At 55.3% G+C, this 51,706-nt stretch carries 42 protein-coding genes and 2 rRNA genes (1 of these 44 cut by a window edge); 13 read left to right on the top strand and 31 right to left on the bottom strand.

Annotation, left to right across the window (positions count from 1 at the left end; translation table 11 throughout):
• The first annotated feature begins 82 nt into the window (after nucleotides 1-82).
• The gene (locus O77CONTIG1_RS01035) at nucleotides 83-1,888 is read left to right on the top strand and encodes a tetratricopeptide repeat protein (RefSeq protein WP_068507344.1); all 1,806 of its coding nucleotides are present in this window, start codon (nucleotides 83-85) and stop codon (nucleotides 1,886-1,888) included.
• A gap of 104 nt (nucleotides 1,889-1,992) precedes the next feature.
• Here O77CONTIG1_RS01035 and O77CONTIG1_RS01040 read toward each other — a convergent pair whose 3' ends face one another.
• From O77CONTIG1_RS01040 to O77CONTIG1_RS01085, 11 genes are all read right to left on the bottom strand, one after another.
• Nucleotides 1,993-2,856 (bottom strand): FkbM family methyltransferase, encoded by an 864-nt coding sequence (locus O77CONTIG1_RS01040; protein WP_156434803.1) that lies wholly within the window; start codon nucleotides 2,854-2,856, stop codon nucleotides 1,993-1,995.
• Nucleotides 2,857-2,865: 9 nt separating this feature from the next.
• On the bottom strand, nucleotides 2,866-3,231 hold the full coding sequence (locus O77CONTIG1_RS01045; protein WP_068507347.1) for a hypothetical protein: 366 nt from the start codon (nucleotides 3,229-3,231) through the stop codon (nucleotides 2,866-2,868).
• Between the two features lie 49 nt (nucleotides 3,232-3,280).
• Nucleotides 3,281-4,159 carry a glycosyltransferase family 2 protein gene (locus O77CONTIG1_RS01050; protein WP_068507349.1) on the bottom strand — a complete coding sequence of 293 codons (879 nt, stop codon included), beginning with the start codon at nucleotides 4,157-4,159 and terminating at the stop codon, nucleotides 3,281-3,283.
• A gap of 72 nt (nucleotides 4,160-4,231) precedes the next feature.
• Nucleotides 4,232-6,451 carry an FkbM family methyltransferase gene (locus O77CONTIG1_RS01055; RefSeq protein WP_068507351.1) on the bottom strand — a complete coding sequence of 740 codons (2,220 nt, stop codon included), beginning with the start codon at nucleotides 6,449-6,451 and terminating at the stop codon, nucleotides 4,232-4,234.
• Nucleotides 6,452-6,523: 72 nt separating this feature from the next.
• Complete coding sequence (locus tag O77CONTIG1_RS01060) at nucleotides 6,524-7,495, bottom strand: GDP-mannose 4,6-dehydratase (protein WP_068507353.1); 972 nt, start codon at nucleotides 7,493-7,495, stop codon at nucleotides 6,524-6,526.
• Nucleotides 7,496-7,500: 5 nt separating this feature from the next.
• Complete coding sequence (locus O77CONTIG1_RS01065; RefSeq protein WP_156434805.1) at nucleotides 7,501-8,007, bottom strand: hypothetical protein; 507 nt, start codon at nucleotides 8,005-8,007, stop codon at nucleotides 7,501-7,503.
• Entirely contained in the window at nucleotides 8,000-8,791 is a 792-nt protein-coding gene (locus O77CONTIG1_RS24065; RefSeq protein WP_156434807.1) for a sulfotransferase family protein, read from the bottom strand. Before O77CONTIG1_RS24065 ends, O77CONTIG1_RS01065 begins: the two co-directional genes overlap by 8 nt.
• Nucleotides 8,788-10,083 (bottom strand): sulfotransferase domain-containing protein, encoded by a 1,296-nt coding sequence (locus O77CONTIG1_RS01070; protein ID WP_068507358.1) that lies wholly within the window; start codon nucleotides 10,081-10,083, stop codon nucleotides 8,788-8,790. The genes O77CONTIG1_RS24065 and O77CONTIG1_RS01070 overlap by 4 nt, the downstream gene beginning before the upstream one ends.
• 198 nt (nucleotides 10,084-10,281) lie before the next feature.
• Nucleotides 10,282-10,971 carry a glycosyltransferase family 2 protein gene (locus O77CONTIG1_RS01075; protein WP_068507359.1) on the bottom strand — a complete coding sequence of 230 codons (690 nt, stop codon included), beginning with the start codon at nucleotides 10,969-10,971 and terminating at the stop codon, nucleotides 10,282-10,284.
• A 233-nt stretch (nucleotides 10,972-11,204) separates the two neighbouring features.
• Nucleotides 11,205-11,984 carry a DUF4058 family protein gene (locus tag O77CONTIG1_RS01080; protein ID WP_068507361.1) on the bottom strand — a complete coding sequence of 260 codons (780 nt, stop codon included), beginning with the start codon at nucleotides 11,982-11,984 and terminating at the stop codon, nucleotides 11,205-11,207.
• 100 nt (nucleotides 11,985-12,084) lie between these two features.
• Complete coding sequence (locus O77CONTIG1_RS01085) at nucleotides 12,085-13,545, bottom strand: RecQ family ATP-dependent DNA helicase (RefSeq protein ID WP_068507364.1); 1,461 nt, start codon at nucleotides 13,543-13,545, stop codon at nucleotides 12,085-12,087.
• 244 nt (nucleotides 13,546-13,789) lie between these two features.
• Here O77CONTIG1_RS01085 and O77CONTIG1_RS01090 point away from each other — a divergent pair, with 244 nt between their 5' ends.
• Entirely contained in the window at nucleotides 13,790-14,959 is a 1,170-nt protein-coding gene (locus O77CONTIG1_RS01090; protein WP_068507365.1) for an esterase, read from the top strand.
• A gap of 260 nt (nucleotides 14,960-15,219) precedes the next feature.
• On the opposite strand, the gene O77CONTIG1_RS01095 is transcribed toward O77CONTIG1_RS01090, so the two are convergent.
• Together O77CONTIG1_RS01095 and O77CONTIG1_RS01100 are read right to left on the bottom strand one after the other, a co-directional pair.
• Nucleotides 15,220-15,462 (bottom strand): hypothetical protein, encoded by a 243-nt coding sequence (locus O77CONTIG1_RS01095; protein ID WP_068507366.1) that lies wholly within the window; start codon nucleotides 15,460-15,462, stop codon nucleotides 15,220-15,222.
• A gap of 2 nt (nucleotides 15,463-15,464) precedes the next feature.
• On the bottom strand, nucleotides 15,465-17,147 hold the full coding sequence (locus tag O77CONTIG1_RS01100; RefSeq protein ID WP_286132484.1) for a cation:proton antiporter: 1,683 nt from the start codon (nucleotides 17,145-17,147) through the stop codon (nucleotides 15,465-15,467).
• A 289-nt stretch (nucleotides 17,148-17,436) separates the two neighbouring features.
• On the opposite strand from O77CONTIG1_RS01100, the gene gap reads away from it, so the two are divergent.
• Nucleotides 17,437-18,459, top strand: coding sequence for a type I glyceraldehyde-3-phosphate dehydrogenase (gene gap, locus O77CONTIG1_RS01105; RefSeq protein ID WP_068507367.1), 1,023 nt, complete (start codon nucleotides 17,437-17,439; stop codon nucleotides 18,457-18,459).
• Nucleotides 18,460-18,633: 174 nt separating this feature from the next.
• On the opposite strand, the gene O77CONTIG1_RS01110 is transcribed toward gap, so the two are convergent.
• Nucleotides 18,634-19,317, bottom strand: coding sequence for a potassium channel family protein (locus O77CONTIG1_RS01110; RefSeq protein WP_068507369.1), 684 nt, complete (start codon nucleotides 19,315-19,317; stop codon nucleotides 18,634-18,636).
• A gap of 134 nt (nucleotides 19,318-19,451) precedes the next feature.
• Nucleotides 19,452-21,047 (bottom strand): sulfatase, encoded by a 1,596-nt coding sequence (locus O77CONTIG1_RS01115; RefSeq protein WP_068507371.1) that lies wholly within the window; start codon nucleotides 21,045-21,047, stop codon nucleotides 19,452-19,454.
• A gap of 256 nt (nucleotides 21,048-21,303) precedes the next feature.
• Here O77CONTIG1_RS01115 and O77CONTIG1_RS01120 point away from each other — a divergent pair, with 256 nt between their 5' ends.
• Both O77CONTIG1_RS01120 and O77CONTIG1_RS01125 read left to right on the top strand, forming a co-directional pair.
• The gene (locus O77CONTIG1_RS01120) at nucleotides 21,304-21,795 is read left to right on the top strand and encodes a DUF427 domain-containing protein (RefSeq protein ID WP_068507372.1); all 492 of its coding nucleotides are present in this window, start codon (nucleotides 21,304-21,306) and stop codon (nucleotides 21,793-21,795) included.
• Nucleotides 21,796-21,961: 166 nt separating this feature from the next.
• Entirely contained in the window at nucleotides 21,962-23,554 is a 1,593-nt protein-coding gene (locus O77CONTIG1_RS01125) for a hypothetical protein (RefSeq protein ID WP_225894661.1), read from the top strand.
• A 21-nt stretch (nucleotides 23,555-23,575) separates the two neighbouring features.
• On the opposite strand, the gene O77CONTIG1_RS01130 is transcribed toward O77CONTIG1_RS01125, so the two are convergent.
• Both O77CONTIG1_RS01130 and psb28 read right to left on the bottom strand, forming a co-directional pair.
• Nucleotides 23,576-24,097, bottom strand: a complete 522-nt coding sequence (locus tag O77CONTIG1_RS01130; RefSeq protein WP_068507374.1) for a molybdenum cofactor biosynthesis protein B — start codon at nucleotides 24,095-24,097, stop codon at nucleotides 23,576-23,578.
• A 41-nt stretch (nucleotides 24,098-24,138) separates the two neighbouring features.
• Nucleotides 24,139-24,483, bottom strand: coding sequence for a photosystem II reaction center protein Psb28 (gene psb28, locus O77CONTIG1_RS01135; protein WP_068507376.1), 345 nt, complete (start codon nucleotides 24,481-24,483; stop codon nucleotides 24,139-24,141).
• 1,370 nt (nucleotides 24,484-25,853) lie between these two features.
• On the opposite strand from psb28, the gene O77CONTIG1_RS01145 reads away from it, so the two are divergent.
• A complete protein-coding gene (locus tag O77CONTIG1_RS01145; protein WP_068507379.1) occupies nucleotides 25,854-26,699 on the top strand; it encodes a Uma2 family endonuclease in 846 nt (281 codons plus the stop codon).
• Nucleotides 26,700-26,823: 124 nt separating this feature from the next.
• Complete coding sequence (locus tag O77CONTIG1_RS01150; RefSeq protein ID WP_068507380.1) at nucleotides 26,824-28,311, top strand: glycosyl hydrolase family 57; 1,488 nt, start codon at nucleotides 26,824-26,826, stop codon at nucleotides 28,309-28,311.
• Between the two features lie 94 nt (nucleotides 28,312-28,405).
• On the opposite strand, the gene O77CONTIG1_RS01155 is transcribed toward O77CONTIG1_RS01150, so the two are convergent.
• The 9 genes from O77CONTIG1_RS01155 to O77CONTIG1_RS01195 form a co-directional block, all read right to left on the bottom strand.
• The gene (locus O77CONTIG1_RS01155) at nucleotides 28,406-28,933 is read right to left on the bottom strand and encodes a hypothetical protein (RefSeq protein WP_068507381.1); all 528 of its coding nucleotides are present in this window, start codon (nucleotides 28,931-28,933) and stop codon (nucleotides 28,406-28,408) included.
• A gap of 37 nt (nucleotides 28,934-28,970) precedes the next feature.
• Nucleotides 28,971-30,200 (bottom strand): lipid-A-disaccharide synthase, encoded by a 1,230-nt coding sequence (gene lpxB, locus O77CONTIG1_RS01160; protein ID WP_068507384.1) that lies wholly within the window; start codon nucleotides 30,198-30,200, stop codon nucleotides 28,971-28,973.
• Nucleotides 30,200-31,024, bottom strand: a complete 825-nt coding sequence (lpxA, locus tag O77CONTIG1_RS01165; RefSeq protein ID WP_068507386.1) for an acyl-ACP--UDP-N-acetylglucosamine O-acyltransferase — start codon at nucleotides 31,022-31,024, stop codon at nucleotides 30,200-30,202. Before lpxA ends, lpxB begins: the two co-directional genes overlap by 1 nt.
• A 3-nt stretch (nucleotides 31,025-31,027) precedes the next feature.
• The gene (fabZ, locus tag O77CONTIG1_RS01170; protein WP_068507388.1) at nucleotides 31,028-31,546 is read right to left on the bottom strand and encodes a 3-hydroxyacyl-ACP dehydratase FabZ; all 519 of its coding nucleotides are present in this window, start codon (nucleotides 31,544-31,546) and stop codon (nucleotides 31,028-31,030) included.
• 140 nt (nucleotides 31,547-31,686) lie between these two features.
• Entirely contained in the window at nucleotides 31,687-32,607 is a 921-nt protein-coding gene (gene lpxC / locus O77CONTIG1_RS01175; protein WP_084781974.1) for a UDP-3-O-acyl-N-acetylglucosamine deacetylase, read from the bottom strand.
• A gap of 53 nt (nucleotides 32,608-32,660) precedes the next feature.
• Nucleotides 32,661-35,006 carry a BamA/TamA family outer membrane protein gene (locus O77CONTIG1_RS01180; RefSeq protein WP_068507390.1) on the bottom strand — a complete coding sequence of 782 codons (2,346 nt, stop codon included), beginning with the start codon at nucleotides 35,004-35,006 and terminating at the stop codon, nucleotides 32,661-32,663.
• A 224-nt stretch (nucleotides 35,007-35,230) separates the two neighbouring features.
• Nucleotides 35,231-36,019 (bottom strand): phosphoribosylaminoimidazolesuccinocarboxamide synthase, encoded by a 789-nt coding sequence (purC, locus tag O77CONTIG1_RS01185; RefSeq protein ID WP_084781977.1) that lies wholly within the window; start codon nucleotides 36,017-36,019, stop codon nucleotides 35,231-35,233.
• A gap of 65 nt (nucleotides 36,020-36,084) precedes the next feature.
• Entirely contained in the window at nucleotides 36,085-37,725 is a 1,641-nt protein-coding gene (locus O77CONTIG1_RS01190; protein WP_084781980.1) for a DUF2079 domain-containing protein, read from the bottom strand.
• Between the two features lie 77 nt (nucleotides 37,726-37,802).
• Nucleotides 37,803-39,107 carry an AAA family ATPase gene (locus tag O77CONTIG1_RS01195; protein ID WP_068507393.1) on the bottom strand — a complete coding sequence of 435 codons (1,305 nt, stop codon included), beginning with the start codon at nucleotides 39,105-39,107 and terminating at the stop codon, nucleotides 37,803-37,805.
• Between the two features lie 254 nt (nucleotides 39,108-39,361).
• Between O77CONTIG1_RS01195 and O77CONTIG1_RS01200 the strand changes: the two genes are divergently transcribed.
• Both O77CONTIG1_RS01200 and O77CONTIG1_RS01205 read left to right on the top strand, forming a co-directional pair.
• Nucleotides 39,362-39,925, top strand: coding sequence for a Uma2 family endonuclease (locus O77CONTIG1_RS01200; protein ID WP_068507395.1), 564 nt, complete (start codon nucleotides 39,362-39,364; stop codon nucleotides 39,923-39,925).
• Nucleotides 39,926-39,937: 12 nt separating this feature from the next.
• Nucleotides 39,938-40,501: a Uma2 family endonuclease gene (locus O77CONTIG1_RS01205; protein ID WP_068507396.1), complete on the top strand. Its 564-nt coding sequence runs from the start codon at nucleotides 39,938-39,940 to the stop codon at nucleotides 40,499-40,501.
• Between the two features lie 414 nt (nucleotides 40,502-40,915).
• On the opposite strand, the gene O77CONTIG1_RS01210 is transcribed toward O77CONTIG1_RS01205, so the two are convergent.
• Entirely contained in the window at nucleotides 40,916-42,601 is a 1,686-nt protein-coding gene (locus O77CONTIG1_RS01210) for a DUF3352 domain-containing protein (RefSeq protein ID WP_084781984.1), read from the bottom strand.
• A gap of 219 nt (nucleotides 42,602-42,820) precedes the next feature.
• Here O77CONTIG1_RS01210 and O77CONTIG1_RS24075 point away from each other — a divergent pair, with 219 nt between their 5' ends.
• Nucleotides 42,821-43,000 carry a hypothetical protein gene (locus O77CONTIG1_RS24075; RefSeq protein ID WP_156434811.1) on the top strand — a complete coding sequence of 60 codons (180 nt, stop codon included), beginning with the start codon at nucleotides 42,821-42,823 and terminating at the stop codon, nucleotides 42,998-43,000.
• Nucleotides 43,001-43,035: 35 nt separating this feature from the next.
• On the opposite strand, the gene O77CONTIG1_RS26520 is transcribed toward O77CONTIG1_RS24075, so the two are convergent.
• Nucleotides 43,036-44,976 (bottom strand): ABC transporter ATP-binding protein, encoded by a 1,941-nt coding sequence (locus tag O77CONTIG1_RS26520; RefSeq protein WP_068507399.1) that lies wholly within the window; start codon nucleotides 44,974-44,976, stop codon nucleotides 43,036-43,038.
• 547 nt (nucleotides 44,977-45,523) lie between these two features.
• Here O77CONTIG1_RS26520 and glgB point away from each other — a divergent pair.
• From glgB to coaE, 3 genes are read left to right on the top strand one after another with little or no spacing between them, the layout of a single operon-like run.
• Nucleotides 45,524-47,830, top strand: a complete 2,307-nt coding sequence (glgB, locus tag O77CONTIG1_RS01220) for a 1,4-alpha-glucan branching enzyme (RefSeq protein WP_068507401.1) — start codon at nucleotides 45,524-45,526, stop codon at nucleotides 47,828-47,830.
• A 51-nt stretch (nucleotides 47,831-47,881) separates the two neighbouring features.
• Nucleotides 47,882-49,540 carry a uroporphyrinogen-III C-methyltransferase gene (gene cobA / locus O77CONTIG1_RS01225; RefSeq protein WP_068507402.1) on the top strand — a complete coding sequence of 553 codons (1,659 nt, stop codon included), beginning with the start codon at nucleotides 47,882-47,884 and terminating at the stop codon, nucleotides 49,538-49,540.
• On the top strand, nucleotides 49,522-50,226 hold the full coding sequence (gene coaE, locus O77CONTIG1_RS01230) for a dephospho-CoA kinase (RefSeq protein WP_286132485.1): 705 nt from the start codon (nucleotides 49,522-49,524) through the stop codon (nucleotides 50,224-50,226). Before cobA ends, coaE begins: the two co-directional genes overlap by 19 nt.
• Before the next feature lie 2 nt (nucleotides 50,227-50,228).
• On the opposite strand, the gene O77CONTIG1_RS01235 is transcribed toward coaE, so the two are convergent.
• The 3 genes from O77CONTIG1_RS01235 to O77CONTIG1_RS01245 all read right to left on the bottom strand — a co-directional run.
• Nucleotides 50,229-50,609 (bottom strand): single-stranded DNA-binding protein, encoded by a 381-nt coding sequence (locus O77CONTIG1_RS01235; protein WP_068507404.1) that lies wholly within the window; start codon nucleotides 50,607-50,609, stop codon nucleotides 50,229-50,231.
• A gap of 129 nt (nucleotides 50,610-50,738) precedes the next feature.
• Nucleotides 50,739-50,855 (bottom strand): 5S ribosomal RNA (gene rrf / locus O77CONTIG1_RS01240).
• A 97-nt stretch (nucleotides 50,856-50,952) separates the two neighbouring features.
• Nucleotides 50,953-51,706 (bottom strand): 23S ribosomal RNA (locus tag O77CONTIG1_RS01245); it runs 2,126 nt beyond the window's last position.

Below are 51,706 nucleotides of genomic sequence, written 5' to 3' on the forward strand. Positions count from 1 at the left end.
CCCGCCAAAACCTCAACCTAAAATAGAGGCATTGCCAAGAAATAGAGGCATTGCCAAGCCGTCCTGCCGTTGAGTATGTTGCATGTACGCTGATTCTGAGTTTGATTCTGAGTTTGATTCGGATTTTTCGGATTTCTCGTTGTCTGGTGATGATTTGGCTCGATTCACTCCGGCAGAATATGGGCAGCGGCTGAGGAATGCTGAGTTGCCAGAGGCAGAGCGGGCGGGGTTGCTGTGTCGGTTGGGCTGGTGGCAGTTGCAAGAAGGGCAGTTTGAAGGGGCGATCGCCCAGTTTGACCAGGCGTTGCTGCTGCGGCCAGACCTGGTGGCGGCCTATCACGGGCGGGGGCGGGCGCTGGATGGGCTAGGGCGGTTTAAGGAGGCGCTGGCGAATTTTGACCAAGCGATCAAGCTGGCGGCCAAACCGAGGGCAAGGCTGTGGCGCGATCGCGGCTGTACGCTCCGCAGTCTGGGGCGCTATGGCGAGGCGCTGACCAGCTTTGGCAACGCATTGGAACAACAGCCCCAGGATGCCCTATCGATGAGCGCGAAGGGGTCTTTGCTGGCGGTGCTGCGGCGACAAAAGCAGGCGGCGATGGGGCTTTGCGATCGCGCGTTGCAGCTTGACCCCAACCTGCCAGAAGCGTGGAATAGCAAGGGCGTGGTGCATTCGGTGGCGGGGCAATATGCCGAGGCGCAGCGGTGCTATGAGCGGGCGATCGCCCTCGACAGCAGGCTAGACCGGGCCTGGAGCAACCGGGGGATCGCCCTGCTGCGGCAGGATCGGGTGCTGGAGGCGATCGCCAATTTTGAGCAGGCCCTGGCGCTGGCTCCGCATCGGCAGGAGGCGTGGAAAGCGGCTGCCTGGGCGCATCACGGGCGGGCGCTGATGCGGCTGGGGCGCTATGAGCGGGCGATCGCCAGTTGCGATGAGGCGCTGCGGCTGCAACCCGGTTACGCTCCGGCGGCGCTGAATCGGCTGCTGAGCCTGGGCATGGCGGGGCAGGGGTGGAGGCACCTGCGGGGGGGGGAAACGCGCTGGGAACTGCTGCGCAATGTGGGCGCAGTGCTGAATGCGGCTAAGCTGCGGCTGCTGATTGTGACGGCGGCGGTGCTGCTGCTGGCGCTAGGGCAGGGGCCGGCGGCAGAATTGCTGCGGCAGGGCGTGTCGGTGCTGCTGTCGTTGGGCGTGCTGGGGCTGATTGTGGCCGATCTGTGGCGGCATCGGTCGCGGCTGGGCTTCGTCTGGCAGACCTACTTTGGCACCCACTGGCTGACCTACGGACGGGCGCTGGGCATTGTCGTGGCGACGCTGGCGACCTATTCGATTGCCGATGCGATCGCCCCGCCGATTTTGCGTCTGGGCTGGTCGGATCTGGTGTTTGGGCGACCGGGCAACGTTATGTTTCAACCGTTCAACCTGATCAAAGATGCCGCCCCTGCTCCCTCGCCAGTGCCCGATCTCCCCCCTCCGCCGATGCCCGGTCTGGAGCCGCCTGTGCCAGCAGCGATAGATCACTTTAACTGGGCAACGCTGCTGATTCTGCTGTTTTGGCTAGCGCTGCTGCTGGGCATTCCCTTTTGGGCGCGGCTGGAGGAGCGGCTGTTTCGGCGCGGTGCGAATACCTGGCGGCAAATTGGCATCCGCTCTACCTGGTTTGGGCTTGCACATTTGCTGGCGGGCATTCCTATCATTGGCGGGCTGGTGCTGATCTTGCCGGGGTTCCTGTTTGCCTGCCGCTATAAGTACGTGCGCGATCGCCATTTGCGGCAAACCGGCAACGCCTTCCAGTCGGAAGAGGCAGGCGTGCAAGCCAGCACTGCCGACCACGCCGCCTACAACGCGATTCTGATCACGCTAGCTGCCGCCGTGATGATTTTTCTTTAGCAATAAAGCTTTTCGATTTTTCAGGCTTTGATTGATGCCGTTAGGTTTGCCTAATCTGTTGAATCGGGCACCACTTTCCAAATCTAAGATAATCTATGCCTCTGCTATGGGAGAGGATGCCAGTGGGCGGGATCAAACATGGGAGGACGTAGTTTCTCATTCATCAGATCATTCCTTAGATAAACCAAGTCACACTGCCACAAAACTTGTCCATACATGACCCGATCCACAATATCAATCAGCTCAAACCCGTATTCCTCAAGAATCTTTCCTCTAGCCGTCAATGCAGCCCAATGTGCCTCCACAATCACAACGGAAGCATTGCTGATGCAGCCAGAGGCTCCTTTAAGGACTTCCAAATCTTTTCCGTCAACATCAACCTTGAGCAAGTAATCCTTTTCAAGTAAATCAGAATATGAGTCAAGTCTGTCTACCTTGATCTCCTCACAGGAAACAATTTCTTGACCATCCGGTATTACTGGTACTTCGCTGATTCTTGCGTGAGTGGCAACTCCATCCTTCAAGAGCGCCGTCTGAATAAGCCACGCAGATCCTATTTCATCTGACAATGCAACAGGGTAAAGCGTATTTCTGATGGCGGAATAGTTCTTCTCTATATCTCCATACCACAAGGAAACAGGCTCAAACAGATGGTGATGTTTTTCCCGAAGTGGCTCCATCAATTCTGGAGTACCTCTTTGAACACCCACATCAACCACTGCATTGATAGGAACGCCTAATGCAAGTAGCGAAATCACCCTATCTTTCTTGTTAGCGACTAGCTGCTGAACAGGAAGCGTTTGATCTGGGGTTACTTGAGACACTGTAGATCCTTGAGCAGAAGCTCCTTGAGCGGAATCAACGTCAGCAAGCACTTCTTGAACAGACTCAGTTCGACGGAGCATTGATCTTAAGCTTCTGAGCATATTTTCTGAACCTACAGACTCAAGTTCATCAAGTTTGGTCACAAAATTGCTTTAAACCCTACCCATGTCATGACTTTTTTCCGAACTCTTCTCAAGCCGATCGATCCTATCTTGGAGGGCGCTAACTTGCTCTCTTATATCACGGATTTGAGATATAGCCTCGCTCAGCAACTCATGCTGAGCCATCCCTTGGCGGTGAATTGTATTGATCTGATGTAAAAGCGTTGTTTGAAAATCTTGATTAAGCTTTTCCTGACGCTGCATCGCGTCTACTAAAAACACTGAAGAGCTTAATAGGGCAGTCTCATTTTCAGAGGCGGCAGAAGAAACCTGCTCAAACTGCTCAACCTTCGATTGAATCAGATCTAATTTGTTTAGAATTAGGTCTTTAATCGTTTTTAGTCTACCAACTACCATTGCTTCCTCCGTACCTCTAAGAACCCGTCAATTGAATCTGAACCTTGTACTAAAACTGCTTTCTAAGCCGTCTTGGATTGATTTGGCAATAGTAAACCCAATTGTCTATTGGCAGGCATTCAAAGATTCTCGATTCAAACTCAGCATAGTTTCTCCAAGACTCATAAAATCTAGAAATGAGTGCCTGATTGCTAGAACCAAAGGTGTACTCTGCAAAATAGGCATACATTTTATCTTGGGGAATTGTGGAACCGTTATAACGCTGATGCAGTTTGGCAATCTCAGGAAGTCCTACAGTTTCCCAGCGGGACTTTGTTTTTTGATCAGGATAGTATCGAAAGAAGCCAAATGTCTCAGGTGCGGCATAAAATCGAGCATCATGCTCCAGAAACCTAAACCAAAGCTCATAATCCATCGCGAAATCGAACTCTTCGTTTATCCACTCGCCTGCTTTCCTAAAGATATCTCTTCCCCAAAAAACACACTCTTGAGGGATATAGTCTGTCCAAACTAGATACTCTTTTGAATACTCTCTGTAAGGATGAAAATTTGTTTGATAGCCATCTTCTGAAATGAACTTCCGACAACCATAAACAACATCTGCTTTGGTTTCCTGAAAGTATTTGATGACCGTAGAAACGACATTTTGATCTGCGTATACATCATCAGAATTCAGATAGGCTAGGATATCTCCCGTAGCCAATCTAAATCCCTTGTTTAAAGCATCGGACTGACCCCGATCTGGCTCAATGATTAGGTGATCAATAAAATCCCTGTAGTATTCCAGAATTTCAATGGTTCCATCGCTTGAGTTTCCATCAACCACGATGTACTCTATGTTGGGATAATTTTGGCATAGGACACTAAGCAGGGTCTTCTCAATAAATTTCCCTTGATTATACGAAGGGGTGATAATGCTAACCTTCATGTTAAGTCTTGACTCTGTAGGTTTTTGTAATCCTATTGCCGCCCCAACTAAGTACACCTCAAGCAAGAGGAATCAATACATAAAACGCTTCTTTAGGTCATCTAAATCTTGCTTCATCGCAAGCAACTCGTCGTGGACAGTCAGTGTATATTTTGCTTGATAATCAACGTAATATCGATGCAGACGTTGGACTTCGTTGATGAGTTCGCCAAACATCTTGCTATAGATCATCTCGCCTTCGTAGTAAGAAGGTAAAGCAGGAGATGATTCGCCCAGGCGAAAGCCTTCATACTCAGAGCGGACTGAGGGTTTTATGAAGGATTTCTCGTCTAGAAGAATGTCGCTGGTTTCTGAAGAGAGCAGCCCTTCGCGAACGAAGACAATGTCTTTTTGGAGTAAGGCTCCATCAACGGGCGATCGCCATTCTCCAGCATCATCGTAGTAGCGAAATCCTAAATCCGAGATAATGCCTACCATTTCGGTAAGTGTTTTAGCATCTGAATCATACTGAACGAGAGATAGTTCCACGACCAGAACATCCACCTTAGACAAAAATTGGGTCGCCCCTTCCAGAACTAAATGTTCAGCGCATTGAACATCAATCTTTAGAACACCCCGTCCTTCAATCGACAGTTCCTCAGAGACTTGATCGAGAGTTTTGACTTCGACTTCAACAGACTCGTAAGAGCGAAAGTCAGCAGGCTTTAGTAAAGAACTACCATAGAGATCTTGAGATACTTGCAGGTGTGTTTTTCCAGACTGATTGGAAATTGCTGCTTCTACTAAATCATGATGTCTTAATGATCCAGCGAACTGACGCAATAAGTTAGCATCATGTTTTGCCAACAGTGGATCAATGAGGACGTAGCGAACGCTGGGATATAGCTTACTGATGGTAAATGACCAAACACCAACAGAACAGCCTACGTCAATGACAAAATTAGGTTCATACCCTCGCCGCTTTAGCCGACGAAATGAATTGAATGACGGAACAAACTCCGGAAACAAATCTCGTGGGGTCGGTGGTTCAATGAAATAAAGCAGGTCGCTAGGGCGATGCGGGCAGAGTTCCTCGAATCTAAAGTCGATTGGCTGTCCTGCTTCTAGAGATTTCCACAACCAGGTGTCAAATTTCTTATCTGAAAATACGTCAGCTAACATAGCAGCCCGCTGCCGCATTTCACGCTGATTGTCGGGAGCAGTAACGTACTCCACAGCTTGATTGAAGCTAGCAGGATCATAATCTGAAACTACTCCTACACCGAAGCGCTCAATGAACTTGGCGGCTGCGGTTTTTGGGCTGCCTACCACAATCATTGGGATATTTGTGGTGGCCAGTAGGTAAGGAATGCGACTGGGCAGGCTGAGATACCCAACGGGAAGATGCTCATCTTCTTGATCGAGCGTGCTGGAGGGAATCACGGCATAGGGGTATTGCCGCAGCTTTTGCACAAATTCAAACTCATCTTCAATGAAGTTTTGCTCACGAAGAATGCCTTGTTGCAGAAAAGCGTGTTTATCAGCAAGCCATTCAAAATCTTGAAGCTGTCCGCTGCGGAACCAATCAATGTGATGCGGGAAACCAGTCAGAAGCTTTTGCAGATTATTGAACCATCGTTCGTTCCAGACGTTCCCAATTAGTACGCCCGTCTTGTCATTGCTTTTGTCATCGGCGGCGGGCTTGAAGTAGTTCTGAATTAGATCACTAGGTACAACGGGTGGAACGAACCAAAACTTTAGGCGATAGCGCTGTTCGTAAGCATCTCTCATTTCAGGAGAAACGGCTAAACGAAGTGAGGACTTTTCTAATAACTCGCGCATCAAGCCATCTGGAATATTCTTAACGTATATGTTCTGATCGTCCAGAATGTAAGTGCAAAGTTGGACGTTGAATATTTCCTTAAGGGCGATCGCCGTAATCAGGTCATCCTTGAAGAAGGGGATGCAAAGAATTCGACGAATGGTTACGTCCTCTAGTTGCTTCAGTAGCTTCTTAAAAGACTCTGGTCGAGAACAGCCTCGATGAGAAATTGACAAGCTGAGATCCCCAAACTGATGATCGCCAGCGTAGGTATCCGCAGAGCGAATTGAGATTGTATTCGCCCCTGTGCCAAAGATTCGCTTTACGAGAAGGCCTGTGCCGTGTCGAGTATTGATCTCGTTTGGTGTGATAACAACATCCGCTTTTGTCAGCGTTTTGCCCTTAGGAAATGCAGAGTAACCAGTTAGTAAAGTCTCTAGGCGTCGGCGAAGTTTAGCCTGTTTTGCTGGAAAATTAACCTTCTTCTGCATCTCAAACTACCGCCTTACGGAATCCTAAATCTGCGATCGCCCAAGATTTGCTTTGATTCGCTCCGTCCTAGCTTACGCATCTGGACTAGTATCGCACAGAATGGCATCAACCATGCCCCGCGCTACGTCTTTCATCTTTTTCTGGGCCCGCCAGCCTAGCTTTTCATGCGCTTTTTGGGGACTGCCTCGGTTGACGGCAATTTCAGACGGTCGAAACAGGGACTTGTCTACCTCAACATAGGCTGTCCAATCTAACCCCACATAGGAAAAAACTTCGGTCACGAAATCTTCCAGACAATGGGTTTCGCCTGTGGCAATCACATAGTCTTCGGGCTGTGGAGCCTGCAACATGAGATACATTGCTTCGACATACTCTGCTGCCCATCCCCAGTCCCGCCGAATTGAGATATCGCCCAGGTACAGTCGCTCTGCGCGACCTTTTGAGATTTCGATCGCAGTGGTCACTACCTTTTGAGTGACGAAGCGTCTGGGACGGAGCGGAGATTCGTGATTGAACAAAATGCCAGAGCAAGCGAAGAGGTTGTAGGCTTCCCGATAGTTGGCAACCTGCCAGTGGGCAGCGGCCTTGGCAACGGCGTAGGGACTGCGTGGAGAAAAGGCAGTGGTTTCATCGGCTGTGCGATCGCCCGTGTTGCCAAAGCATTCACTAGAGCCAGCGTTGTAGAACTTGATGGGCGCATTGACAAAGCGAATCGCCTCTAGCAGATTGAGCGTGCCCAGCGTGATGCTTTCCATCGTTTCTACGGGCTGCTCAAACGACAGCCCAACCGAGGTCTGCCCAGCCAGGTTATAGATTTCGTCGGGTTTGACCCGATGAATCACTTGCAGGACGCTGCGGAAGTCATTAAGCGCCATTGAGTGCAGCACCAGGCGATCGCGGATGCCCAGCCGATCCAAGTTTTTAAACAACGAAACCTGGGCATCGCGGGAGGTTCCATGAACCTCATAACCCTTTTCGAGCAAAAACCTCGCCAGGTATGCTCCGTCTTGCCCCGAAATGCCGCAAATCAGCGCCGTTTTCATATCCGCTATGAATTCAAACGCAATCGGTTTTTCAAAGAAACCCATGCTGTGCGGAGCTTCCAAAACTTGCTGCTTTGCATAGCTTCGACCTGTTGCTGCAAGTTGCTGATCTTGAGCTTCGCTTTTTGTAGGCGATCGCCCAGCCTCTTCTTATCCCCCTTAAGCTGCTCAATCCGCGATTGCTGCTGTTCTGCTTGCGATCGCAGTTGGAGAGCTTGCACTTCTAAAGTCTTGGCATAAGACTGAATCTGTTCTAAGTCCAAGTGTATGTCTTGGAGTTGAACTTGCTGCTGTTGAAGTAGTTCTTCTAGACTTTGGAGTTTTTTTTGTTGATGCTGAGCTTGTTCCTGCTCTTGCTGTCGGAATTGCTCTTGCTGACGGAGCAATCTTTGATATTCATAATTTAGTATTGAGAATCGCTCACGCGATACAGCAACAGAACAATCACGCGCCTCAATTATTTTCCAGAGACTGCTAATATGTGAAGATTTTACGTCTAGCTCATTATTCATAGCCCAATAGCCTATTTGCTTCTCTACAATGCTCGTCCTGATGAGCATTGATATAGTATTCAGAATTAACGTGACTTTTCAGGCGCGTAATAACATCTAGCTTAAATCCTCTAGACTCAATAACAGGTTGGCTGTCACCTGTACATTGATTAAAGTGCTTAAATTTATGTAAAAAACTTGCATCATACTGAATCTCTAGATACTCACACAACTCTTTAATTTGAGCTTCTGGCTCATCACAAATATCTTCATAATGAAAAATTCGATATCTGCTAACAGATTTTGCATAATGTAGATAACGTTTACCAAAATCTTCAGCGCTCAAGAATCGGAAATTTTCTGGTGTTCTCTCTGCGAAGGATTTGATAATGGACGCATAAACATCCTCCGCCCTCCTACTGATTACAGCAGAGCAATATGTAAGCTCACCGCGCAACAAGTAGACTTCTTGCTCTAAAACATAGCTAGGAGTGAGAAAATCCTGAACAAGTAGATCTCCTAAAAAATTGACGGCTGACCAATCTCGAACAATAAGGTTTAGCTGGCGTTCATGAGTTTTTTGAGCCAAGTATCTAATCTTTTGAATGTATGTCTGCATCTTTAGAACATTGACTTCTTCACCTGAAATCAATTTCCACCATTCATGAGCCTGTTGTTCAGGAGGAATCACAGAAGCGTGAGGATTAACTTCAGACAAGACTAAATTTCCAGGAATGCAGCCAATGCACCGATTAACCAAGGTTCCTCCGGAGCGGGCAAAAGCGTAGAATACTGCAAGCTTCATAGAAATATCCCAAAACGTCTGGTTGTCACGCCCAACCAAAATTGCTTGAGTTTCCAGAACTTACTGCTTTCCATCTGCCTGATCCTGTTTTCTAGAATCTTAAGGCTTCGCGCAGTCTCCCGCAACTTTTGCGCCTGATCCGAAACTCTAGATTTCAATCTCTTAACCGTGGAAGATTTCCTCTTGATAACTGATTTTGCAACAACCAGTTCTGTCTGTGTATGCAAAAGTTCTTGTTTGACTCCTTCAAGATGAGCCTGCTTAAGAGAAATTTCGCGGTTTGCGGAAGACAACTCATGCTTCATGGAAGATAGTTCACTCTCGATCGAAATAAGCCTCGTTTCAGTAGTATGCAAATCCGAGTAGAGTTCAGACGACAGTTGCTGGTAGAAATGTAAGTTTTGTCGAGTCAGCTCATGCTTCGACTTGTATCCTAATTTTTCTGACAAATCTCCTGCAAAATTCTGAAATTCCTCTAGAATTTCATCATCCAAAAAATTGATCCAGTCTCCTTCTATTCCTTTTCTGAGATGTGCTTGAAGATCTTGAAGTCCTTTTTTTCGGCCTGTGAGATGCTCAAACTCATATTCTTCTAAGACTTCTCTTAAAATATTTTCAGGTACATCTATTCCAAATCCTCTGAAAAGATCCATGAAGACATTAACATTATTACTTGATGTCAAGTCTTCATATTTAATAAGGATAATATCCTTGTCTTCTGATGATGCATTAATCCACGAGTGTATAGACTCAAACAAATCAAAACTAGCCAACAAGCGAATGCTCTGCTTTAATCCTTCTTTCTCGGACTTTGAGTTGAGTAATTCCCTAACTAATGATACGTCATCTACAATTGGCTGATGAGAATATCTCATAGAGAAGTACCAAGAAACAAGCATATCTCTTGGATCTCTGGTCACGAAGAAGGCAAAAGCCTGAGACGATGACATTGACCGCGCTCTACAAAAGCTGCTGTAATCTGCATAGAGAGGCGTAATAACTGTGTTGTCTGGAAATGGCTCATCAAAAACTTTTTCGGATGGTTTTTGAACTCCGTACTTGGCAAGCGCTTTTTCTTCGTAATAGTACGGCTTCAAACCTGAAAACTCTTGTACCCTAGGGTCTGAAAAGATAGCACGAACCCATTGGCTGGCAGTTTTATGGGTACAACAATGAAAAACATTCATGTTTCGACTCCTCAATCTGGCATCGCGCCAGGGCGCGCCTACCACAAAACCTGTGCCCACTGGCAAAGGCGCGATCGCCTCTTTGTCTAGTACTTCACGATACATACTATAGATTTGTAGGCTACCAGATTGCAGAATGCTTTTACGAAATTAAATTTAATGCCCACTGCTGTGGGTCATGCTGTGGGAGCGATTGCAATCGAGCGATCGCCCTCTAGTCTCCCGATTTTACTAAAAAAACTCCGTGCTTTATAGGCGACGCGCAAAAAAATCAGCTCTTTTAGCTATCTTTAGAGCCGCATCTCAGGCAAACAGGTTGTATTTCAGAATGCAGTAAATGGCGCGGAAGCCGTCTTTCCAGCCGATTTTTTTGCCTTCTTTGTAGGTGCGCCCGTAATAGGAAATGCCCACTTCGTAGATGCGGCAGCCTGCTTTGGCGACTTTGGCGGTGATTTCTGGCTCAAAGCCAAAGCGGTTTTCCTGAATGCGGATGGACTGGATCACCTCGCGGCGAAAGGCTTTGTAGCAAGTTTCCATGTCGCTGAGGTTGATATTCGTCATCATGTTCGACAGCAGCGTGAGGAACTTGTTGCCCACCATGTGCCAAAAGTAGACCACGCGGTGGGGTCGTCCACCCATAAAGCGAGAGCCAAACACCACATCCGCTTTGTCATTCAGGATTGGCTCGATCAAGAGCGGAAACTCTTGCGGGTCGTATTCCAGGTCAGCATCTTGCACCACCACGATATCGCCCGTTGCCGCCGCAAACCCGGTTCGCAGGGCGGCTCCCTTGCCGCGATTTTTGGGGTGATATAGCACCTGGTCTACGAGCGGCTCGATTTGAGATTGCAGCAAGTCTCGCGTGCCGTCAGTTGAGCAATCATCCACAATGATGATTTCGAGATCTTGGATGGGCGATCGCCTCACTGCCGCCACCACCTGCCCGATGGTTCCCAACTCGTTATAGCAGGGTATAACAACCGACAGCTTCACGTTGTTTGCCCTCCTTTCCCTGCTAACCCAACTCTGATGATCATTCGCAATTTGCTATCTGAATATAAGTACCACAAAAGCGGGGGCTTCTGCTGCGGGGTTGAGAATTGCTGGAGAATTGCCGTGGAGATTTTAGCGATTTTGGGTTTTAGATTGCCGATTTTGGATTTTGAGCCGAAGCTTTGTCAGACTTCTTGCGATTCTATGGATGGCGCTAGCTCAATGAATAACGATTATTCCCGCGATCCAGGTTCCGATGAGATCAGCGTTTGCAGCCAGCGCTGGTCTTCCTCTCGCAGCGGCGGCACTGGGGGCTGATCATAGGCGATCGCCAGCGCTAGCGCAGCTTCTGTATAAACCTGATTCAAAATCGCCTCCAGATCCACGACTGGCTCTTCGTCGCTCGGTTTCAGCGGAACTAGGAATCGGGGAATCCGATCTCGCAGATTAAACGCATACAGAGATGCCGCAGGCCGCTCGTCCGCCCGACTCACCAAGATTCGACAGTCCGATGGCACGCCCCCCAACATTGGCTTTGGCTCTCCTGTCCGCAGCAGATCGATCTCAACCAGGTTGGCGCTGCTGCTCAGCAGGGCTTGACGCTTGCGGTCATATTGAGTCTGTCCTTCGCCCGGTTGCTTGTTCTTGGGCGACAGCACTTCCACCACAGTCACAACCGTTCCCGTACCCACTTCCCGAATTTCCAGAAACCGCTCCGTCACCTCTTCCAGCATCGGCACGGCAACCTGAATTGGCTCGCTGGCTGGCACAGCGGTTTGTATGTGCGTCACACTTGGTGAAGCTGGTTCTGCTCGACGAGTGGCGATCGCCACATCGGGAATGCCCACCAGAAGTGCATCCTGATAAACTCGCTTTTCCACCGCTGCTCGATATTTCGGCGTAATGATCCCATTCAAAAACCGCGCCAACCCCCCAATCAGCCCAAAGTGAACCTCTGTCCACAGGTCTGGGTTTTCCAAGTAGGGATTCATGCCGGGGAAATGGGGCAGCATGAGAGGGGTTAGGGGTTAGGAATTGGGGGTTTAGGGGTGCTGATCAGCGCCTCTTCCTTAAATCTTAAGTGGCTTCAGTTTAGCAAGGGCGACTCAAAGATTACGATCGCCCCTGGCAGCGATCGCAGGTTCCGCAGCGCATCGCCAGCGCATCTTGGGCAAAGCCAAAGCGGTAAAGCAACACCTTCCAGCGGCAGTCGCGGGTATAGAGATAGTCCTGCATCTGGCGGATGGCGGGGTCGGGGCGAAAGGGCTGGGGCTTTGCGCCGGGGTGGATGCGGTAGTGAAATGGGTCGTCCCAGGTGAGCTGGCCGCTGCGGTGGAGCAGGGCGAGGGCGATCGCGCTGTCGGGAGACTGGCGCGACAGGTCGGCCACACTGCCCGTCTGTGGCAGCTTGCGGATCAGCACCTGGGCGGTTTGGTGCTGCGATCGCGCCTTTTCAATGAAAAACTGCTGCCGCTGGCGATCATCCGGGTTCAGCCAGCCAGGGCGATCGCTCACCAGAGTCAACGCTTCGGCGGGTTTGCCGTCGCGCCCAGCCCGCCCCACCTCCTGCACATATTCGCTCAGCAGCAGCGGCGCGTGATAGTGGACCACCCAGCGGACGTGGGGATGATTAATGCCCATGCCAAAGGCGCTCGTGCAAACCACAAACGGCATCTGCCCGCCCAGCCACGCCTGCTCGATCTGCCGCCGCTGCGCCGGGCCCAGCCCCGCATGATACGCCGCCGTGCGAAAGCCTGCCTGATTCAGCCAGTCTGCCAGGTCTTCCCCTTCGCGGCGCGATCGCACGTAGACCAGCCCCGCCTTGCCCCGCCGCGCCTGGATGAACTGGAGGAGCGATCGCCTGCGCCCGCGTGGACTCCACACCGTTTGCACGGACAGCGCCAGGTTTGCTCGGTAAGGATTTTGCAAAAACACCTGCGGCTGGTTCAGCCCCAGCACTTCGGAAATCGTCCGCTGCGCCTGCGGGTCGGCCGTTGCGGTGAACGCGGCGATCGCCAGTGTTGTGCCTGCGGGTTTCGCTGCCAGCAGCGCCGGTCGCACCGCCCCCAGCCGCCGATAAGCCGGCCGAAACGAGTCGCCCCACTGCACCAGGCAATGTGCCTCATCCAAAATTAGCCCGCGAATCTGCACCTGCGGCTGGCTCAGGAGGTTCCACACTGGCATACTCAGCAGCGTCTCTGGCGACAGATACAGCAGCCGCAATTTGCCCTGCTCCAACTGCCACAGCGTTTGCTGGCGCTGGCGGGGCGGCAGCTCGCTATGCAGCAGGGCAGCGGGCAGCCGCTTTTCGCGCAACTCCTGCACCTGGTTTTCCATCAGCGCCACCAGCGGCGACACCACCAGCGTCAGCCCCGTTTGCAGCAGCGCCGGAAGCTGGAAGCAAAGCGACTTGCCGCCCCCCGTGGGCATGACCACCAGGGCATCGCACCCAGAGAGGAGCGATCGCACGATGTCGTCCTGCGGCGGTCGAAAGTCCTCATAGCCCCAAACTTGCTGAAACGTTGCCCGGACACGCGCCCACTCTGGCGCAGAAACAGAGTCGGTCAGATGCATCGCCGATGGAAAAGCAAAAGAACTGCCTTCAGGATTCCCAGATTGAGTCAGAATGGCGCGATGGGGAGCCTCGCCTGAAGCCTCTGAGCCACATCCCCCCGCCCTCTTGGAGAGTCAACCCATTTGCTTGCAACTGGCAGGGCGACGATAATAAGAGCGGCTCAACGGCTCACATCGACGGCTCACATCGACGATTCACATCGACGACTCACAGAAGTTTGGATACCTCAATCCTGTTCCCAATATGCAAACAGCCCCCACCCCTACAGCCGCCCAGATTGATCAAGCCAGAGAGGCGATCGCCGCCTACGTCCGCCAGATTGAGTCCAGTCCTGATCGGCGTGAGGGAGCCTATCCCTATTGCCTGTTTCACGAGCCAGGCCAGCCGATTCGCGGTACGGTGATGATGTTTCATGGGTTCAGCGCCAAACCGCACCAGATGTGGCGATTGGCAGATTACCTGTTTCGCAATGGGTTGAATGTCTACCAATGCACCCTCGCCGGCCACGCCTTCGTCAACCCCGACAAAAACTGGTGTCAGGTGGATCTCAAGCCCGAAATCGCTATTCCCCTCAAAGAAAAAGTGGCCGCCGACCCCGTGCTGCAAGCATCGCTGGCCAACCTGACGAATCCCAAAGCGGCTGGCGACCTGCCCCGACCCAGCTATTTGCAGCGGATGGCGCTGATTGCTCGATTGCTGCGGATAGAGCCGCGCCTGCTGGACATTCTGAAGGCGATCGAGCGCCCGAATGATCCCGACTTTGACCGCTATTTCATCTCATCACATCTGCGCTATCTTACCGATGCCCGCGATCGCCTGCGGGAACTGGACTCTCTGCCAGGGCCCATCTTCACCGTAGGACTGTCCGTAGGGGGCGCAGTAGCCCTGGCGCTGGCCGCCGACCAACCCGACCGAATTGCGCGAGTGGTTGCCTATGCGCCCCTGCTAGAAATCTACGGCGAAGAGCGGCGCAAGTATGTGGAACTGGCGGGGCCGCTGGATATTCGCGAACTGGGCTGGGACCCTGCGCTACGGTTTCCGGTGGGGGCGCTGACGGCAAATGCCCGCTTTGGCAAAGCCTACGTGCAGCAAAATGTTCGCAGCATTTCCCGAACGCCTGTCTTCATGGTGCTAACGGAAAACGAAGACGCAGCCGACATCGAGACGAATCGTAAGTTTTATCAAAACCTGGGGGGCGATCGCCAGGGGCATTGCTTTTATCAATATCCACAAGAAGACCTCGTGCCTCACCCCATGATAGACCCCACCGAAGTTAGCCAGGGCATGAGCAACCGCTTTTGGCAGAGCCTTTACCAAGAAACCTTCCGGTTCTTAACCACGGGCGAAGTTAATTCCAGTAACCTCCGGAGCATTGATCAAGACGCTGCCTTACCCGCCGTGCCACCGATCTAACTCTCAGTCAGAGCAAGCATAGTTGGCACTCGGAATCTGCTCTGACGGGTTTGGTAAACCTAGGGCATGACCATCAACGCGCAACCCCTTGCGACACGGTTGCTATAAATACCGCCATTTCGCTACCCGATTCCGCCTTTGAAGACGCAGAGAGAGTCGCTATGCTGAACCATCTCAACCAGGTTTATGACCAAGAATCTTCTGCACTGGCTCCAGCACTGGCAAAAGCGCAACTCCTATCTCTGCTGCACGAGGACTAGTCATGTATCTCTTCCGAGTAAGGCTACAGCCTGTTTTGTATCTGTAGATTGGAGGACGATCATTTGTCCGATCTCATGGACTTCCAAATCTTTCAGCAGTTCGAGGTTCCGAGAGATGTCGGGGGGCGATCGCCCAGAGGTTTTGGTGTCGGGAGATGAAGGGCGATCGCCCAAAGTTGTCGGTGCTGGGAGATACGGGGCGATCGCCCGAAGACGAACCTGTACCCGTTTGATCTTACTCATTCTTATTCGTCCTCCAAAAGCAAGATCTGTTCGTCGATTTGCTGAAGCTGTTCGCGGGCGATCGCCTCAGAAATCACCCGCTTTCGCAGAGCCTCTTGTAGGGCGCTTTTTTCCGACAGCAGTAGGCGGCGGCGGATGGCATCGAGTTTGGGGCGATCGCCCGCGTCGATTGCGCCAGAGTCCGCCCGCTGGTTGTAGCGATCGCGCAGCAATTTTTCGGCGCGGGCCACCTGGACTTGATAGCGCGATCGCAGTTCCTCATACACAGCCTTGGGCAATACGCCCGTCTTCAGCAGGCTTTCTAGCTCGTCCTGGGCAGCTTTGGCGGCAATCAGTTGCGCCTGCAATTCCTCAGTTTGGCGGCGGGTTTCCGACAGGGGCGATAGCTTTAGCTGCTTCACCAGCCACGGCAAGCTGAGGCCCTGCCCCACCAACGACAGCAGCACGGCTCCATAGACCAGCGCAATCAGATTGCCGCGTTCCGCTAGGCTGGCAGGCAGGCTCAGCGCCAGCGCCATCGACAGCGAGCCTTTGATGTTGCCCAAAAACATCACATGCTGCCAGCGCAGGGGAATTGGGCGATCGAAGGGACGCAGCAGCGCCAAGAGCGGATAGACCGACAGCAGCCGCCCCACCTGATACGCGGCGATCGCCAACAGCACAGCGGGCAGGTTCCGCCACAGCGTAAACAACTCCAGTTCCAGACCAATCAGCAGAAAAATAAATGTATTGACCCCAAAAGCAGCATAATTCCAGAAGTTATACAGCGTGATGCGACTGGAGGCAGAAAATCGCCGCGATAGACCCGCATTTCCCACGATCAGTCCAGAAACCACCACCGCGACCACGCCCGACACCCGCAGCAACTCCCCAAGCTGATACGCCCCCAATGCCAGCGCCACCGTCAGCAAAATGCCGCTGAGGGGATCATCCGACTGAGTAAAAAAGCCCGCACAGAGATAGCCCAACACCAGCCCCAGCAGTGCCCCACCCGCAATCACCACCACAAATCGCTGCACGCCTTCCGTCAGCGTCACCGAACCCGTCAGATGCGCTTGCAAAATCAGCCCAAACAGCACCAGGGCAATGCCGTCGTTAAACAGACTCTCGCCCTCCACAATGGTCGAAAGGCGACCCGGCACAGCAACTTCTTTGAACACGGCAATTACCGACACCGTATCAGTAATGGCCAAGATCACCCCCGCCAGCAGCGCCGGAATCCACCCCAAGCCCAGCCCAAACTTCAGCACCAGCGCAGTGATACCTGAAGCCAGCACCACACCTGGCCCCGCCAGCAGCAGGATTGGTTTGAGAGTGCTGCGGAGGCGGCTGATGTCAGTGTTGATGGCGGATTCAAACAGCAGAATAGGCAAAAACAGGTTCAGGATCAGCGAGGTGTTGAGGCCAACTCGCTGGGGCAACAGTTCGGCGATCGCCAGCCCTGCAATCACCAGCCCCGTCACGTAGGGCAGCCGAAACCGCCGCGACAGCAGCGCCACCGCCGTCGCCACCAGCAGCAAAATAATCAGCACCGGAATTAGCTCTGGCACGTCACGAGTGGCAGTGGCCGCGGTTCCAATCAACATCACAGGCTCAAAGTCTGACAGGTTTAGATCCAGCAGGTTTAGCGTTGAGTAATCCTGCTGACAAGACGAAATGAGGCAGTTGCTATAGCCTAGCTGCAAGGAGTTGAGGCAGCGTTCAAGGTAACATTCAAACCGAGACTGAAAGGGCGTTGGCACCAGCCTTGCGGAACCGCATCGTCCCTCAGGAATCGGATTGACAAAGCCCTGAAATCATACCGTTTTCTCAGCTTCACCTTAAGGAAATCCGGTAATCTGGGCAAGAATTCCAATTTGCCCCTAGTTTGAGATCTAGTTTTACAACTGGTTTCGCAGCTAGTAAGGCAGCGCTAGTGACGCAGCAACTGAAAGCCGCCATTGAAACCCTCCCACACCCAAGGAGATTTACCCTATGACCGTTAGAGTCGGCATCAACGGATTTGGTCGCATCGGTCGCCTAGTGCTTCGCGCAGGCATCAACAACCCCAAGTTTGAATTTGTCGGTATCAACGACCTCGTACCCGCCGACAACCTCGCCTACCTGTTCAAATACGACTCCACCCACGGCATGTATCACGGCACGGTGGAAGCCACCAGCGACAGCATGACCCTCAACGGGCACAAGATTCCCTGCATGGCCACGCGCAACCCCGCAGAACTGCCCTGGGACAAGCTCGGCGTAGACTACGTGGTAGAATCCACCGGCTTTTTCACCGACTATGAAGGCGCATCCAACCATCTCATCGCAGGCGCAAAGCGAGTGCTAATTTCGGCTCCTACCAAAGACCCCGAAAAAGTCCCCACCTACGTCGTTGGCGTGAACCACGAAGACTTTGAGCCTTCCAAAGACGTGATTGTTTCCAACGCAAGCTGCACCACCAACTGCCTCGCCCCGATTGCCAAGGTGCTGCACCAAAACTTTGGCATCGCCGAAGGGCTGATGACGACGGTTCACTCGATGACCGCCACCCAGCCTACCGTCGATGGCCCCAGCAAAAAAGACTGGCGCGGCGGCCGCGGTGCTTCGCAAAACATCATTCCTTCGTCCACAGGTGCAGCCAAAGCCGTGGCGCTGGTGCTGCCGGAGCTAAAGGGCAAGCTGACGGGCATGGCTTTCCGCGTCGGCACGCCCGATGTGTCAGTGGTTGACCTCACCTTCAAGACCGAAAAAGCCACCACCTACGAGGAAATCTGCGCCGCCATGAAGGCCGCCTCGGAAGGGCCCATGCAGGGCATCCTAGGCTACACCGAAGAAGAAGTAGTATCAATGGACTTCCGCACCGACCCGCGTTCCAGCATCTTCGATGCCAAAGCCGGCATCGCGCTCAACTCCAATTTCTTCAAGGTTGTGTCCTGGTATGACAACGAGTGGGGCTATTCCAACCGCGTCCTTGACCTACTCTTGCAAATGGGCGAAGAGGATGGGTTGATCTAAGACCCAGTGTGCAGTTTTACTGCCGCCTTATCCTAATATCAACCCTGTTGAGATGGGGTTTAGATTTTTTGTAGAAGCTCTGCTATACGGGGCTTCTACAAAAATTATTGAGGAATTATTGAAGATACTCTCGCCGAGTTTTAATACGGGTTGCTAATTCTTGAAAGCCGGAAATTAATCTGTGGGGCAGCCTTCGATGAAATCCACCGCCTGATGAATGGAGCCGGGTTTGGTAGCCATGAGAATTGTGGAACCCGCCTCCAGCACCGTGCTGCCCTTGGGAATGACCAGGTTTTCATGATGGTGGGGCTGATAGCCAATGATCAGGGAATCACGAGGAAATCGGGGATCTTGGGCAATCTCAGCGAGGCTGCGGCCGACAACGCGGCAACTCGCTGGGATATGGAGCTTAAGGATTTCGATTTGCCCTTGGTCGAAGTGCATGATGGACTCGACCTGGGGATACTCAATCGCGTTGGCCATGGTGGATACGGCCAGGTCGATGGCGTTGACGACGGTGGTTGCGCCCGCAATGCGATAAGGTTCGGCAAAGTCGCGATGGCGCATCCGCACGACGATTTGCGGCACGCCGTAGTGTTTTGCTAGCGTCACCATTGCCAGATTGAGTGCGTCTTCTCTTAGCACGGCGGCGATCGCATCGGCCTTGCGAATGCCTGCTTCTAGCAGCACTTCAGTACTCACGGCGCTCCCTTCAAACGCCATTGCGCCGATCTGTTCTCGCGCATAACGGCAGGCGTTGGGGTCAATATCCACCAGCGCGACCGTGTGTCCCAGTTCTACGAGCGTTTGCGCCAGACTGATGCCGATCACACCCGCACCCCCGATCAGGACGTACATGCTCGTCTCCTGAGTTGACCCGTAATTTTTTGGTAGATTTTGGCAAAGCCTGATTTGGATTTTGGATTGGGGATTTTGGATTTTGGTGGGGTTGGTCTAGATGGGCCTTGATCCCAACTCCCAACCTCTGAATTTTAGTCTTCCAGATAGCCCAGGTCGCGCAGGCGGCGCTGCACTTCGGGATCGTCGAAGCCAGGGGCGCGATGCTGTTCCGTTGCACCAGTGCGATCGCCATATTCTACGCCCTTGCCTGCATATTCCCCAACGAACTGCTGCAAGCACTCCTGGAGAACTTCTACGTTTTCTGGCAGGATGTCGCTGAGGTTGAGGGCTTCGGTGGGATCTTGCTGAAAGTCGTATAGCTCTAGGCGATTCGCGAAGCGATCTGTCCCGGAATCGCCCCCGGTTTCGATCAGCTTGTGGTTGCCAATCCACACAGCGCGGCGCGGCTGATCGCAGGCGTGGGCCAGCACCAGTTCTGGCTGTCGCCTATAGAGCAGGTTCACCACGTTTTGCGGCGGAATTGCTTCGGCAAAGACACGGCGATCGCTCTCGCTGCCAGGAGCCTGTGCCAAGGTCAGAGTTTCCTCCACTTCGTTGGCCAGTCCGGCACTGGTCAGCACGGTATGAAATAGGCGACGAGTCGAAACGACCTCCTCTCGCACTGTGCCCTTGGGCAAATTGCCGCTGGGGTCGTGGATAATCAGTGGCACCTGAATCAGTTCGTTGTAAAGCGTGATGGAGTGGCCGATGAACTGCTTTTCGCCCAGGTGTTCGCCGTGATCGGAACACACGATGACCAGCGTGTTGTCCAATCGCCCGCTCTCCGCCAGCCTGCGGAAAAACGCGCCCAGCAGTTCGTCCTGATACGCCACCTCTGCATCGTACATGCCGTCCAGCGTGGCTTTCTGGCGCTCGTCCAGCACCTCTGCCAGGGGAGCCAGCCAACCGTAGATGTCGCCATTAAACTGCTTCAGGTAATGCTGCGCCGCTTTGTCGCGCAAGACACTTGGCGCAAACCGCTCCACATACTGCCGGGGTGGGTGGTAGGGCATGTGCGTGCCCATCAGGTTCAAAAAGCTGAAAATCGGCTGGTCGGCTGCTACTCCTTTGCGGTCGATGAGTAGCTGGGCAGCATCGTCCAGGGATTTGCGCGTGTTGCCCTTAAAGCTCAGCGCCGTTTGCCAAAGGGGAACCATGAGCGGCGTAAAGGACAGCGCCAGCATCAGTTCCGATCGCGCAAAGGAATCCTGCACCCGGTTTAGCAAATTAGCGAGCGATCGCTTAAAAAACTGCCGATATTTGCCCACCAGCCCAGACGGAATGCCGGCCTGGTTGGGACGTGAGGTGAGCAGACCGCTATAGTTCAAAAAGCTGTAGAAGCCTCGCCGCAAGCCGTTGTTGATCACGCCCACCAGCGGATTGTTGCAAAAGCCTGCTGTGTAATAGCCGCCTGCGCTCAGCCGCTCCGCCAGCGTGGGAATGTGATCGGGCAGCCGCGAGTAGGACTGCAACACGCCATGCGCCGAGGGGTAGAGGCCGGTAAACATCGTCGTGTGGGAGGGAACCGTCCACTGGGCCGCAGACACAGCGTGGTGAAAGCGTGTCGAGTTTGCCGCGAATGCGTCTAGATGGGGCGAGGTCGGCAGCGGATAGCCGTAGCACGAGAGGCGATCGCGCCGCTGCGTATCCAGCACAATAAACACAATGTCGGGCCGCGCCGTGGACATGAGTCAACTCCCAGCGTTAAGCGTTTACCCCTTAAATCATAAGGGAGGGTGGCGGGATTGGGGTCGTGCGGGAGAGGGAGATGGGGAGGGAGGAAGAAATGAAAAATGAAAAACGAAAAATAAAACCTCTTCGTTCTTCGTTCTTCGTTCTTCCTTCTTCCCTCTTCCCTCTTCCTTCTTCCTTCTTCGCTCTTCCTTCCAACCCTGCACTACACTGAGGGGCAGTTTGAATAACCATTGCAAGGGGCGGAGCAACATGCGCGATCGCATTGTGCCAGGGCCAGGACAAGAGTCGGTGTGGGATTATCCCCGTCCGCCTCGGCTAGAGGTAACGTCAAAGCGGGTGCAGGTGGTGTTTAATGGGGTGGCGATCGCCGATACGCAGCGGGCGAAGCGGATCTTGGAAACGAGCCATCCGCCGGTGTACTATATCCCGCCGGAGGATATTCGCATGGAGTATCTAACGCCGACTCCGCGCTCTAGCTTTTGCGAGTGGAAGGGGCAGGCGGGCTATTACACGATTACGGTGGGCGATCGCACGGCGGAGAACGCAGCTTGGTTTTATGCCAACCCAGTCAGCGCCTATGCCGAAATCAAGGATCACGTTGCGTTCTATCCGAGTAGAATGGACGCTTGCTATGTCGATGGTGAGCAGGTGCAGGCTCAACCGGGTGATTTCTACGGCGGCTGGATTACGCAGGATATTGTCGGCCCGTTCAAAGGGGGGCCCGGCTCCTGGGGATGGTAATCCTAAGTCGGATTTCTGATGTGGGTGCAGACAGCAGCGCTGTTTTGAGGCGCGTTCTTTTTGGGAAGGTTTCTACTGGTCAAGACAAAGGACAACAAGGCGGAGTCCTCAGGCTGGCTCAGGTCTGGATGTGGTTCCGCTGATGATGTAGAGATTAGGTTTGCTCATGACGGTTTTGCGACAGGTGGGTTTGCGACAGGTGGGCTTGCGACAGGTGGGTTTGCAACAGACGGGTTTGCGACAGATCTTGGCTGGGATTCGGTGGCGAGGTGTGTCGAAAATTTTGGCGGCGGTGCTGCTGACAGGGAGCCAGTGGGGGCTGGCGGGCAGCCGCGTGGCAGAGGCCCAAATCGAACCCTACTGCAATTTTTCTGCCGAAGACATTACTCAAAAGCAGACTTTCCTGGTGGGGGCGTTGCAGGGCGATCGCAATGCGGGCAATCGCTACCGTAACCTGATCGAGCAGCATGGCGATCGTCTGCGTCGCTGTCGGCGCGAAAGCTGGCTGAAAAACCAGGCGGTGTGGCTGCGGCTCTATCCCTGCGATGCGCGACCCGGCGCGATTGAGTATCTCATGGATCAGATCGTGAACCGGGGCTATAACCAGGTTTATGTAGAAGCCTTTGGCGGCGGGCAGGTGCTACTACCTCGTTCGGAGAATAATACGCCCTGGCCGTCGGTCGTTCGCACGCCGGGGTTTGAAAATCGAGATTTGCTGGCAGAGGCGATCGCCAAGGGGCGCGAGCGGGGGCTAAAGGTCTACGCCTGGATGTTTAGCATGAATTTTGGCCATACCTACGCCCAGCGCCCCGGTGCAGAGCAAATTCTGGCCCGCAACGGACGCGGGCAAAACAGCATGACCTTCAACGGCGCAACGGGGATTAACAGTCTTGGCGAGGTGGTGTCGGAAGAGGTGTTCATCGACCCCTACAATCCCCAGGCCAAGCTGGAGTTCTATAACTTGGCGCAGGCGATCGCCCGCCGTCGCCCAGATGGCATGTTGTTCGATTACATTCGCTATCCCAAGGGCAACGGCAATGCGTCCGTCGCGGGGCGGGTGCAAGATTTGTGGGTCTACAGCCCCGCTTCGCAGCAGGCGTTGTTGCAGCGGGCGCTGAATCCCAGCGGGCAAGACCTGATTCGTCGCTTTTTGCAGCGGGGCTACGTCACAGCGCAGGATATCCAGGACATTGCCACCGTCTACCCGCTGGATGGACAGCCGCTCTGGCAGGGGCGATCGCCCGATCCGCTCTATGCCTCCCTCACGCCCGATCAGGCCCGGCCCTCCCTGCAAACAGAACTCTGGCAACTCAGCGTAGCCCATGCCTTCCAGGGTGTCCTCGACTTCCTCACCGCAGGCACTACACCTGCCCAGCAGGCCGGCATTCCTGCGGGCGTGGTGTTCTTTCCAGAAGGCAACCAGACCGTGGGCACGGGCGGCTACGACTCGCGCTTGCAGTTTTGGGATCGCTTCCCGACCAACCTGGAATGGCATCCCATGTCCTACGCTACTTGTGGTCGTGCCGACTGCATTGTGCGGCAGGTGCAGCGCGTGCTGGCGGGCGCACCCGCAGGAGCGCGAGTGATGCCCGTGCTAGCGGGCACTTGGGGGCGCTCGGTCAGCAACCGCCCACCGCTCGAAACCCAAATGCAGGCCATCCGCCAGTCTGCGCCCCAGATCAACGCCATCAGCCACTTCGCGCTGTCCTGGCAAGACCCAGAGGGCGATCGCACGCGCAAGTCTTGCCGATTACCTTAAGATGCCCTGAGTAGGATTACCTTAGCCAGAGGTATTTCTAGTTCCCTGCGCCTGTTGGGTCAAATGCACCAACTCCGGCAGGATTAGCGCGTCCATTGCCAGGCGAACGGCATTGCTAGAGCCAGGGAGAGAGAAAATCAGCGTGGTGCCGCGCAGTCCAGCGGTGGCGCGAGAGGCGATTGCCCGCGAGCCAATTTCTTGATAGCTCAGCCAGCGAAAGACCTCGCCAAAGCCGGGGAGCGTTTTGTCGAGTAAGCTTTCAATCGCATCATAGGTCGTATCACGAGGAGCAATGCCCGTGCCGCCGTTGAGGAGGATGACGGAAATATCAGGGCGATCGCACAGTTCCAAAACCCTAGTGCGGATTTGCTCAGGCTCATCCGGCAAGATTTCGTAAGCCAAGACGCGGTGGCCACCAAACTGGAGGCGATCGCGCATCAGTTGGCCGCTGCGATCCGTTTCCGGCGTGCGCGTGTCGCTCACCGTAATCACCGCGCAGCCAACTGAGTGCTTCTCAACATCAGGATGAGGAAGCATTTCCATAGATGATGGAGTTTATGAATTCTTCAGGATTTTCCAAGTTTCTATGAACCCTGAGACTTGGTAAATCCAAGCCCATGCTCCTCAGCGTAACGCTCCATGAACCGCATAAATCGGTTCCACTCGTCTACGCTCTTAATCACGTAGACTGCTTCGAGGGCTGCTGGCTGACCGTTGATGAACTTGGCCTTGACCTCACGGGTCACTAACTCGCCTTCTTCGTCGAGCAGGTACATTCCCGTAATATCCTCGGTGCTCTCCATGCTCAAGGCCTTAGGGTTCTCGAAATAGAATGTCGCCGTCCCGTTGGTACCGTCCTTTGAACGGGTCATCCGCACATCGGGAACGACCTCTTCTGTGATACCCCTAGAAAACTGGATTTCAGCCATAACCTCTCCCTTACAAACTGTTACCTTCGGCTTAATATCCCATCTTCTCACGGTAACAGCCTACTAAAGCAGCCACACCCACAATCGCGTGCATCTGTACTTCAGTCAAGGGGGCTACCCAATCAGTAGCCCGATCAATAGCCTGTCTGATTCCAGTCTTTGCACAAGACCGTGAATTTGATTGAGATTGCTAAACCCACTCAAGAACCTAGACCAGGAGTCTGAACGTATGATGCAGCTTTCTAAGCACAACCCAGAAACCCCATCTCGCGCAATTGCTGACCCTTCTGATGCCAATTCTGTCCCTACTTCGAGGTGGATTGCCGACCACAGTACTACCGCATGGGTGTATCGGTTTCTCTCTGCCCAATCGCCCATTTCCCGAGAAGACATCGGCAGAGTCGTCTATTTTAGCTTCGTTACAGAGTTATTTGAGACTCTCGTCTGCGAAAAGACCATTTCCCTGAGCAAACTAGAAGAAGTCGTACAGCAGTTCCAACTACAGGGGGGACAGCGGTCAATAGACTATCACAATTGCCTTGCAGCCTACCGAAAGCATTATCTCAACAGTGATGGGGTCACAAGCTGGCGATTTCGGGAAGTTTGTTTCCATAGCCATGAAGAAGCCTTATTTGTGAGAAGCGTACTGGAAGATCAAGGAACCCAACCCACAACTAGCATTCTCGCTGCTCTGCTGCTCCTGACCTACCGCTATCGAAGCTGTCTGTTTCGTGGAAACACCAGTTGGAGCATGTTGCCAAGTCGAATCCCTATACTCACGTCAGCGAGTGCCCTGTTGATGCAATTTCTAGATTGCTGGCAAGACGGTTTTTGGAAGGATAACCAGACCCATATGTGACATATGTGAGAGATGCAGGATATAACAGCAGGGGGTCAGAGGATTTGGAGTAGCCCTATAGGGCGGACGCATGAACGGCTGACGGAACTTTTTGTGTCGCCTCAACATTCTTACCTGCTGCTGTAGACGCTAAGGAAACCGTCAAAAAGGGACTCCTGTAGAGGGGAGAGCCTGAAGGGGCCGACGATCTGACGATCTACGGAAGGGCGATTGTCGGCCCTTTTGCTGATTCTGATTTCAGTAGGGGCACAAGGCTACCATCAAACCAGTCTGACCGATACACTTGAAACATCCGTTAGAACATCGGTACGTTCGAGATAAGAAATCGGCACTAGTGCTATGTCACAGCTAGAGCTTAGGTTGGTAGTAAGCGCTTTAGCGCTGAAGCGCCTACTACGAGCCAAGGCATCACCCTAACACTAAACCATGACACTGCACTAGTCTCTGTGCTTATCAAGTTTGCCCCTCAAGGTTGCACCTATTGCACCCATTAGTGTTCTGGAGCAAGGCTATGGCGATCGCCCCTTCCCGACCCACTCTATCGCTTCCTGACCACACCCAACTGCCCGAAACCGACGGCACCTTTGTGAAGAACTTTCAGGAGCATCCTCAAAGCTTACTGCTGACCGATTCCATCCGTCCTGTGCTAGACGCGCTGCATCCCGATGGGCAATACGCCATCGGGCAAGACTGCGGCATCTACTGGCGGCTGACTGACCCTCCGGAGCGCGGAGCCGAAGCCCCCGACTGGTTCTATGTGCCCAACGTGCCGCCCTTGCTAGACGGACAGCGGCGGCGCTCCTATGTCATGTGGCAAGAAATCGTTGCACCGCTAATCGTGATTGAGTTTGCATCTGGCGATGGTTCTGAGGAGCGTGACACGACTTCGCCCCTCGCCAGCCCAGAGTCCAAGGCGGGAAAATTTTGGGTGTACGAGCAGGCGATTCGCGTCCCCTTCTACGCCATCTACGAAGTAGACAAAGCCTCGGTTGAGGTCTACGAGCTAGTGGGCAATCACTATCAGTGCTGCCGACCCAACGAACGGGGGCATTTCTCAATTGCCCCTATGGGCGTGGAACTGGGCATCTGGCAGGGGCAATATCTCAATCAAGATTTGCCTTGGCTGCGCTGGTGGGATCACGAAGGTAATTTGTTGCTGAACGGCGATGAGCGGGCAGAACAGGAGCGGCAGCGGGCAGAGCAGGAGCGGCAGCGGGCAGAGCAGGAGCGGCAGCGGGCAGAACAGGAGCGGCAGCGGGCAGAACAGGAGCGGCAGCGGGCAGAACAGGAGAGAGAGAGGGGCGATCGCCTCGCGGCCAAACTGCGCGAGCTAGGCATCAACCCAGAAGACCTGTAAGCGCTAAGGGGCTTTAGCAACTCAGGTTCTTGAAGCCAGATTCCTTAAAATAAGCCGAGAGACTCAGCAGAAGCCAGCCACTAGAACTATCTTAAGAGCAGTCTTACCTCAAGGAACTGCGCTCATGACGACTGCTGTTGCTGATTTGCCAGCCCTTTCTCCCACGCACCACGAACTGCCCAACATCTGCGGCTGGGAAGCGGAAATTAGCGCCGTGGTCAACCACAGCGACCCTGTGTTTTTGCCCCACACCGTCCTGCGGCTGGAAAGCATGACCAGCGGGTTTGCCTGTGCCCTGCATATGCACCAGCCCACCATTCCTGCGGGTTGGAAGGGTGCGCTGATCAGCAATTTGCAGTATATGTTCGAGCATCCGGGCGAGGGCGACAACCACAACGCAGGCGTGTTTGCCTGGTGCTATGAACGCATGGGCGACTTTATCCCCGAACTGGTGGGCAACGGCTGTCAGCCGCGCATCATGCTGGATTATTCCGGCAACCTGCTCTGGGGGCTAGTGCAGATGGGGCGGGAAGACGTGCTGGGCAACCTGCGACGCATCACCTGCGACCCGCACTATCACCCCTACGTGGAATGGCTGGGCACGATGTGGAGCCATGCGGTGGTGCCCTCCACGCCGATTCCCGACCTGAAGCTGCATATCCAGGCGTGGCAGCAGTATTTCGCGGCGCTATTTGGCTATGAGGCGCTGCGGCGGGTGAAGGGCTTTTCGCCGCCAGAGATGCACCTGCCCAACCATCCCGACACGCTGTATGAATACCTGAAGGCACTGAAGGAATGCGGCTATCGCTGGCTGCTGGTGCAGGAGCATTCGGTGGAGCGGCTAGACGGGTCGAGCCTGACGCAAGACCAGAAGTATATTCCCAATACGCTGGTGGCGCGAAATTCTCAGGGCGAAACGGTGCGGATGACGGTACTAATCAAAACCCAGGGGTCGGACACGAAGCTGGTGGCGCAGATGCAGCCCTATCACGAAGCGAAGGGGCGCGGGCGGCAGGCAATCGGTGGCGTGTCGGTGCCTTGCTGCGTGACGCAGATCGCCGATGGAGAAAATGGCGGCGTGATGATGAATGAGTTTCCGCGCGATTTTCACCCGGTGTGGTACCAGATTCGAGATGGGCATAGCAGCGGCACGGTCGGGCTGAACGGCACGGAATACCTTGAGCTAATCGAGGCGGCGGGCGTGAACCCGGCGGACTATCCTGAAATTCAGGCGGTGCAGCAGCACAAGATTTGGCAGCGGGTCGATCCGCAGGATGCCAGTCCTGAACAGGTGCAGGCGGCGATCGCCCAGCTCCAGTCCACCGACCACCAGTTCCACATGGACGGAGCCTCCTGGACCAACGACTTGAGCTGGGTAGCGGGCTATGAAAACGTACTAGAGCCAATGAACCAGCTCAGCGCTGCCTTTCATCAAAAATATGACCCGCTGGTGCATCAAGACCCTGGCGTGACGCGCCAGCCTGACTATCAGCAGGCGCTACTCTATAACCTCTTGCTGCAAACCAGTTGCTTTCGCTATTGGGGTCAGGGCACTTGGACAGATTATGCGCGGGAGATTTTTCGGCGAGGGCAGGAAGTGTTGGCGGGGTGAGGATTGGAGATTTTAGATTGGGGATTTTGGGCAGGTTTGGGTTAGCAATGCGGGCGATCGCCCCCAAAATCCAAAATCTAAAATCCAAAATTAGCTAAATGCCCTCCAAGGCCGCCTGGATCACTGCCCGCTGCTCGTCGTCGTAGCGCCAGCGGTTGAGGAAGTCAGCGTAGAGGCCATCGCCCCTTTTGGCGCTGTCGCGGAGTTGCTGCGCTTTTTCGGACACCAGGGGCAAGTTGACCCGGCGGATCAGGTTGAGGGTGCGGCGGCTGACGCGCTCGGAACCCTGTGCCATATCTTCGTTATGGTTGCGGCGGTGGGCGATCGCCATTGCGGAAGACATGGCCACGTTTTTCACCAGCAGTTCCGCGACGGTTCCGGGGGACGATTGCAGCGCCTTCACCACGGCTTCCGAGGGCGCATCCGCCAGGGCGCTGTCGCCAGTGAGATAGGTGACAAAAAAGCCCCGCGCTCCATTTTCGCTAGATACCAAGGCAGCGATCGCCTGCTCCTCTGCCTCAGCCGACAGTGTGCCTGCCTCTATCTGCGCCATTAGGTCTTGCGTCAGGGCGATCGCCTGCTCAAAGGAAAGATCGGGGGGAAGGGTGAGAGGGATAGTCATAGAAGCCTCCAACACGTCTCCCCAGGATCATACTTCTCTACGGGATGGTCCGTCCCATCTTTCGCTGCGCCAACATATCCAGCACTTCCCCCGCAGCGCGATCGCACACCCCACCAACCCCTAGCACCTGGCGCAACCGAGCGTAGTCTTGTTGGGTCTGGTGGCGGCGATCTGGGTCAAGCAGCAGCGCCAGCCCTTCGCGGGCGATATTATCGGGGGTTGCCGCTTCTTGCAGCAGTTCTGGCACGATTGGCTCCATCATTACCAGGTTGGGCGGCGACATAAAGGCAATGGAGAACTTCAGGAAGCGACGGGCGATCCATGCGGTCATGCGGCTGACGCGGTAGATGACCACCTGAGGCACGCCAGCTAGCGCAATTTCCAGGTTGGCCGTGCCAGATTTTGTCAGCGCCAGATCGGCAGCGGCAATCACGGTCTGGGGATGCTCGGTCACGATCGTTGCCCGCAGCCCGTAGCGCTGGATTGCCTGCTCGATGGGGGTCTGAAATTGCGATAGCGATAAAGGAATCCAGAGGTGCGCCTGGGGCAGGGCGGCTTGAATTTGCTGCGCCGCCTGACACAGCACGGGCAGCAGGTGTTTGACTTCCTGGCGGCGAGAGGCAGGCAGGAGGGCGATCGCCACATCGTCTTCCGCAATGCCCAACTGCTGGCGGGCTGCGGCGCGACTGGGAAAGGTGGCCACGCGATCCACCAGGGGATGCCCAACGTAGGTCGCGTTTGCGCCCCATTTTTCGTAATAGCGGGCTTCTTCGGGAAAAATGGCCAGGAGGCGATCGCTCAGGCTAATCACTTGCCGCGTCTTAGCCGGACTCAGCGACCACACCCACTCCTGCGGCGCGATGTAGTAAATCAGCGGCACCTGGGGAAAGTGTCGGCGCATATAAGTGCCCAAGCGCGAGTTCGGCCCGAAATAGTCGATCATGACCACCAAATCGGGGGGGTGCTGCTGCAATTGCTGCTGCACTCGCCGCTGGAGCCTTAGCGTCGGCAGCACAAAGGGCAGTGCCTCGACAATGCCGACGGAACCAATGGCGGTCGTATTGCCCAGCAGCGTCGCCCCGGCCGCCGCCATGCGATCGCCCCCCAAGGCCAAAATCTCCAGCGCCAGACCGCGTTTCTCGGCCTGCCGCCGCAGCGCCTCTATCAGCAGCGCCCCCTGCAAGTCGCCCGACACCTCGCCCGTGCTAATCAAAAGCCGGGCAAATCGACACCCAGCGGATCGGCAAGCTGGCTCGACCTCGCGCATCAGTCTTCGCTCCGTTTGCGGCCGCTTCCCGGAATCAGCCCCCGACGGCTCGGCAGTTGCGACAGTTGCAAAAATTGCCGCAAATGTTGCAGAGGTTCACAGTCGGGCAGCAGGTCGAGTTGTTCGATCGCCTGATTCAGCGGCAACCCAGAGCGATAGAGGGTGCGAAAGGCTTTTTTGAGCGCTTGGTAGGTGCGCCCCTGATCGGCATCCATCAGCCCAGAACGGCGCAACCCTACCAGATTGAGCGATCGCACTCTGGCTGGATTGCCCTCCACCAGCATATAGGGCGGCACGTCTCGGTTGATTCGGCTCATGCCGCCGACCATCGCCAGTCGCCCCACCCGCACAAACTGATGGATGCCCAGCACGCCGCTAATCGTCGCCCGCGATTCGATATGTACATGACCTGCCAGCGCGGTGCTGTTGGCAATCACCACGCGGTCTTCGATCACGCAGTTGTGCCCGACATGGACGTAGGCCATCAGCAGGTTGCCATTGCCAATCACCGTCGCCTCGCCCGTGTAGGTAGCGCGGTTGATGGTTACGTATTCCCGAATCAGGTTGTCATCACCAATTTTGACCTGAGTAATCGCGCCGTCATATTTCAAGTCTTGGGGGGGCAAGCCGATGGCAGCACCCGGAAAGATTTGGTTGCGGGCCCCAATTTCTGTCCAGCCGTCCAGCACGACATGGGCCCCAATCACCGTCCCTGGGCCCACCTTCACCTGATTGCCAACCACTGCATAGGCCCCAACCTGAACCGTCGGATGCAGCTCAGCGTCAGGGTGAATCACAGCCGTAGGGTGAATCAGGGTAGTCAAGGATCAGTCCACCAGTGAAAACATCAATTCGCCTTCGGCAGCCAGTTGCCCGTCTACCTCGGCCCGTCCATACATCTTGCCAAAGCGGCGTTTTTTGACCCAGAGCAGTTCGACGGTCATGATGATCTGGTCACCGGGCACCACCGGGCGGCGAAACCGCACTTTGTCGATGCCTGCAAACATAAACAGACCGTCTTGTACATCGGCCATCTGCGTCAGCACTACGCCCCCGACCTGGGCCATGGCCTCTACGATCAATACCCCAGGCATAATGGGGCGACCCGGAAAATGGCCCTGAAAGTGGGGTTCATTGAACGTAACATTTTTGATGCCCACGGCCCGCTTTTCGGGAACGAATTCAATGATTCGATCGACCAAAGAGAACGGATACCGATGCGGCAGCAGCTTGTGAATTTCCTCAACCGAAAGCACGGTCGGCGGTGCAGTGGGGGTCACTGGAGCCGCTTCTGGCTCGGTCTGAACAGGGGACACGGTAGTATGAAGGTCGGTCAAAATGGTCATGGGCTGACAGAGGGGAATAATGGAATCAAAGGTTTGAAAGGTGGCTGGAGACTGGGCAGCAGGAACCAGACAAGAGCGGTAATAGGGCTGCGGAAACCGGGGGTGGGAGATTGGGCAGCAACGGCGCTGACAGAGTGACGCTAGGGCGCAAACGGGGACAGTCGGAGGCGGCGAGCCAGTTCAGTATGCAGTTGGTGGCTTGCTTTGTAGGCGACTAGGTGCGCCAGGGGCATCCAGCCGAGCAGACTCATATCTCCTACTAAGTCTAAAAGTTTATGACGCACTGGTTCATTTGAAAATCTCAGGGGTGGGTTTAGCCATCCGTTGGGGCCGCATACCAGGGCATTGTCCAGGCTGCCGCCGCGAATCAGGCCGAGCGATTGCAGTTGGTCGATCTGGTGCGCTAGTCCAAAGGTGCGGGCGGGGGCGATCGCCGTTTCAAAGGGTTCTGCGCTGGGCGACCAACTGACCCACTGGTTGCCGATGGCGGGCAGGTCAAAGTCGATGCCGTAGCTGAAGCGCAGCTCTGGTGCGGGGATCGCAGCCACAAACGCATCCTCATGGCGCACCCAGACTGGTTCTGCCAGGGGAATGAGGGTGTGGGGAGCAGACTGGGGGCTGATCCCCGCAGTGGCGATCGCCCTGGCCCAGTCCTGAGCGGAACCATCCAGCAGGGGCACTTCGGGCCCGTCGATTTCGATGCGGGCGTTGTCGATGCCCATGCCCACCAGCGCTGCCAGCAGGTGTTCCACCGTGCGGACGCTGGCAAGCCCGTCAGCAGTTTCCACCGCTAGCTCGGTCGAAAGTCGCGTCTCGCGCACCCGATCAATGTGAGCCGGAATGGCAGGCTGCCCCGGCAAATCCACCCGCACAAAGTAGCGCCCATCGCCGGGCTGGGCAGGCAAAATCCTGACTTGGGTGAGTTCGCCCAGGTGAAGCCCCACACCCGACTGCGCCAGTGGGCGGGTCAGGGTGTGCTGCTGATCCCTCAGCAGACTGGGAGCAGAGGCTTCGCTGCGATTGGCAGATGGGGGACTGGAGGAAGAGAGGATTTGTTCCATTGCGATCGCCCAGATGGCGGTATCAAAATCTGACGAGTCTTGTAAGGCTACTTTTAGAATCGTTCCCCAATGCCAAAGTGAATCCGACTGTCGCCTTCATCATTAAAGCCCAGGTCTACCCGGATTGCGCCAATCGGCGACTGCACCCGAATTCCCAGCCCAAAGCCAATCCCGGTTCCTGGCTTGTCGCGCACCACAGCGGGCTGTCCTGGCACGTCGCTACCAGTTCCCAGGTCGCTGCCCACATCTACAAACAGCACGCCGCCAACAATTGAAAAGATGGGGAAGCGGTATTCCACCGTACCCAGCACAAAGGCACGACCGCTGCCCACATCGCCCGCCTCATAGCCGCGCACCGAGTCTGTGCCGCCCAGCGAGAAGGCTTCGTAGGGCGGCAGATCGCCCAGCACCACGCCACCCTGCACGTTAAAGGCTAGCGTTTCAGGCCCTTCGGTAAAGTCGGTGATGTCTACAGGGAAGTAGCGGCTGTAGCTGCCCCGCAGTCGGTTGAAAAAGATATTTCCCTGACCCACCGGAATAGACTGATCCGTGGCAATCCGCAGGTTATAACCCCGCGTGGGAGCGACGGCGCTATCGCGGCGATCCTGGTTGGCGCTGAGCTGCACCAGCAAAATGTCGTCTGTGCCTGATTCGCTGAAGCTAAGCTGGTTGCCCAATTCGTCCACCGGAGCCAGATCGCCATCGGAGTCTTGCAGGCGGATGTTCTGGTATTGCAACCCAGCCGTAGCCCGCCAGCCATTCCCCAGGGGCCGACCAAAGGTGACACCACCGCCAATCCGCCGCACGCGGGGGCGATCGCCATTTTCCAGCGTCACCTCCGTCTCGCCGCCCTGAAACACCAGCGGAATCGACCGACGGCTAAAGGCATTCACCGTATAGGAGGTGCGGTTTGGATCGCCTGCAATCCACGGGTCCGTAAAGCTGAGGTCAAACAGCAAATCCCGCTGACCAAACTGCACCTCTGCGCCGAGCCGCTGGTTATTGCCGCCCAGGTTTTGCTCCTGATAGCTGACCGTGCCAAACAGACCGCTAGCCGAACTCACGCCCACCCCGGCAGAGATGGAGCCGCTGCTGCGTTCTACCGCGTTGATCGTCACGTCTACCTTGCGCGGGTCGTCACCTGGGTTCAGCGTCACCTGCAAGTCGTCGAATAGCCCCAGTCGAAAGGCCCGCTGGAGGTCTTGCTGAATCTGGTTCTGGTTGAACACATCACCGGGCTTGGTTTCAAACTCCCGCGTGATGATAAAAGCGCGGGTGCGTCCCCGAATTGGGTTGCCCTCGTCGTCCTCGGTTTCGCCGTCTTCGGTTTGAAAGGCGACGTTGATATCCTCGATCACGCCCTCTGCCACCGAGAGCGTGACCACGCCATCCTGGCTAATGCGGGGTGCGTCGATTATCTGCGCCAGCACATAGCCGTTGTCCTGATACCAGCGGTTGATGTTGCGGATGCCCGTCTGGAGCTGGTTCAGGTTTAACACACGGCCGTATTGCGTTCCAAAGGTCTGGTCAACCACCTGCTGGGGCAGCACCTCGTTGCCTTGGATCTGCACTGCCGTTAGCACCGGGTTGGGCTGTACCACAAACGTCACTCGCACGCCCAGCGGCGTATCTTCGGGAACCGCCCGCACGTCTGAGAAGAAGCCTGTGGCGAACACCGCGTTAATGTCTCGCTGAAGCTGGGTGCGCGTTGTAGTTGCGCCAGCGCGAGTGCTAATGGCGTTAAATACCGCGTCTTCTAGCTCTGGGCTGGGGGCCCCGCTAACGACCAACTCAGATACCAGCACCCGTGGTTCTTCTTCTGGGGGAGCCGTGGGGGCGGCTTCAGCAGGGGCGGGCTGGGGTTGGGGGATAAACTGGGCCAGTTCAATCGGGTCGCCTAGGCGGGAGGTTCCTGTCTGGGGCAAGTCCAGTTTTGACAGCGTGGTGGAGGCTGCTGGGTCGGCGGTTCCTAGGTTGGTGGATGTGGCTGCGGAGGGGGCTGAGACTTCCACGAGTTGAGGTTCAGCGGGCTTTTGCGCCAGCCGCTCCGCCAGTGCGGCCGCATTCACCGCTGCCGAATTTGCTGAACTTGCTGAACTCGCTGAATTTGCCGAGTCTGGAGTCGCTGCGATCGCCCCTTCGGGTGTGCCCAGTGCTGCATCCACCTCAGCGCGGGCGATCGCCCCTGGCAGCAGGTCGGGCTTGATCAGGCTGGGCAGAGCGGTTTCGTCATGGACAGAAGAAGCGGATGCGTCAATTGGCTCGTGGGGCGACTGCTGAACTGGGTGTTGGGATAACTGCTCGGAAAGAGGGGCCGTCTGGGCACGCGCCGCCGGAGCCGCGAGACTTGAAACGGAAGAAATGGCGATCGCCGCCAATACGACAGGAGAAAAACGCATAGGTTTTAACACGTCCACACACCACAGACAGGAAGAACTGAGCAAAACAATCGGCTAGGTCAGCCAGGAACGATTCGGATCAGCGCGACGGCATAGCCCAGTCGAGATAGCCTAGTCGAGACGCAGATCGGGATTGACGAGCCGAGTGCGATTCCCGTAGGGATCGCTTCGCGAATCGCAATTCCGAGCAAACGGAGCAATTTTACAGCATTGGCAACGCCCTTCTAGACACTTTGTGCCAGAACTCGCTGTAGCACCTGCTGGTACGCAGCCTCCACATCGCCCAAATCGCGTCGAAATCGGTCTTTATCCATCACCCTGCGGTTGGGGTCAGACTCCGCCTGGTTCCACAGACGGCACGTATCGGGACTAATCTCATCCGCCAGCAGCAGCTTGCCTGTTCCATCGACCCCAAACTCCAGTTTGAAGTCCACCAGCGTAATCCCACACTGATTGAAGAAGTCAGACAGCACTTGGTTGACCCGCAGCGCCATCTCCCGAAGTTGTTGCACCTGATCGGGTGTAGCCAGCCCCATCACGCGCAGCCGATCTTCAGTCAGCAGCGGGTCGCCGAGGGCATCGTTTTTAAAGTAAAACTCTACCAGCGGCGGACTGAGCGGGGTTCCCAATTCCAACCCAGTCTGTTGACAGAGACTCCCCGCTGCAATGTTCCTGACTACCACCTCTAGGGGCACAATCGACACCCGCCGCACCCGCATGGTGTTGGAGGTGGGGCAGTCAAGCAGGTGGGTCGGCACGCCCTGCGCCTCTAGCAGGCGAAACAAGTGCTGCGACATAGCGCAATTGACCTCGCCTTTGCCGGAAATCGTGCCCCGTTTTTGGGCATTAAACGCGGTTGCATCGTCTTTGAAGTAGGTCAGCAAGACTTCTGGATCGTCGGTGGCGTAGAGGATTTTGGCCTTGCCCTCGTATAGTTTTTGGGCAGCAGGGTTTTCGGCAGCAGGATTTTCGGCGACGGGATTTTCGGCGGCAGGCGGTTCAAAGGCATTCATGGCAGCAGGGGAAAGAGACTCCAAAAGAACATTCTATGCAAGCGATTCAAGTTCCGTCGGCTGGTTTAATCTAGCGGTTGATGAAACTGGTTCCAGGCGGCGGCAGCTTCGGGGCTGGAGGGCACGCCGCGCCGCAGCAGAGCAACGCCATCCTGAAAATCCATCAGCCCAAAGCTGCCGTCTCGGAGCCAGCCGAGGACGCGGTTGGTCATGCCAAAAAAGCTTCTGCCTTCGTCGGGAAAGGCCGCCGAAAAGCGCAGCGGATACCAAAAATCCAGCACGGCATATTCCACGCCAATCTGTTTGCGGTCGTCGTTGATCAGGCGCGTGCCCGGATAGCGCAAGACCTCGCGGCGGCTGGAGAGATGCGCCACGATGTTCCCTGTAGCAGTGACGCTGGCATCGTCGGGGATTTGCCGCAAGAGCGATCGCACGGCTTGGGCGTGTTCCCACTGGCGGGCAGGCGACGTGTAGACCCACGGCTGAATCGAGTCAGGAATGAACACCGACAGCGCCCGATTGGGATTTGACGCGATCGTTAGCAGCAGCGCCAGCCCCAGGCAAAAGAGCCAAAACTGCCGCAAGCGCAGGCGAAACCAGTGGGGATGTTTGTGCCACCAGAGAATTGCGCCATAAAACAAGCCTGGAACCAGCGACACTGCGTAGCGCAAATGCATTGATAGGGCGGTGGGGTCTTGTTGCAGCAGCAGCTTAAGTAGCGGAAACCCGGTCAGCAGCCACGCATCCAGCGAGATTACAGGCACAAACGCCAGCGGCAGCCACTGCGCCAGGACATAGCTGAGGGTGCGTCCCGGTGGGTTGACCACTTCTGCCAGAACCTGGTCGGGGTTGCGGATCATCGCCCACAGCACCTCCAGCGTCGAAGCCTCCTGCCCGTCGGTAAACCGTCCAAACTGCTCCACCATGAATCGCCGCGAAATGTCCGGTGCAAACAGCGGCATCACCCAATTCGTCAGCAGCAGCATATAGCCCAGGCTGAGGACGCACACCGCCACCCCCGCCCGCAAAAACCGCCGCGATGCTGCCATGTAGAAGCCCACGCCAAAGGTAATCACCCCGGCATCTTCGCGCACTACCAGCGTCAGCCCCAGCAGCAGCCAAAACAGCCACCAGCGCCGCTTTTCCATCGCCCATAGCAGGCCAAAGACAAACAGCGGAATCTGGGAAAAATCGTGAAAATTGGCCAGCGTCGGCGCGATGACCGCATTCGCGCAAAAGTAGCTGACGGCAATCAGCGCCGACACCTGGGGCGGGTGATAGTGACGCGCCAGGGCATACAGCACCAGTCCGCCTGCTGTCATCAGCGTCACTTGCAGCAGCGACAGCCCCGCAGGGGACTGAAACAGGGCATAAATCGGCAGCCACAGCAGCAGCGCCGGGGTGAAATGCTGGGCGAGGCGGCGATAAAACACCTCCGGCAGTTGGTTGTCTAGCTGCACGGCGCTCGATTCGCTGGAGGAGAGGGAGCTTTCAAACCAGCGTCCGTGCAGGCTATTCCAAAACACCTGGTTGAAGATGCCCTGGTCGAACGACACAAACGTCGGGAAAAAGTTATAGAACCGTTGCAGCGCAAAAATGCTGCATAGCACCCAGAAGAGGGCTGCCGCAGCTAGCACCGTCTGCCAGCCCCAGTCAAACTTGTGTTTTTTGCGAGGTTCTGTCCCCTCGCGTCGTTCATCGCCCATTGTCTTCCCACTCTTCCCACTCTCTGGTTTGCTGCCCGCTGGTTTGCTGCCCGCTCTAGAAGCCCAATGCTTGGCTGCTAGGGGCGCTGGAGGAGGCGATCGCCCATGCGGTTGCGGTGTTTGTCGATCGTGACGAGGCGAATGTAATCCTTCGGATGTTCTGCGAGGCAGGTTTCCAGAGCGGCGATCGCCTCCTCTGGGCTGCCATCGTAGGTTCCAAAACATTGCCATGAACCCATGCGATAGCGACGCTCATCCACGTACTCAATGCCGAGTCGCAGTCCTCCTGCCAGGATGCTGCGAATTTCCTCGGCGACCTCTGCCACGATAGGATGCAGTGTTCTAGTTGGCACACTTTGAGACAGGATCCCACCGTTCCCATTTGAGGACTTGGAGGGTGTAGGTTCGGCTGCACCAGGGCGATCGCCATAATACATAAAGTATTTATCGGACTTGCTGACCGAATGGCTTGCACGGTTCGCTGAGCGGGGGCGATCGCCCTTCAGCACCTCGTGATACTCAGACACTAGCCGCAGTTCACGAATGCGTTCTTGTTCCTGCACCATCTCCGTGCCAATCTCAATTAAATGTTGCAGGCTAAAGTTGGGTTTTTGAAATTCCATCGGCTTGCCGTCGCTGTGAACCACCGTCTGCGAAATCTTGTCGATGCCGACGCGGTGAATGAGCGTGCGAACCTGTTCGTCATAAAGGCGCGATCGCAGTGCGCCAAAGAAATCCGTCGACTGTTCAGCAAAGTGATCCACCAGCGCTTCCACATCTGATCGGGGAACGCCATCCGCCTCAAAAATGCCCGCCACAATGCCCAGCCGATCCTCCCGCGTCGGGTCCCAAAAGAATTTCTCCATCCGTCCATCGCGGATCAGCGGCGCATACAGCGTTGCAAAGTCATTGCCCGTCACGATAATCGGAATTCGCTGGGTCGGCTCTGCGTCATAGCTGCCCGGAAGCTGCACATTGGTCGGGTTGTCGGCAATGTTCATCAGCGTGGCATTGACCAACTGCGTGTTCACGGTATATTGCGTGCTGGCATCCACCCGCCCAATGCCCGCATCTACGTCGTTGATCATTAGCACTGCCATGCGCCCGTGGGTGCGGCTCCACTCGCCCGCCTCCCGATAGCGCAGCCGAATTAGCCGCGCCGGATCGCCCGCATCGGGGCTTTCCAACTCGCCCGCCGACATATACACCGCCCCCAGCCCCATGCGCTTAAACACCAGCTCGCACATAAAGGTTTTGCCCTCGCCTTTGCGCCCATGAATCCCCAAAATCAGCGGCACCCTAACATTGGGCAACGCCAGAAAGTTCTTGGTGATATGCACCGCGAGGCGATCGAGAAATTTTGGCGGAATATAGTAAGACATTTTGGACGGGATGGGGTAAAACGTGACGGGAGGAGGGGAAACTCTAAACTCGCTGCTTGCTATTCATCACCCTGTCCATCATCTCATCATCGCCTCGCATCCAGAATTTTTAGGAGCCACGCATTTATTCAGTGAACCTCTGCCAGAGCATGACGACTCAAGGAGCGCTACAGGGGAATCGCCTAGAATAAGACTCAACCCTTACGCTCTGATCCGCCCTCTTCAGTTCGCCCTCTGCTCTTGGAGCCTCGCTCATGGTGCAAGTTCCCACAAAACCGCTGACCCTAGAGGAATTTCTGGCGCTGCCCGAAACCAAGCCCGCCAGCGAATTCATCGACGGCAACATCATTCAAAAACCCATGCCCCAAGGTGAACACAGCACGCTCCAAGGTGACCTGACGAGTGCGATTAACGCAGCGCTCAAGCCGTCAAAAATAGGACGTGCCTATCCAGAACTGCGCTGCTCCTTTGGGGGACGATCGATTGTGCCAGATGTTGCGGTCTTTCGGTGGGAGCGCATTCCCCGGCGACCAGACGGGCGAGTTGAAAATGCGTTTATGCTGCCGCCCGACTGGACGATAGAAATCCTTTCGCCCGAACAGAGCCAGTCCAGGGTAATTCGCAACATTCTGCACTGCCTCAGCCACGGCGCGGAGATGGGCTGGCTGCTCGACCCGGAAGAAGGGTGCATCTTCGTCTATGGCGCAAATCAATCAGTGCAGTTGTTTGATGAGCCGGACAGCGTGCTGCCCGTGCCCGCGTTTGCCGAGGCAGTGCAGCTCACCGTCGGCGAAATTTTCGGCTGGCTGCAAGCGTAGAGAGTGTGTCTTATGGTGCAGGTTCCTGCAAAACCGCTGACCCTGGAAGAATTTCTGGCGCTGCCCGAAACCAAGCCCGCCAGCGAATTCATCGACGGCAACATCATTCAAAAGCCCATGCCCCAAGGAAAGCACAGCGTTTTACAGCGCGAATTGACCTTCACGCTCACGGCTGCGTTTCGCGCCAATCCTGTAGGACAAGCGTTTCCAGAACTGCGCTGTACCTTTGGCGGGCGCTCGATTGTGCCCGATATCGCGGTTTTCCGCGCCGACCGCATTCCCAGAGACAGCAGCGGCGAAGTGGCAAATACGTTCAACCTGCCGCCCGACTGGACGATAGAAATCCTCTCGCCCGGACAGAGCCAGTCCAGGGTAATTCGCAACATTCTGCACTGCCTCAGCCACGGCGCGGAACTGGGCTGGCTGCTCGACCCGGAAGAGGTCTGCATCTTTGTTTATGGCGCAGATCACTCAGTGCAGTTGTTTGATGAGCCGGACGGCGTGCTGCCTGTGCCTGCCTTTGCTGGCGCAGTGCGGCTGACGGTCGGGGAAATTTTTGGCTGGCTGCAAGCTTGACGACGGATCGCGTGATTGTGTCGTGTCATGAAGTTAGGCTAAATTGCTGGATTGTTGCGGCAGGTCGATCGCCCTAAATCCCCCCTAATTCCCCCTTAATCAGGGGAACTTCTAGAGAGGCTTGGTTTTCCCTTAAGCTTGGATTGGCAAACCTGGACTTTATCGCTCTACTGCTTAAACGCCTCGAAGCTCCTAACTTCTGGAAACAGCGCTTGATACCACTGGCAATAGTCGTCGATGAATTGGACAGTCGCTTTAGCAGGTCGTGGGTCAACTATTGGCTGCACCTCGCGTTCATAGCTTTGCTCTGATGATTGCTCACCTAGTGTGACAGAAGAGCGGTTAAATCATTGTCGCGTTCCCAAACCCCCAATCCCAAATCCAAAATCCCAAACCCAAAATCTCCAACCCTGCCTACTCCGGCGGTGGCAGGGGCGCAACGGGTTCGGTCGATTTTTTCAGCGTCAAGTTCAGATCATAGCGCGTGGTGCGATCGCCCTCGATGGCGGTGGTGATGCCGAGCGATCGCATTCCCGTCAGAAAAATCTCGGTGCCATTAGGCAAATTGGGCAGCGGAAAAGGTGTGTCGCTCGTGAGCAGCCGCTCAATATCGATAAAAAACTGCCCGTTTGGGCTGTTAAGGCTGGTCGTAGTGGCGGCAACAAAGTCTGGATCGTTGGCTAGGGGCATTTCGGACTGGGGCAGTAGGTTGGGGAGCGTACCCGTACCCAGAGTCAAAAAGGCGGTGTTGTTGTTTAGCCAGCCGTGGGTTGCGTTGATCGAGCCAAAGGGCGATGCCCAGCCGACCACAGGTTGTCCGCCGACCTCCGCTTGGGTGACGCGAAACCGATAGCGACTGCCCATTACCTCGTCTAACCTGGCGAGGGCGGCTTCTGCTGCGGGGCGATCGCTCGTTTCGGCCAGCCAGGCCAGCGACAAACGGCGATCGCCCGTCGCATCGGGCTGCGGCAGCAGCGCCAGGGCAAATTCACCATTCATCCAGTCCACCAGATCCGTTTCCAGGTTCAGCCCAGTCGTGCTGAGCAGCCCTTCACGCAGCATGTTGGGATTCAGCGGATTGCGCGGATTGACCACGCTGCCCTGCTGGCTATAGCCCTGCCAAAACTGCTGGAAGCTGCTGCCCGAAACCAGCATCAGCGCATCATCTGGTAATCGCTTCGGCAAATCTCCGGCATTGTTGACCACCCGATAGCGATTCTGGCTGTCAGCGGGTAGCCAGTTAAAACCCCGCAGTTGCACCCCTGTCTCGGTAAGACGGGCACTGGCAACCAGTCCTTGATTATTTTGCAGGGGCGTTAGACCCAACAGCGGCGCGGGCTGGATAGAATTCGCAGCGGCGATCGCCTTTGCCTGGGGCCCGTTCACATACAGCCGCGCAAAGGGTTCAGGCACTGCCGTTTGGGCCAGGGCCAGTGAATAATTCGGCAACTGAGTCAGTGCCTCGCCGCTCTGATAGGTGTCGATCGCCCGTTCAATCGCTGAAGCCGTGTCCGACAGCAGCACCAGTCGATCCTCCAGCACCGCCGCGCTGAGGGTCTGTCCGTCGGTTCCCGCGAGGGTGCGGAGGGCAACGCCCTTGTGGCTGCGAGCAGAAGCAGATGCGCCCGCCCCCAGTCGCGACAGGCTTTGCTGCGCCTTTTCGGCATCTTCGATCGGCAAGATCCAGAGGGCAGGTGGTCTTTCGGTTTCTGCCGCCGGAGCCAGCAGCACCAGCGTCACCTCGTCGCCCACCCAGGGCTGAATGTCTTGAGCATAGCGATAGCCCTTGGACGTGAGCAGGCGATCGCGCCAATTCACCAGGGCTTGATCGAGCCGAGCGCGGGTCTGGGGCGTGCCAAATTCGCGCAGTTGTCGCCACTGAGCCGGGCGAGTGGAAATCGACAGCGCCAGCAGCGCGTCCTGGGGCACGGCTTCCAGCCCAGCGGGCACCTCCGAGACTGCGCCCGGTTTGGGCTGACGAGAGAGCCAGTAGCCCAGCCCACCGCCTGCTACGAGGGCGATCGCTGCCCCAGTCACCAGCCAAGCGCCTGCACCGTTTCCCTTGGGCTTTTTTGGGTTCATGTCCGTCTTTCCTTTCATAGCCGATGCTGCGTCCCGGCTATATCTATTTGGGATTTTTTGGATTTTGGATTGCCGATTTTGGCAGGGTTTTCTGGCTTCACGACATCTGGGACAACATCTGCCAACCCATTAACTTTTTACCAGGATAGCGAGGAAGCAGGGCAATGCAGACGGCTTTCGCCCCAACCGCTGCTGTAGCATAGGGTTGCACGGCATACCAAAGAGGCAGGTTAAATCGTGGCATTTGCAGTTGGTTTGGCTGCGTTTTTCATCACGCTGGCGCTGGTGCAGGCGGTGGTCTACTTTCCGATTGCTTTAATCAATCATTTGTTCCACTGGCCGACCTGGCTGGCGATCGCCCTCGGCGCAATGCTCTTTTCCTGGCTGCTGGGGGAACCGTGGGACGAGCCGTATTAGAGCGAGTAGACCAGACCTGCTTTGAACCCGTTTCCCTAGCTGCGCTGGGCCTGCCGCTGGCGAATCGCGTCGAGCGTGCCCGCTGGAATCGCGTTAATCAACTGGCGGGTATAGGGCTGCTGGGGCTGGCGATAGATTTGCTCTGCCGGGCCGATTTCTTCAATGCGGCCGCGATTCATCACCATAATGCGATCGCTCATGAACTTCACCACGCTGAGGTCATGGGAAATAAAGATGTAGGTGAGCTTGAATTCTTCTTGCAACTCCTTCAGCAAATTCAGCACCTGCGCCTGCACCGACACATCCAGCGCCGAAACCGACTCGTCGCACACCACAAAGCGCGGGTTTAGCGCCAGGGCGCGGGCAATGCAGATGCGCTGCCGCTGCCCACCGGAAAATTCGTGGGGATAGCGGTTGCTCCAGCGCGGGTCTAGACCGACGCGCTCCAGCAGGTAGGCGACGCGCTCCTGGCGGCTGCGGGCATTGCCGATATTGTGAATCTTCAGCGGCTCCAGCACGGCCGCACCAATGCTGATGCGCGGATCGAGGGCGCTGAAAGGGTCTTGGAAAATAATCTGCATGTCGCGGCGGAGCTGTCGGAGCTGGCGCGGCTCTAAGTGCGTTACGTCTTGCCCGTCAAAGACAATCCGTCCGCCCATCGTGGGAATCAGCCGCAGCAGCGCCCGCGACAGGGTTGATTTGCCGCAGCCCGACTCGCCCACCAGCCCCAGCGTTTCGCCGGGATACACCTGAAACGACACGCCGTTGACCGCCAGCAGATAGCGCTGGGTTTTGCCAAACAGGCCGCGCACCGGGAAGCCGACTTCCAAATTTTCCACAGAAACCAGGGGCGATCGCCCTTGCAAGTCCGTCAGCCGCTCCTGGCTCTCGGCATCGCTGATTTCGTCGCTGAGCAAAAGCAGGCGATCGCGATCCATCGGTTTCTCGGTGATGGCGATCGCCCCGTCAGGCCCAGTCTGCACCTCCATAAAGTCTGCCACCGTGGGCAAAAAGCGGAGGCGGCGATCAGGCTGGGGACGACACGCTAGCAGCCCCCGCGTATAGGGATGCTGGGGGTTAGAAAAAATGTCCATCACCGGGCCCATCTCCATCACCCGCCCGCGATACATCACCGCCACCGAGTCGGCAATTTCGGCAATAATGCCCAGGTCGTGGGTAATGAAAATAATGGACATATTGCGGCGATCGCGCAATTCTCGCAGCAGATCCAGAATCGTCGCCTGCACCGTCACATCCAGCGCCGTCGTCGGCTCATCGGCAATCAGCAGCACCGGATTGCAGGAAATCGCCATCGCAATCATCACCCGCTGGATTTGCCCGCCGGAGAGTTCATGCGGATAGCGGTCGAGCATCGCCTGCTTTTGGCGGATCACCTCTTGCTGAATCTGGCGATCGCTCAGTTCCCGCTCAGTTACGCCCGATCGTCCCACCGCAGGCACGCGCTTTTGCCAATCCTCCACCACGCGCCGCTCCAGTTCGGCATCGCTGGGCAACAGCCGCACCTCTTGCAACAGCCCCATCGCCCGCCGTCGCGCCTCAGCCTCGGAAATGTCCGTATGCTGTCGAATCGCCTCCACAAGCTGAAACCCACAGGTATAGACCGGGTTCAGCGAACTCATCGGCTCCTGAAAAATCATCGAAATCTTGCCGCCGCGCAGCCGTCGCCGCTGTTCTTCGCTCAGCGTCAGTAGGTTCACGGGGTCTGCCTCCGGCGACTCGCGAAACCAGATTTCGCCTGCTGTCACTCGTCCCGCCGGCCGCGGCAGCAGCCCCATCACCGCCAGCGAAGTCACCGACTTGCCCGACCCCGACTCGCCCACAATGCCCAGCGTCTGCCCCGGCCGCACCTGAAACGAAATGTCGTCAACCGCTACGTTCAGCCGATCTTCGGTTTTGAACTGCACCTGCAAGTTGCGAACATCAAGCACCGGCGCGAAATCAACAACATTTGGCATGGCGAACGATCCAAAGGATCAATGAGTTTGCAAAGATACCTGTAATTCTAGTGATTCTAGCAGCGTCAGCAAGAAATCCCCCACGCCTTCAATCGCACCCCCTCCCACCTTCAAGAGAATTCAAGGGTTTGAGCTTTGACATGACACTGTTCCGAAATTTCTAGCAGTTTTTTACTTTTCAGAAAAATTCAACATTGTTTGAGACTTGAGCCGTAATTTGCTACGGTTTATTACAGTTCAATAAGTAAATGTTGGGTTTATTTACAAAAACTCTTTAAAACTCTTTGACATCTTTGATGATTGATCTCTTACAGATCGCTCAAAGTCTTGGTATTCGGCAATTGAGACAGTTTCGCGGGAATCTGACGCGCATCGTCAGTTCACCTGTGTAGGGCGATCGCCCCTTTATATTCTCGACTGCTACCCATCCGCCAATTCCATCAGGATAGATAGATGAACAGGACAGAGCGACCTGTATAGTAAGGTCAAGTTGAGTTTTGCTACATAAGCCCCTTAGTCCAGATTGCTCTTGCAGGCAGGTAGTTTCATGTCATCGACCGTTGCACCCGACCAGGTTAATCGCATTGTCTGGAACCAACACCATGACCCCTTCGAGGTACTTGGCCCCCACCAGATTACACAAGACGACAAAACGGTTTGGGTCGTTCGCGCCTATTTGCCAAACGCCGATGCAGCCTGGGTCGTGTGCCCCGAAGAGCGAACTGAATACCCAATGGAAAGCACTCACCATCCCCACTTCTTCGAGTGCCTCCTGGAGCGTTCAGAACTCTCCAACTATCAGCTCCGAATCAAAGAGGGCGACCATGAGCGCGTCACTTACGATCCCTACGCGTTCCGATCGCCCCTACTGACCGACTTCGACATTCACCTCTTTGCCGAAGGAAACCACCACCGCATCTACGAAAAACTTGGCGCACACCTCACCGAGGTCGATGGAGTCAAAGGGGTATACTTTGCTGTCTGGGCACCCAACGCCCGCAACGTCTCTGTACTGGGCGATTTCAACTGGTGGGACGGCCGCAAACACCAAATGCGTCGCATTGGCAACGGCATCTGGGAGCTGTTCATTCCAGGGTTGGGCGCAGGCACTCACTACAAGTACGAAATCAAAAACCAGGAAGGGCATATTTACGAAAAATCCGATCCCTACGGTTTTTTTCAAGAAGTACGCCCTAAGACTGCCTCTATCGTGGCAGACCTGGAAACCTATGAATGGCAGGATCAAGACTGGATGGAAAAGCGCCGCCAGACCGATCCGCTGACCCAGCCTATTTCAGTCTACGAAGTCCACCTCGGTTCCTGGCTCCACGCCTCCTCTGCCGAACCTTACATCCGCCCCGATGGCACCGAAGAGCCGCCTGTCATTGTCGCGGATCTCAAGCCGGGCGCACGCTTCCTGACCTATCGCGAACTTGCCGATAAGCTCATTCCCTATGTCAAAGAACTGGGCTTCACTCATATTGAACTGCTGCCCATCGCTGAACATCCCTTTGATGGCTCTTGGGGATACCAGGTCACGGGCTATTACGCCGCGACCTCGCGCTACGGTTCTCCCCAGGACTTGATGTACTTTATCGATCAGTGCCACCAAAACGGCATTGGCGTAATCGTAGACTGGGTTCCGGGCCATTTCCCTAAGGATGGACATGGACTGGCACTATTCGACGGCACGCACCTCTACGAACACGCCGATCCCCGGAAAGGCGAACACAAGGAGTGGGGCACGCTGGTCTTCAACTACTCTCGTAACGAGGTTCGCAATTTCCTCGTTGCCAACGCCCTGTTCTGGTTCGACAAGTACCACATCGACGGCATCCGGGTTGATGCGGTCGCCTCTATGCTGTATCTCGACTATCAGCGTAAGCCTGGGGAGTGGGTGACCAACCAGTATGGCGGTCGAGAAAACGTGGAAGCAGCAGACTTCTTGCGCCAGATGAACCACGTTATTTTCAGCTACTTTCCTGGCATCCTCAGCATTGCCGAGGAATCGACGACCTGGCCGATGGTATCCTGGCCCACCTATGTTGGCGGGCTTGGGTTTAACCTGAAGTGGAACATGGGCTGGATGCACGACATGTTGGACTATTTCCACATGGACCCGTGGTTCCGCCAGTTCCACCAAAACAACATCACCTTCAGCATCATGTACGCCTTCAGCGAGAACTTTATGCTGGCGTTTTCTCATGATGAGGTGGTGCATGGAAAGAGCGCCATGATTGGCAAGATGCCAGGAGATGAATGGCAAAAGTATGCTAATTTGCGATGCCTGTACACCTACATGTACACGCATCCAGGCAAAAAGACGCTGTTTATGAGCAACGAGTTTGGCCAGTGGAATGAGTGGAACGTGTGGGGCGATTTGGAGTGGCATCTGCTGCAATACGAACCGCACCAAAAGCTGAAGCATTTTGTGAGCAAGCTCAATGAATTCTACAGGAGTGAGCCAGCACTCTATACGCAAGACTTTTCCTACGACGGTTTTGAGTGGATTGATTGCAACGATAATCGCCACAGTGTTGTATCTTTCATTCGCCAGGGCAAAGATCCTGAAGACTATGTGATTACGGTTTGCAACTTTACACCCCAGCCGCACGCGCACTATCGCGTCGGTGTGCCAGAACCTGGGTTCTACCGCGAATTGTTCAATAGCGATGCTCGCGAATATGGTGGTAGCAACATGGGCAACTTGGGCGGAAAGTGGGCCGATGAGTGGTCGTTCCACGGTCGTCCTTACTCGATCGATCTTTGCCTGCCGCCGTTGGGGGTGTTGGTGTTGAAGGTCGATCGCAATAGGACTCGCGAGGTTGCGGGTTCGGAGCATCCAGAGGCGTAACTTTGGCGGGTCTTCTTAGCCAGCTTTTGTGTAATTCGCAAGTGGAGATTGATGGCGATCGCCCCCCACCCAGTTTCTCAGCCAGACTGTACGCCAACAGGGTTCGTGTCTATTGTCGGCGCAGGCCCAGGGCTGCCAGATTACCTGACCTTGCAGGGGCGATCGCGCTTGGAGCGGGCTGAAGCGGTTGTCTACGATGCGCTCGTTTCTCCAGAGTTGCTCGACCTTTCGCCAGCAAGCTGCCAGCGTATTCACGTCGGAAAGCGCGGGGGGCAGCCCAGCCTCAAACAATCAGAAATCGATCGCCTTCTGGTTGACCTGTGCCAGCAGGGGCTACAAGTGGTTCGACTCAAAAGCGGCGACCCGTTCATCTTTGGGCGCACTGCGTCTGAAATTCAGGCATTGAACGCAGCAGGCTGTCGCTTTGAAGTCGTCCCTGGCATTTCCTCAGCTCTGGCAGGGCCCCTGTTGGCAAGTATCCCTCTCACAGACCCGGTGCTAAGCCGCAGCTTTGCCGTAGTGAGCGCTCATGAGCCGGATGCGCTGAATTGGCCGGCGCTGGCGGGAATAGATACGCTGGTTGTGCTGATGGGAACCCAACAGCTTGCGGTCGTTGTGGAGCGGTTAATTGCCAACGGGCGATCGCCCCACACCCCCATCGCCATTATTCGCTGGGCCGGGCATCCTCAGCAGCAAGTGTGGACAAGCACGCTGGAAGCGGTTGTACGACAAACCGCCCACGAAGCGCTATCACCCGCCGTCATTACAATTGGTGAAGTTGTCGCCCTCCGCCCCTATCTTGCTCCCCCGTCCTTAGCCCAAAATGGAGTTAGCTCAATTCCCTCGTCACCTGCAACCGCGCCCGTGTCCGACTCCACCTTGCAGATACATTCTCCAGCAGATCAGCCCATGCCGCTGCCCCTCTCCGGCAAAACAGTGATAGTAACCCGCGCCGCAGGACAATCTAGCTCCTTTACACAACTCCTGCAAGCCCAGGGCGCAACCGTGCTAGAAATGCCGACTCTGGAGATCGGCCCGCCCTCAAGCTGGGATGCCCTCGATGGGGCGATCGCCCATCTGCCCAAGTTCCACTGGCTGATCTTGACCTCAACAAACGGGGTCGATGCCTTCTTTCAGCGCCTGTTTGCCCAAAATCAGGACTCCCGCTCCCTAAACGGAATCAAAATCGCTGTGGTCGGACAAAAAACAGCCGCCCAGCTCCAGCACTATGGCATTCAGCCCGACTTTATCCCGCCTGACTTTGTGGCCGATGCCCTAGTCGAGCATTTTCCCGAACCTCTGCAAGGGTTAAACATTCTCTTCCCCAGAGTCGAAACGGGCGGTCGAGACGTTCTCGTTCAGGCTTTTACCCACAGCGGCGCAGCAGTCGTCGAAGTCCCTGCTTACGAATCAGGCTGCGCGAAAGCCATCGCGGCAGAAGTACAACACGCCTTTCAAAACCAAAACGTCGATATCATTACGTTTGCAAGCTCGAAAACAGTACACTGCTTCAAGCAACTTTTCACCGCTTTTTGTCAAACTCTAGACACTAATCCCAGCTTACTGTCAAGCTCCATCTGCTTGGCATCGATCGGTCCCCAAACCTCACAAGCCTGCCAAGCCGCATTTGGACGAGTGGACATAGAGGCAGAAGAGTATACTTTGGAGGGATTGACGCAAGCATTAGTCAAATGGGCAAAGAGTTCCTAAACAAGCAGGGTGACTCTATGAGCGATCGCAGCTATAGTTCTACCCGGAGTGCGCCACCCCGCACAATTGGACTCACTGGCGGCGTTGGGATGGGAAAAACCACAATTTCAAACTATTTGGCAGCAGTCCAACAGCTTCCCGTACTAGATGCCGATGTATATGCACGAGAAGCAGTTGAACCTGGGCGTTCTGTCCTTTATGAAATTGTGGAACGCTACGGGCCAAGTATTCTCATGCCCAATGGACGACTCGATCGCGCCCGACTTGGAGAGATCATTTTTAATAGCCCACCAGAGCGCCTCTGGATCGAGCAGCGCATCCATCCTTACGTGCGCGATCGTATCACCGCAGAGCTACAGGAATTGGCACGGCGGCGAGAGGCGATCGCAGTCGTCGTCGTGCCACTCCTATTCGAAGCCCGCATGACAGATCTAGTCAACGAAATCTGGGTCGTCAACTGCTCTCGCGAACAACAAATTGAACGTCTTATGCAGCGAAACGTAGAAGGCTCCGGCAACGGTCGCCTCAGCCTAGAACAAATCCACGCTCGCATCGACAGCCAAATGCCAATCAGTCAGAAAATTAGCCACGCTAACGTCATCATTCAAAACACCTCAACCCTAGACGATCTGTTCAAACAGATCGACTGGGCACTTCAACACACATCAGAATCGTCAGCATCTTGACGCTAGACAGCAGATAGTGATTCTGATGCATCACTATCACTCCCATCACGCACAATATCCAAATCAATATCCAGCACTGTCATCGACAGCCCAGCCTTCGGAACATTACCGTTGCTTGAAATGTAAGGATTAGGTTCCAAATTTCCCGTGCAAATAATTAAAGATCCCTTCTTCAAATACGGGAGCTTGCGCCAGGCCGCAGACTTCTCCCAAATACTTAACGACACCGTAAAAGACTCATCGCGATTTCGAGGGCTACGAACGTAAAGCGTTGCCTCAGCAACCTGAGCCTTCTCTCCATTCCGCAAATCAACCGTTTTCATCTGAGCATCAGCGCCCAAATTACCACTCACGATCCATTTGTTCAAACCAGCACTTGCCATAACAATGCACCCTGAGAGCGAAAAGCATTGACAAGACTATTATTCCCCTCAAAGTGAAAGACATAACAAGCAGCTTTAAAAAGCAGCACCCCCTATTGTCTTATAAAACAACAGAGGGGCTGATAATCGCCCTGGCACCGAGCTATTTTTGCAGGCAGCTACCCACCAACTATCTTCGCCGCAGATGCGTTTCACAACTCAGTTCGGGATGGATGAGCGTGGTTCCACACCGCCATAGGCACCAGGAAACTCATTGGGATATCTAACTCCAACTTTAGGAGTCAAAACCCAGAAGGCTGCATAGAAAATCATCCAGACATCAAATCATACAAAATACGAAAACGAGGTCAAGCCCTCGGTCTGTTAGTACTCCTCGACTTCATACATCACTGCACTTCCATCTAGAGCCTATCAACCCGTGTTCTGCGGGTGACCTTACTGGCTTATGCCATGAGAGTACTCATCTTGAGGTGGGCTTCCCACTTAGATGCTTTCAGCGGTTATCCACTCCGCACTTGGCTACCCTGCGTCTACCGTTGGCACGATAACAGGTACACCAGCGGTGCGTTCTTCCCGGTCCTCTCGTACTAAGGAAGAATCCTCTCAATACTCTTACGCCTGCACCGGATATGGACCGAACTGTCTCACGACGTTCTGAACCCAGCTCACGTACCGCTTTAATGGGCGAACAGCCCAACCCTTGGGACGTACTACCGCCCCAGGTTGCGATGAGCCGACATCGAGGTGCCAAACCTCCCCGTCGATGTGAACTCTTGGGGGAGATCAGCCTGTTATCCCTAGAGTAACTTTTATCCGTTGAGCGACGGCCCTTCCACTCAGCGCCGTCGGATCACTAAGGCCGTGTTTCCACCCTGCTCGAGTTGTAGCTCTTGCAGTCAAGCTCTCTTCTGCCTTTACACTCTACGGCTGATTTCCAACCAGCCTGAGAGAACCTTTGCGCGCCTCCGTTACCTTTTAGGAGGCGACCGCCCCAGTCAAACTGCCCACCTGATACGGTCCTAAAGCCGGGTAACGGCATTCAGTTAGAATTCTAGCTCTGACAGAGTGGTATCTCACCGTTGACTCAGCAACCCCCA

This window comes from Leptolyngbya sp. O-77 (assembly GCF_001548395.1).
In the GTDB taxonomy this organism is placed as follows: Bacteria; Cyanobacteriota; Cyanobacteriia; order Elainellales; family Elainellaceae; genus Thermoleptolyngbya.

What these genes read in the sequence shown, in the direction of transcription:
- purC (WP_084781977.1), bottom strand. Translation starts at nt 36,019, where the DNA reads ATGAATGCCTTTGAACCGCCTGCCGCCGAAAATCCCGTCGCCGAAAAT.
- O77CONTIG1_RS01180 (WP_068507390.1), bottom strand. Translation starts at nt 35,006, where the DNA reads ATGCGTTTTTCTCCTGTCGTATTGGCGGCGATCGCCATTTCTTCCGTT.
- cobA (WP_068507402.1), top strand. Translation starts at nt 47,882, where the DNA reads ATGGCGATCGCCCCCCACCCAGTTTCTCAGCCAGACTGTACGCCAACA.
- coaE (WP_286132485.1), top strand. Translation starts at nt 49,522, where the DNA reads ATGGGCAAAGAGTTCCTAAACAAGCAGGGTGACTCTATGAGCGATCGC.
- O77CONTIG1_RS01145 (WP_068507379.1), top strand. Translation starts at nt 25,854, where the DNA reads ATGGCGATCGCCCCTTCCCGACCCACTCTATCGCTTCCTGACCACACC.
- O77CONTIG1_RS01095 (WP_068507366.1), bottom strand. Translation starts at nt 15,462, where the DNA reads ATGAGTAAGATCAAACGGGTACAGGTTCGTCTTCGGGCGATCGCCCCG.
- glgB (WP_068507401.1), top strand. Translation starts at nt 45,524, where the DNA reads ATGTCATCGACCGTTGCACCCGACCAGGTTAATCGCATTGTCTGGAAC.
- O77CONTIG1_RS01050 (WP_068507349.1), bottom strand. Translation starts at nt 4,159, where the DNA reads ATGAAGGTTAGCATTATCACCCCTTCGTATAATCAAGGGAAATTTATT.
- lpxC (WP_084781974.1), bottom strand. Translation starts at nt 32,607, where the DNA reads ATGGAACAAATCCTCTCTTCCTCCAGTCCCCCATCTGCCAATCGCAGC.
- O77CONTIG1_RS01200 (WP_068507395.1), top strand. Translation starts at nt 39,362, where the DNA reads ATGGTGCAAGTTCCCACAAAACCGCTGACCCTAGAGGAATTTCTGGCG.
- O77CONTIG1_RS01205 (WP_068507396.1), top strand. Translation starts at nt 39,938, where the DNA reads ATGGTGCAGGTTCCTGCAAAACCGCTGACCCTGGAAGAATTTCTGGCG.
- O77CONTIG1_RS01125 (WP_225894661.1), top strand. Translation starts at nt 21,962, where the DNA reads ATGACGGTTTTGCGACAGGTGGGTTTGCGACAGGTGGGCTTGCGACAG.
- O77CONTIG1_RS01035 (WP_068507344.1), top strand. Translation starts at nt 83, where the DNA reads ATGTACGCTGATTCTGAGTTTGATTCTGAGTTTGATTCGGATTTTTCG.
- O77CONTIG1_RS01190 (WP_084781980.1), bottom strand. Translation starts at nt 37,725, where the DNA reads ATGGGCGATGAACGACGCGAGGGGACAGAACCTCGCAAAAAACACAAG.
- O77CONTIG1_RS01060 (WP_068507353.1), bottom strand. Translation starts at nt 7,495, where the DNA reads ATGAAAACGGCGCTGATTTGCGGCATTTCGGGGCAAGACGGAGCATAC.
- O77CONTIG1_RS01090 (WP_068507365.1), top strand. Translation starts at nt 13,790, where the DNA reads ATGCAAACAGCCCCCACCCCTACAGCCGCCCAGATTGATCAAGCCAGA.
- O77CONTIG1_RS01115 (WP_068507371.1), bottom strand. Translation starts at nt 21,047, where the DNA reads ATGTCCACGGCGCGGCCCGACATTGTGTTTATTGTGCTGGATACGCAG.
- O77CONTIG1_RS01080 (WP_068507361.1), bottom strand. Translation starts at nt 11,984, where the DNA reads ATGCTGCCCCATTTCCCCGGCATGAATCCCTACTTGGAAAACCCAGAC.
- O77CONTIG1_RS01110 (WP_068507369.1), bottom strand. Translation starts at nt 19,317, where the DNA reads ATGTACGTCCTGATCGGGGGTGCGGGTGTGATCGGCATCAGTCTGGCG.
- O77CONTIG1_RS01070 (WP_068507358.1), bottom strand. Translation starts at nt 10,083, where the DNA reads ATGTATCGTGAAGTACTAGACAAAGAGGCGATCGCGCCTTTGCCAGTG.
- O77CONTIG1_RS01195 (WP_068507393.1), bottom strand. Translation starts at nt 39,107, where the DNA reads ATGTCTTACTATATTCCGCCAAAATTTCTCGATCGCCTCGCGGTGCAT.
- O77CONTIG1_RS01045 (WP_068507347.1), bottom strand. Translation starts at nt 3,231, where the DNA reads ATGGTAGTTGGTAGACTAAAAACGATTAAAGACCTAATTCTAAACAAA.
- O77CONTIG1_RS26520 (WP_068507399.1), bottom strand. Translation starts at nt 44,976, where the DNA reads ATGCCAAATGTTGTTGATTTCGCGCCGGTGCTTGATGTTCGCAACTTG.
- O77CONTIG1_RS01065 (WP_156434805.1), bottom strand. Translation starts at nt 8,007, where the DNA reads ATGAATAATGAGCTAGACGTAAAATCTTCACATATTAGCAGTCTCTGG.
- O77CONTIG1_RS01055 (WP_068507351.1), bottom strand. Translation starts at nt 6,451, where the DNA reads ATGCAGAAGAAGGTTAATTTTCCAGCAAAACAGGCTAAACTTCGCCGA.
- O77CONTIG1_RS01210 (WP_084781984.1), bottom strand. Translation starts at nt 42,601, where the DNA reads ATGAAAGGAAAGACGGACATGAACCCAAAAAAGCCCAAGGGAAACGGT.
- fabZ (WP_068507388.1), bottom strand. Translation starts at nt 31,546, where the DNA reads ATGACCATTTTGACCGACCTTCATACTACCGTGTCCCCTGTTCAGACC.
- O77CONTIG1_RS01130 (WP_068507374.1), bottom strand. Translation starts at nt 24,097, where the DNA reads ATGGAAATGCTTCCTCATCCTGATGTTGAGAAGCACTCAGTTGGCTGC.
- O77CONTIG1_RS01235 (WP_068507404.1), bottom strand. Translation starts at nt 50,609, where the DNA reads ATGGCAAGTGCTGGTTTGAACAAATGGATCGTGAGTGGTAATTTGGGC.
- O77CONTIG1_RS01120 (WP_068507372.1), top strand. Translation starts at nt 21,304, where the DNA reads ATGCGCGATCGCATTGTGCCAGGGCCAGGACAAGAGTCGGTGTGGGAT.
- gap (WP_068507367.1), top strand. Translation starts at nt 17,437, where the DNA reads ATGACCGTTAGAGTCGGCATCAACGGATTTGGTCGCATCGGTCGCCTA.
- psb28 (WP_068507376.1), bottom strand. Translation starts at nt 24,483, where the DNA reads ATGGCTGAAATCCAGTTTTCTAGGGGTATCACAGAAGAGGTCGTTCCC.
- O77CONTIG1_RS01150 (WP_068507380.1), top strand. Translation starts at nt 26,824, where the DNA reads ATGACGACTGCTGTTGCTGATTTGCCAGCCCTTTCTCCCACGCACCAC.
- lpxB (WP_068507384.1), bottom strand. Translation starts at nt 30,200, where the DNA reads ATGCGCGAGGTCGAGCCAGCTTGCCGATCCGCTGGGTGTCGATTTGCC.
- O77CONTIG1_RS01085 (WP_068507364.1), bottom strand. Translation starts at nt 13,545, where the DNA reads ATGCATCTGACCGACTCTGTTTCTGCGCCAGAGTGGGCGCGTGTCCGG.
- O77CONTIG1_RS01155 (WP_068507381.1), bottom strand. Translation starts at nt 28,933, where the DNA reads ATGACTATCCCTCTCACCCTTCCCCCCGATCTTTCCTTTGAGCAGGCG.
- O77CONTIG1_RS24065 (WP_156434807.1), bottom strand. Translation starts at nt 8,791, where the DNA reads ATGAAGCTTGCAGTATTCTACGCTTTTGCCCGCTCCGGAGGAACCTTG.